Annotated in this window: 44 protein-coding genes, 1 tRNA gene, 1 other RNA gene and 3 pseudogenes (2 of these 49 only partly in view); 22 read left to right on the forward strand and 27 right to left on the reverse strand. The window is 68.7% G+C overall.

Going from position 1 to position 57,671, the window contains the following annotated elements; translation table 11 throughout:
• The 9 genes from OG948_RS17430 to OG948_RS17470 all read right to left on the reverse strand — a co-directional run.
• Window positions 1-343, reverse strand: the beginning of a protein-coding gene (locus OG948_RS17430; protein ID WP_395866604.1) for an SURF1 family protein. It extends 449 nt beyond the left edge of the window; only the first 343 of its 792 coding nucleotides appear in the window; its start codon is at window positions 341-343; its stop codon lies beyond the left edge, outside the window.
• Between the two features lie 43 nt (window positions 344-386).
• On the reverse strand, window positions 387-1,376 hold the full coding sequence (locus tag OG948_RS17435) for a DUF4232 domain-containing protein (protein ID WP_406297447.1): 990 nt from the start codon (window positions 1,374-1,376) through the stop codon (window positions 387-389).
• Window positions 1,373-1,960 carry a SigE family RNA polymerase sigma factor gene (locus tag OG948_RS17440; protein WP_395867026.1) on the reverse strand — a complete coding sequence of 196 codons (588 nt, stop codon included), beginning with the start codon at window positions 1,958-1,960 and terminating at the stop codon, window positions 1,373-1,375. Before OG948_RS17440 ends, OG948_RS17435 begins: the two co-directional genes overlap by 4 nt.
• A 244-nt stretch (window positions 1,961-2,204) precedes the next feature.
• Window positions 2,205-3,272, reverse strand: coding sequence for an aspartate-semialdehyde dehydrogenase (locus OG948_RS17445; RefSeq protein ID WP_406297448.1), 1,068 nt, complete (start codon window positions 3,270-3,272; stop codon window positions 2,205-2,207).
• Window positions 3,269-4,537 carry an aspartate kinase gene (locus OG948_RS17450; RefSeq protein WP_355530902.1) on the reverse strand — a complete coding sequence of 423 codons (1,269 nt, stop codon included), beginning with the start codon at window positions 4,535-4,537 and terminating at the stop codon, window positions 3,269-3,271. The genes OG948_RS17445 and OG948_RS17450 overlap by 4 nt, the downstream gene beginning before the upstream one ends.
• A 218-nt stretch (window positions 4,538-4,755) precedes the next feature.
• On the reverse strand, window positions 4,756-5,376 hold the full coding sequence (locus tag OG948_RS17455; RefSeq protein WP_395866598.1) for a DUF5063 domain-containing protein: 621 nt from the start codon (window positions 5,374-5,376) through the stop codon (window positions 4,756-4,758).
• Window positions 5,369-5,968: a recombination mediator RecR gene (gene recR, locus OG948_RS17460; RefSeq protein WP_391586320.1), complete on the reverse strand. Its 600-nt coding sequence runs from the start codon at window positions 5,966-5,968 to the stop codon at window positions 5,369-5,371. The genes OG948_RS17455 and recR overlap by 8 nt, the downstream gene beginning before the upstream one ends.
• A gap of 381 nt (window positions 5,969-6,349) precedes the next feature.
• Complete coding sequence (locus OG948_RS17465; RefSeq protein ID WP_395866596.1) at window positions 6,350-6,694, reverse strand: YbaB/EbfC family nucleoid-associated protein; 345 nt, start codon at window positions 6,692-6,694, stop codon at window positions 6,350-6,352.
• A gap of 153 nt (window positions 6,695-6,847) precedes the next feature.
• Window positions 6,848-9,025, reverse strand: coding sequence for a DNA polymerase III subunit gamma and tau (locus OG948_RS17470; RefSeq protein ID WP_406297449.1), 2,178 nt, complete (start codon window positions 9,023-9,025; stop codon window positions 6,848-6,850).
• An 89-nt stretch (window positions 9,026-9,114) separates the two neighbouring features.
• Between OG948_RS17470 and ffs the strand changes: the two genes are divergently transcribed.
• From ffs to OG948_RS17490, 4 genes are all read left to right on the forward strand, one after another.
• Window positions 9,115-9,213, forward strand: an RNA gene (ffs, locus tag OG948_RS17475) — signal recognition particle sRNA small type.
• A gap of 83 nt (window positions 9,214-9,296) precedes the next feature.
• Window positions 9,297-9,384: transfer RNA gene (locus tag OG948_RS17480), tRNA-Ser, on the forward strand.
• A 331-nt stretch (window positions 9,385-9,715) separates the two neighbouring features.
• A complete protein-coding gene (locus tag OG948_RS17485) occupies window positions 9,716-10,822 on the forward strand; it encodes an ImmA/IrrE family metallo-endopeptidase (protein ID WP_406297450.1) in 1,107 nt (368 codons plus the stop codon).
• A gap of 244 nt (window positions 10,823-11,066) precedes the next feature.
• Window positions 11,067-11,981: a hypothetical protein gene (locus OG948_RS17490; RefSeq protein WP_406297451.1), complete on the forward strand. Its 915-nt coding sequence runs from the start codon at window positions 11,067-11,069 to the stop codon at window positions 11,979-11,981.
• A gap of 45 nt (window positions 11,982-12,026) precedes the next feature.
• On the opposite strand, the gene OG948_RS17495 is transcribed toward OG948_RS17490, so the two are convergent.
• Window positions 12,027-12,641, reverse strand: a complete 615-nt coding sequence (locus OG948_RS17495) for a hypothetical protein (RefSeq protein ID WP_406297452.1) — start codon at window positions 12,639-12,641, stop codon at window positions 12,027-12,029.
• 624 nt (window positions 12,642-13,265) lie between these two features.
• Window positions 13,266-13,586, reverse strand: a pseudogene (locus OG948_RS17500) (transposase); the annotation flags it as partial.
• Window positions 13,587-13,660: 74 nt separating this feature from the next.
• Here OG948_RS17500 and OG948_RS17505 point away from each other — a divergent pair.
• The 3 genes from OG948_RS17505 to OG948_RS17515 all read left to right on the forward strand — a co-directional run bounded on the left by OG948_RS17505 (window position 13,661) and on the right by OG948_RS17515 (window position 16,509).
• Entirely contained in the window at window positions 13,661-14,299 is a 639-nt protein-coding gene (locus OG948_RS17505) for a plasmid mobilization protein (RefSeq protein ID WP_406297453.1), read from the forward strand.
• Window positions 14,296-16,017, forward strand: coding sequence for a relaxase/mobilization nuclease domain-containing protein (locus OG948_RS17510; protein ID WP_406297454.1), 1,722 nt, complete (start codon window positions 14,296-14,298; stop codon window positions 16,015-16,017). Before OG948_RS17505 ends, OG948_RS17510 begins: the two co-directional genes overlap by 4 nt.
• A gap of 183 nt (window positions 16,018-16,200) precedes the next feature.
• Window positions 16,201-16,509 carry a hypothetical protein gene (locus tag OG948_RS17515; protein WP_406297455.1) on the forward strand — a complete coding sequence of 103 codons (309 nt, stop codon included), beginning with the start codon at window positions 16,201-16,203 and terminating at the stop codon, window positions 16,507-16,509.
• Window positions 16,510-16,585: 76 nt separating this feature from the next.
• Here the strand turns inward: OG948_RS17515 and OG948_RS17520 are convergent, their stop codons facing one another.
• From OG948_RS17520 to OG948_RS17550, 7 genes are all read right to left on the reverse strand, one after another.
• Entirely contained in the window at window positions 16,586-17,116 is a 531-nt protein-coding gene (locus OG948_RS17520; protein ID WP_406297456.1) for a hypothetical protein, read from the reverse strand.
• A 569-nt stretch (window positions 17,117-17,685) separates the two neighbouring features.
• Window positions 17,686-18,903 (reverse strand): endonuclease/exonuclease/phosphatase family protein, encoded by a 1,218-nt coding sequence (locus tag OG948_RS17525; protein WP_406297457.1) that lies wholly within the window; start codon window positions 18,901-18,903, stop codon window positions 17,686-17,688.
• Window positions 18,900-19,295, reverse strand: coding sequence for an ATP-binding protein (locus OG948_RS17530; protein ID WP_406297458.1), 396 nt, complete (start codon window positions 19,293-19,295; stop codon window positions 18,900-18,902). Before OG948_RS17530 ends, OG948_RS17525 begins: the two co-directional genes overlap by 4 nt.
• 238 nt (window positions 19,296-19,533) lie before the next feature.
• A complete protein-coding gene (locus tag OG948_RS17535; RefSeq protein WP_406297459.1) occupies window positions 19,534-20,373 on the reverse strand; it encodes a hypothetical protein in 840 nt (279 codons plus the stop codon).
• A complete protein-coding gene (locus OG948_RS17540; RefSeq protein WP_406297460.1) occupies window positions 20,357-21,259 on the reverse strand; it encodes an aldo/keto reductase in 903 nt (300 codons plus the stop codon). Before OG948_RS17540 ends, OG948_RS17535 begins: the two co-directional genes overlap by 17 nt.
• Window positions 21,256-22,446, reverse strand: a complete 1,191-nt coding sequence (locus tag OG948_RS17545) for a JmjC domain-containing protein (RefSeq protein ID WP_406297461.1) — start codon at window positions 22,444-22,446, stop codon at window positions 21,256-21,258. Before OG948_RS17545 ends, OG948_RS17540 begins: the two co-directional genes overlap by 4 nt.
• A 9-nt stretch (window positions 22,447-22,455) precedes the next feature.
• Complete coding sequence (locus OG948_RS17550) at window positions 22,456-22,593, reverse strand: hypothetical protein (protein WP_406297462.1); 138 nt, start codon at window positions 22,591-22,593, stop codon at window positions 22,456-22,458.
• A gap of 214 nt (window positions 22,594-22,807) precedes the next feature.
• Between OG948_RS17550 and OG948_RS17555 the strand changes: the two genes are divergently transcribed.
• The 5 genes from OG948_RS17555 to OG948_RS17575 all read left to right on the forward strand — a co-directional run bounded on the left by OG948_RS17555 (window position 22,808) and on the right by OG948_RS17575 (window position 34,789).
• Window positions 22,808-23,953 (forward strand): helix-turn-helix transcriptional regulator, encoded by a 1,146-nt coding sequence (locus tag OG948_RS17555; RefSeq protein ID WP_406297463.1) that lies wholly within the window; start codon window positions 22,808-22,810, stop codon window positions 23,951-23,953.
• A gap of 17 nt (window positions 23,954-23,970) precedes the next feature.
• A complete protein-coding gene (locus tag OG948_RS17560) occupies window positions 23,971-24,690 on the forward strand; it encodes a 5-formyltetrahydrofolate cyclo-ligase (RefSeq protein ID WP_406297464.1) in 720 nt (239 codons plus the stop codon).
• Between the two features lie 1,407 nt (window positions 24,691-26,097).
• Window positions 26,098-28,425: a hypothetical protein gene (locus tag OG948_RS17565; RefSeq protein WP_406297465.1), complete on the forward strand. Its 2,328-nt coding sequence runs from the start codon at window positions 26,098-26,100 to the stop codon at window positions 28,423-28,425.
• 1,064 nt (window positions 28,426-29,489) lie between these two features.
• The gene (locus OG948_RS17570) at window positions 29,490-33,134 is read left to right on the forward strand and encodes an AAA domain-containing protein (protein WP_406297466.1); all 3,645 of its coding nucleotides are present in this window, start codon (window positions 29,490-29,492) and stop codon (window positions 33,132-33,134) included.
• Complete coding sequence (locus OG948_RS17575; protein ID WP_406297467.1) at window positions 33,131-34,789, forward strand: hypothetical protein; 1,659 nt, start codon at window positions 33,131-33,133, stop codon at window positions 34,787-34,789. Before OG948_RS17570 ends, OG948_RS17575 begins: the two co-directional genes overlap by 4 nt.
• A 628-nt stretch (window positions 34,790-35,417) precedes the next feature.
• Here the strand turns inward: OG948_RS17575 and OG948_RS17580 are convergent.
• A complete protein-coding gene (locus OG948_RS17580) occupies window positions 35,418-35,768 on the reverse strand; it encodes a hypothetical protein (protein WP_406297468.1) in 351 nt (116 codons plus the stop codon).
• A 602-nt stretch (window positions 35,769-36,370) separates the two neighbouring features.
• On the opposite strand from OG948_RS17580, the gene OG948_RS17585 reads away from it, so the two are divergent.
• Window positions 36,371-38,230 (forward strand): DUF262 domain-containing protein, encoded by a 1,860-nt coding sequence (locus OG948_RS17585; protein ID WP_406297469.1) that lies wholly within the window; start codon window positions 36,371-36,373, stop codon window positions 38,228-38,230.
• 107 nt (window positions 38,231-38,337) lie between these two features.
• Here OG948_RS17585 and OG948_RS17590 read toward each other — a convergent pair whose 3' ends face one another.
• Complete coding sequence (locus tag OG948_RS17590) at window positions 38,338-38,778, reverse strand: hypothetical protein (RefSeq protein WP_406300406.1); 441 nt, start codon at window positions 38,776-38,778, stop codon at window positions 38,338-38,340.
• A gap of 229 nt (window positions 38,779-39,007) precedes the next feature.
• Window positions 39,008-39,802, reverse strand: a pseudogene (locus OG948_RS17595) (DUF6461 domain-containing protein); the annotation flags it as partial.
• A gap of 1,349 nt (window positions 39,803-41,151) precedes the next feature.
• Between OG948_RS17595 and OG948_RS17600 the strand changes: the two are divergent.
• On the forward strand, window positions 41,152-42,201 hold the full coding sequence (locus OG948_RS17600) for a porin PorA family protein (RefSeq protein WP_406297470.1): 1,050 nt from the start codon (window positions 41,152-41,154) through the stop codon (window positions 42,199-42,201).
• A 121-nt stretch (window positions 42,202-42,322) separates the two neighbouring features.
• Here the strand turns inward: OG948_RS17600 and OG948_RS17605 are convergent, their stop codons facing one another.
• Window positions 42,323-43,135: a helix-turn-helix domain-containing protein gene (locus OG948_RS17605; protein WP_406297471.1), complete on the reverse strand. Its 813-nt coding sequence runs from the start codon at window positions 43,133-43,135 to the stop codon at window positions 42,323-42,325.
• Between the two features lie 105 nt (window positions 43,136-43,240).
• Here OG948_RS17605 and OG948_RS17610 point away from each other — a divergent pair.
• From OG948_RS17610 to OG948_RS17630, 5 genes and pseudogenes are all read left to right on the forward strand, one after another.
• Window positions 43,241-44,248: pseudogene (locus OG948_RS17610) on the forward strand (ABC transporter substrate-binding protein).
• 97 nt (window positions 44,249-44,345) lie between these two features.
• Window positions 44,346-45,161 carry a siderophore-interacting protein gene (locus OG948_RS17615; RefSeq protein ID WP_406297472.1) on the forward strand — a complete coding sequence of 272 codons (816 nt, stop codon included), beginning with the start codon at window positions 44,346-44,348 and terminating at the stop codon, window positions 45,159-45,161.
• Window positions 45,139-46,158: a FecCD family ABC transporter permease gene (locus OG948_RS17620; protein ID WP_406297473.1), complete on the forward strand. Its 1,020-nt coding sequence runs from the start codon at window positions 45,139-45,141 to the stop codon at window positions 46,156-46,158. The genes OG948_RS17615 and OG948_RS17620 overlap by 23 nt, the downstream gene beginning before the upstream one ends.
• Window positions 46,159-46,375: 217 nt before the next feature.
• Window positions 46,376-47,338 carry a FecCD family ABC transporter permease gene (locus tag OG948_RS17625; protein WP_406297474.1) on the forward strand — a complete coding sequence of 321 codons (963 nt, stop codon included), beginning with the start codon at window positions 46,376-46,378 and terminating at the stop codon, window positions 47,336-47,338.
• A complete protein-coding gene (locus tag OG948_RS17630) occupies window positions 47,335-48,087 on the forward strand; it encodes an ABC transporter ATP-binding protein (RefSeq protein ID WP_406297475.1) in 753 nt (250 codons plus the stop codon). Before OG948_RS17625 ends, OG948_RS17630 begins: the two co-directional genes overlap by 4 nt.
• A gap of 25 nt (window positions 48,088-48,112) precedes the next feature.
• Here OG948_RS17630 and OG948_RS17635 read toward each other — a convergent pair whose 3' ends face one another.
• The 4 genes from OG948_RS17635 to OG948_RS17650 all read right to left on the reverse strand — a co-directional run bounded on the left by OG948_RS17635 (window position 48,113) and on the right by OG948_RS17650 (window position 54,203).
• The gene (locus tag OG948_RS17635) at window positions 48,113-50,209 is read right to left on the reverse strand and encodes a protein kinase domain-containing protein (RefSeq protein ID WP_406297476.1); all 2,097 of its coding nucleotides are present in this window, start codon (window positions 50,207-50,209) and stop codon (window positions 48,113-48,115) included.
• Window positions 50,210-50,396: 187 nt separating this feature from the next.
• Window positions 50,397-51,047: a response regulator gene (locus OG948_RS17640; RefSeq protein ID WP_406297477.1), complete on the reverse strand. Its 651-nt coding sequence runs from the start codon at window positions 51,045-51,047 to the stop codon at window positions 50,397-50,399.
• Window positions 51,048-51,253: 206 nt separating this feature from the next.
• On the reverse strand, window positions 51,254-52,597 hold the full coding sequence (locus OG948_RS17645) for a sensor histidine kinase (protein WP_406297478.1): 1,344 nt from the start codon (window positions 52,595-52,597) through the stop codon (window positions 51,254-51,256).
• Between the two features lie 226 nt (window positions 52,598-52,823).
• Complete coding sequence (locus tag OG948_RS17650) at window positions 52,824-54,203, reverse strand: FAD-binding oxidoreductase (RefSeq protein ID WP_406297479.1); 1,380 nt, start codon at window positions 54,201-54,203, stop codon at window positions 52,824-52,826.
• Between the two features lie 258 nt (window positions 54,204-54,461).
• Between OG948_RS17650 and OG948_RS17655 the strand changes: the two genes are divergently transcribed.
• Entirely contained in the window at window positions 54,462-55,295 is an 834-nt protein-coding gene (locus tag OG948_RS17655) for an isocitrate lyase/phosphoenolpyruvate mutase family protein (protein ID WP_406297480.1), read from the forward strand.
• 146 nt (window positions 55,296-55,441) lie between these two features.
• Here the strand turns inward: OG948_RS17655 and OG948_RS17660 are convergent, their stop codons facing one another.
• A complete protein-coding gene (locus OG948_RS17660) occupies window positions 55,442-56,302 on the reverse strand; it encodes a helix-turn-helix transcriptional regulator (RefSeq protein ID WP_406297481.1) in 861 nt (286 codons plus the stop codon).
• A 190-nt stretch (window positions 56,303-56,492) separates the two neighbouring features.
• Between OG948_RS17660 and OG948_RS17665 the strand changes: the two genes are divergently transcribed.
• Window positions 56,493-57,287: an alpha/beta fold hydrolase gene (locus OG948_RS17665; RefSeq protein ID WP_406297482.1), complete on the forward strand. Its 795-nt coding sequence runs from the start codon at window positions 56,493-56,495 to the stop codon at window positions 57,285-57,287.
• Window positions 57,288-57,555: 268 nt separating this feature from the next.
• A protein-coding gene (locus tag OG948_RS17670) for a hypothetical protein (protein ID WP_406297483.1) crosses the window boundary here: on the forward strand, window positions 57,556-57,671 show its 5' portion. Its footprint extends 2,425 nt past the window's final position; the window shows 116 of its 2,541 coding nt (coding positions 1-116); its start codon is at window positions 57,556-57,558; the stop codon falls past the right edge of the window.

Below are 57,671 nucleotides of genomic sequence, written 5' to 3' on the forward strand. Positions count from 1 at the left end.
CGACCGCCGGGGCGCCGTCGACCAGCAGCGGGGTGACCACGTACGACCCCGTGCGTCCGTCGAGTCGGCGCCCGGGCACCACCAATTGCCGCGCCGCGTCATAGCTGCCGGTGACGGTGACCGAGCGGCCGCGGTCGGATCCCTCCACCCGGCCGCCGAGCGGCACGAGTTCACCGATCGGCACCGCGGGAGCCGAGGACACCTTCTCCCCGGTGCTCCCGCCTCCCTTGTGCTCGCCGTAGCGATGGAACTGCCACAACCCCAGCGCCGCGCACACCGGGACCGCGACGAGCACGATCATGTGGAAGACCAGCCAGCGCGGCTGGAGCAGGAACCGGTACACCCCCCAACGGTAACCGTCGACCGACGGCGCCCGAGCGCGGGTGTCACCCCACTCGCGGGTACGCCCCCGTCCGATAGATGTCGGTGCGGTACACCGTGCCACCGCACGTGGGCGTCAGGGTCACCTTGGCCACGTTGAAGTCGTTGGCGATCAGCGCGTACCCGAGCGCGGGCACCGACGCCTTGGGCGAGTCGGCGGCGCAGGTGCCGTCCGCGCCCGGCGCCTGCGGCTTCCAGGCGAACTGGAACTCGTACTCCTGGCCCGGCCGGAGCACGATGACCGTGCCCGAGGTCTCGGGCAGCACCGGCAGCGCGGCCGCGTCGTCGCCGGCCTTGTGCTGGAGCACGGTCACCTGCACGATCGGGTTCCCCGGCGGCGAGACCACCGAGACCACGCCGGGCCCGGTCACCTGGCAGTCCTTGGCCGCGTTGCTGCGCACCTGGAGCACGCCGTACGCCAGGCCGTCGGCGCCGATCGGTCCCAGCCGGGCGTCCTCCCCGGACAGGTCGGTGGTCGCGCACGCCGGCGTCGGCTTGGCCGGTGGCGTGCTCCCGCTCGGCGGCGCGCTGGTGGCGGGCGGCACGGTCTGGCCCACGCCCGCGCTCTGCCCGCTGGTGGGCGCGATCGAGGCGCCGGACCCACTGGTGGGCGTACCGCCTCGGGTCGCCGGGTGCGACTGGCCGGCCCCGCCCGGGATACCGGCGCTCATCCCCTCGCTCGGCCCCGGCAACGGCTCGGTGGCGTTGACCGCGGAGGACGAGGACCGGATGCCGCCGACGTTCGACTTCGAGCCGTCGCCGCCGTCCACCACGGTGCGCAGCACCGGTGTGCCGATCAGCAGCGCGGCCGCCAGCCCGGCGGCCCCGAGTGTGGCCACCCGCCGCTGCCGGCGCCGGGCCGGCACGGCGACGCGCAGCCGATCCAGCGCGTCCGACGCGGGCCGCACGTCGGCGACCGCCGCGTGCAGCCGCCGGCGCACCTCTGCCTCGAGGTCGTCGGGGTCGGGACCGAGAGTCCCCGGGGTGTTCGTCACGGCGTCTCCATCCGGGCCCGGAGGGCTTCCAGTCCGCGTGAGGCGTACGCCTTCACCGAGCCGACCGACAGTCCGAGCAGATCGGCCACCTGAGCCTCTGTCAGATCAGCGTAATAGCGCAGCACGATCACTTCTCGCTGCCGCCGTTGCAATTCGCGCAACGCCCGTACCAGCACGTCGCGTTCCGCCACGTGGCGCGAACCGTCCTCGGTACTCGTCGATTCCGGCTCGGGTTTCGACAGTAGTCGCATGCCCATGATCCGACGCCGCAGTGTCGACCGGGACAGGTTGACCACGGTCTGCCGCAGGTAGGCGAGGGTCTTGTCGGCCTCGCGCAATCGGTGCCGGGCGGTGTGCACCCGCACGAACGACTCCTGCACCACGTCCTCACACGAATCGGTGTCGTCGAGCAACAGGGAAGCCAAGCGCAACAACGAACCATAGTGCGCGCGGTAGGTCTCGGTGAGGACGTCGATGGAGACGCCCGCGTCAGAGGACACGGAAACTCCCGAAACGCCCAGATCCAGCGCGCCGACCACGGGCATTCGGACCGGGCGCAGCGCCGGTTCCGCCCTCACGACCATTTCTGCCACGACTGTTGGACACCCGACCCCCCGGGAAGGTTGTATACGCCTGCGATCCGGGGACGGTCGTCGGCTCAGACACACGTCCGCCCACCGTAGTGGGCAGGGTGACGTGCAGTCAGCCACTCGGGGCCGGGAAACGGCCGCGCACGCGCGGCAGCCGGTGTCCCCACCTGGGGAACACCGGCTGCCGCGACGGTTCGCGGCCCGGGTCCGGACCCTGTCCGGGGCGGCCGGGCGGGGCCTAGTCGCGCTCGGTCAGCTCGGCGGCGACGACCTCGGCGATCTGGGCCGTGTTCAACGCCGCGCCCTTGCGCAGGTTGTCCCCGCACATGAACATGTCGAGCGCGAACGGGTCGTCGATCGAGCGGCGCACCCGGCCGACCCAGGTCGGGTCGGTGCCGACCACGTCGGCCGGCGTCGGGAACTCGCCGTTCTCCGGGTCGTCGCACAGCACGACGCCGGGGGCACCGTCGAGGATCTCGTGCGCGCGGGCGACCGACACCTCGTTCTCGAACACGGCGTGCACCGCGAGCGAGTGCGTGGTGATCACCGGGACGCGCACGCAGGTCGTGTGCACCTTCAGGTCCGGCAGTCCGAGGATCTTGCGGGACTCGTTGCGGACCTTGAGCTCCTCGGACGACCAGCCGTCGTCCTTGAGCGAGCCGGCCCACGGCACCACGTTGAGCGCCAGCGGGGCCGGGAACGGCCCGAAGTCGCCCACCGCGCGGCGCACGTCGCCGGGCTGGGTGCCCAGCGTCTGGCTGCCCGCGACCTTGCCGATCTGCTCGCGCAGCGCGTCGACGCCGGGCTGACCGGCGCCGGAGGCGGCCTGGTACGACGCGACGACGAGCTCCTTGAGCCCGAGCTCGGCGTGCAGCGCGCCCAGCGCGACGACCATGGTCAGCGTCGTGCAGTTGGGGTTGGCGATGATGCCGCGCGGACGCACCCGCGCCGCGGCGGCGTTGACCTCGGGCACCACGAGCGGGACCTCGGGGTCCATCCGGAACGCGCCGGAGTTGTCCACCGCGACCGCGCCCTTGCTCGCGGCGATCGGCGCCCAGTGCGCGGAGACCTCGTCGGGCACGTCGAACATCGCGACGTCCACGCCCTCGAAGCACTCCTCGCTCAGCGCGATGACCTCGACCTCCTCGCCGCGTACGACGAGCTTCTTGCCCGCGGAACGCGCCGAGGCGATCAGCCGGATCTCGCCCCACACGTCCTGGCGGGTGGAGAGCAGTTCGAGCATCACCGTGCCGACCGCGCCGGTGGCGCCGACCACGGCCAGGGTGGGCTTGTCCTTGCGGGTCATCGGCCGGTACCTCCGTAGACGACGGCTTCGCCGGACTGGTCGTCCAGGCCGAACGCGGTGTGCACGGCCTGTACGGCGGCCGGAACGCCGTCGGCGCGACAGACCACCGAGATCCGGATCTCGGATGTCGAGATCAGCTCGATGTTCACCCCCGCGCCGGTGAGGGATTCGAAGAACTTGGCGGTCACGCCGGGGTGCGAGCGCATGCCGGCGCCGACCAGCGAGATCTTGCCGATCTGGTCGTCGTAGCGCAGCGACTCGAAGCCGATCTCGGCCTGGGCCTTGGTCAGCGCGGTCATCGCGCTCTGCCCGTCGGACATCGGCAGCGTGAAGGAGATGTCGGTACGGCCCGTGGAGGCCGCGGAGACGTTCTGCACGATCATGTCGATGTTGATCTCGTTGTCCGCCACCAAGCGGAAGATCTTGGCCGCCTCGCCCGGCTTGTCCGGGACCCCGACCACCGTGATCTTCGCTTCGCTGGTGTCGTGGGCGACCCCGGAGATGATCGCGTGCTCCATGTCGTCCCCTTCGGGTTCATCCGTCACCCAAGTGCCGACGAGTCCCGAGAAGGACGACCGCACGTGCACGGGCATGTCGTAGCGGCGGGCGTACTCGACGCACCGCAGGTGCAGCACCTTGGATCCGCTCGCGGCCAGCTCCAGCATCTCCTGGTAGCTGATCCGGGAGATCTTCCGGGCCTTCTTCACCACACGGGGGTCGGCGGTGAAGATGCCGTCCACGTCCGTGTAGATCTCGCAGACCTCGGCGCTGAGCGCGGCGGCCAGCGCGACGGCGGTGGTGTCCGAACCGCCGCGGCCGAGCGTGGTGATGTCCTTCGTGTCCTGGGACACACCCTGGAAACCGGCCACGATCGCGATCGCGCCCTCGTCGAGCGCGGAGCGGATCCGCCCCGGCGTCACATCGATGATGCGCGCTTTGTTGTGGACCGCGTCGGTGATCACACCGGCTTGGCTGCCGGTGAACGACCGTGCGTCGACGCCCAGGTTTTTGATCGCCATCGCCAACAGCGCCATCGACATCCGCTCACCCGCGGTGAGCAACATGTCGAGCTCGCGCCCGGAAGGGATGGGGCTCACCTGCTGCGCCAGATCGATCAGCTCGTCCGTCGTGTCGCCCATCGCGGACACCACCACGACCACTTCGTGGCCCTGCTTCTTGGTGTCGACGATTCGCTTGGCCACGCGCTTGATGCCTTCGGCATCGGCGACGGAGGAGCCGCCGTACTTCTGCACGACAAGGCCCACGTGCGCTCCTCGCTTGATATCTGTGCGGTCGGCACAGTCTAACTAGGCCGTACAGTGGTCAAAGCTTTATTCACATTGTGAGACGTACATATCACTAAGCGGGCAGTCGGAACCGAACGCCCATGTCGGCGCCGGGGCGGGCCGTACCGGGTCCGCACTCCGCTCGCCTTTCGCCCGAATTCCGGTGATATCGAATCCCGGTGGGTTCGGGCGACGACTCAGGTGTGCGGGCCGCCCAGGACCACGGCCTCGTCGAGCTGCTCGGCGAGCTCGTCGACCAACTCGTCGGCCAGTGCCTGGCCGGCCGGGTCCAGACTCTCCATGATCGGATCGTCCAGGCGGGCGTGCGACACCACCGACTGCAGCGCGCGCAGCACGGCGCTGGCGGTCGCGCCCCAGTTGGACAGGTACGAGAACTGCCACCACCACAGCGCCTCGCGGCTGCGTCCGGCCCGATGGTGGGCCAGCCCGTGCGCGAGGTCGGCGACCACGTCTGCGACGTCGTCCGACAGCCGCGCGGCGACCGGCTTGGACTTGGGCACGTACGGGTCGAAGACCTCGTAGTAGACGTCGATCGGCTCCAGCAGCCGGGACAGCGCCGAACGCAGCGCGTCGACATCCGGATCGGGACCCGAGTCGGGCTCGAAGCGGTCGTCGGGCACGATGTCGGCGATCGCGCCGAGCCGGCCGCCCGCGAGCATCAACTGCGAGACCTCCAGGAGCAGCATCGACACCGCCTGCTCCGGCTCCTCGCCCTTGGCCACCTCGGTGACGGCCAGGACGAAGCTGTCGATCTGGTCGGCGATCTCTCCGGTGAATTCGTTCAGGTCGTCAGACATCGAGCAGTCGTCTCCCCTCGAAGGCACGCCCGAGCGTGACCTCGTCGGCGTACTCCAGGTCGCCCCCAACCGGCAGCCCGCTGGCCAACCGGGTCACTCGCAGACCCATCGGCTTGCACAGGCGAGCCAGATACGTCGCGGTCGCCTCTCCTTCCAGGTTCGGGTCGGTGGCCAGGATCAACTCGGTCACCACACCGTCCGCGAGCCGGGTCATCAGTTCACGGATCCGCAGGTCGTCGGGTCCCACGCCCTCGATCGGGCTGATCGCGCCGCCGAGCACGTGGTAGCGGCCTCGGAACTCGCGGGTCTTCTCGATCGCCACGACATCCTTGGACTCCTCGACCACGCAGATCACCGCGACGTCGCGTCGCGGATCGAGGCAGATGCGGCACTGCTCCGACTCCGCCACGTTGCCGCATGTGGCGCAGAAGCGCACCTTGTCCTTGACCTCGGTGAGCGCGTGCACGAGGCGCCGGACGTCGGCCGGGTCGGCCGCCAGGAGGTGGAAGGCGATGCGTTGCGCGCTCTTCGGCCCTACACCGGGCAGTCGGCCCAGCTCGTCGATGAGGTCCTGTACGACGCCTTCGTACACCTACCGTCTCCCTGCTCGCTCTGGTTCTTCGTGGGCTTGTTGGTGGGGTTGGTGGTTGGTGGTCGGTGGTTGGTGGTCGGTGGTTGGTGGTCGGTCGTCGGTGGGCTTGTGGGGGGCTTGGGGTTTGTCGGTGGGGCTTGGGCTTGAGCCTTGGGCTTGGGGCCTTGGGCTTGGGCTTGCGCTTGGGCTTGGCCTTGCGCTTCGGCCTGAGCTTGGGCCTTGCGCTTCGGCCTGAGCTTGGGCCTTGGGCTTCGGCCTGAGCTTGGGCCTTGGGCTTCGGCCTGAGCTTGGGCCTTGGGCTTCGGCCTGAGCTTGGGCCTTGGGCTTCGGCCTTGTCGGTGGCTTCTCGGTGGGCTCGGCTTTCGGTCGTGTGGACCCGGCTCACATGCCGGGCAACCCCAGTGGGCCGCCACCGCCCATGCCCTGGGCCAGCGGGCCCATCAACCGGGACTGCATCTCCAAGGCCGCGCGGTTGGCGTCGCGCACCGCGGCGACGATGAGGTCGCCGAGGGTCTCCGTGTCCTCAGGATCCACCGCGGACGGCGAGATCTCCAGAGCCAGCAGTTCGCCGGCACCTGAGACGGTCGCGGTCACCAGGCCGCCGCCGGCGCTCCCGGTGACCTGGGTGCGGGCGAGTTCGTCCTGCGCCGCCATGAGGTCCTGCTGCATCTTCTGCGCCTGCTGCAGCAACTGCTGCATGTCGGGCTGGCCACCACCGGGAAACACCTGGACACCCTTCGTCGCTCGGACGCGGCTTCGCACCGCCTCGGGGCGGCCCTGCGCGGCGGCCGTCCTGCGGTCGAGCCTACGGCTCCGGGCGGGGCCGATGCGCGGCGGCGGCACGCATCGGCTTCGGTGCTGGGGCGGGTGGCGGGTGGGTCAGGTGGTGGGCGACTCGTCGATGATCGTGGCGCCCAGCTCGCGGGCGAGCAGTTCGTGGGTGGACAGGCCGCCGTCGTCCGCAAGGTCCTCGTCGTCGTACCGGCCGATGTCCTCGGGGATGTCGTAGTCCGGCTCGGGCGGCGGTGGGGGCGGTGCCTGCTGCGGTTGCGGTCGGGCGGGCGGCGCTGCCTGCGACGGGGCGCCGGTGGCGGGGCGGGGTTGGGCGGGGGCCGGCGGGGGCGTGGCCGCGGGGGCCGTCGGAGCGCCGGGCCACGCGCCGGGGGGCGGAGCGGCGGCGGGTGCGGGGGGCGTGACGGGTCGGCCGCCGGCCTGGGGCGTCGTGGTCGGGACCGGGGCCGGCGTGGCGGGGCGGCGGGCGGGCGCCGCGGCGCCCTCGCCGACAACGACGCAATCGATCCGCCAGTCGAAGCCGAACGCGTCCAGGACGGCCTGGCGCACGATCTCGTCCCGGCCGCTGCTGCGGAAGCCCTCGCGGGCGCCGGCCTGCTCGAACGCGAGGGTCAGCGTGGCGCCGTCGAATCCGGCCACGGTCACGGTCTGGAGCATCATCCAGGCCACCCGGTTGCGGCTGCGGACGGCGTCCAGGATCTGCGGCCACATCTCGTGCACGCGGGTGAGGTCGCCGGTGCCTTGGGCGGGGGTGGCGGCGGGCGGGGGTGTTGCCTGGGTGTGCTGCTGTTGGGCCTGCCGGCCTGGTTGGGCCTGGTGTTGTGGCGCGGCGGACGGGGGCGGGCCGGAGCCGGCGGTGCGGGCCTGGGGCCAGGCACCGGGGGCGGGCGCGGGGGGCTGCTGGGTCTGGGGCTGTGGCTGCTGGTGTTGCTGCGCCTGTTGCTGCGGCTGCGGTGCCGTGGGAGGCGGTACGGGAGCCTGGGTCGGCGCCGCGGCCGGGGCTTGGACCTGGGCCGGGGCGGCCTGATGCGGCCGGGTCGCCGCGGGGGGCGGCGCGTCGGCGCGGGCGTGGTCCGGTGCGGCGGGCCCGGCGGGGAGGCCGCCGACGGACACCCGGCGCTCCAGTCGTTCCAGCCGAGTCTGCAAACTCTGCTCACCGGAGTCGACGGCGGGCAGCAGTACCCGCGCGCAGATCAGCTCCAACTGGAGCCGGGGCGCGGTGGCGCCACGCATCTCGGTGAGGCCGGTGTTGACGATGTCCGCGGCGCGGGTGAGCCCGGCCCGGCCGAACTCGGCGGCGTGCCGGACCATGCGCTCCAACTGATCGGCCGGCACGTCGATCAGGCCCTTGTCGGCCGCGTCCGGCACGGCGGCCAGGATCACCAGGTCGCGCAGTCGCTCCAGCAGGTCGGCCACGAACCGACGCGGGTCGTAGCCTCCCTCGATCACCCGGTCGACCAACTCGAAGGCGGCCGCGCCGTCCTGCGCGACGAACGCCTCGACGACGTCGTCCAGCAGCGACCGGTCGGTGAACCCGAGCAGCGAGGTGGCCATCGCATAGGTGACACCGTCGTCGGTGGCGCCCGCGAGCAACTGGTCCATCACCGACATCGAGTCCCGCACCGACCCGGCCCCGGCCCGTACGACCAGCGGCAGCACGGCCGGCTCGACCTTGATGCCCTCGGTCTCGCACACCGACGCGAGGTGGTCGCGCAGCACGCCGGGCGGCACCAGGCGGAACGGGTAGTGGTGCGTGCGGGACCGGATGGTCCCGATCACCTTCTCCGGCTCGGTCGTCGCGAAGATGAACTTCAGGTGCTCCGGCGGCTCCTCGACCACCTTGAGCAACGCGTTGAAGCCCGCCGACGTGACCATGTGGGCCTCGTCGATGATGTAGATCTTGTAGCGCGAACTCACCGGCGAGAAGTGCGCCTTCTCCCGCAGATCGCGCGCGTCGTCCACACCACCGTGCGACGCGGCGTCGATCTCGATCACGTCGATGCTGCCGGGCCCGCCGAGACCGAGGTCCCGACACGACTGGCACTCGCCGCACGGCGTGGGCGTGGGCCCCTGCTCACAATTGAGACACCGGGCGAGAATGCGCGCGCTGGTGGTCTTGCCACACCCTCGCGGCCCACTGAACAGGTAGGCGTGATTGACGCGGTTGTTCCGCAGGGCCTGCATGAGGGGTTCCGTCACGTGCTCCTGCCCGATGACCTCTGCGTAGGTCTCGGGGCGGTAGCGACGGTAGAGGGCGAGCGACACGCCCCCGACGATAGCCGGGCCGAACGACAGACGCGGACCCTCATCACCCACCGGTGCCCGATCACCGACCCCGGTCGGGTACTGTTGGCCCCGGACCCCCCGTGCGGCGGTATCCTCCTGAACCTCCCCAGGGCCGGAAGGCAGCAAGGATAGGGAGGCTCTGCCGGGTGCACGGGGGGTTCACAGTTTCCCCACCCCCTTGGCCGCACCCCTCCGCCCCCTTCGAATAGGGGTGCGCGAGCACCCACCGACCTCCTGTAAGCTTCCGCACGGAGGATTCGCCTAGTGGCCTAGGGCGCACGCTTGGAAAGCGTGTTGGGTTCACACCCTCACGAGTTCGAATCTCGTATCCTCCGCCAGCCTGAACAGGCAAAACGTCAGCCCGGATCGTTCCGACGATCCGGGCTGACGTCGTTGTGGTTGCAGTTCTGGTTGCAGTTCAGTCCGGAAGGACAGCAGGTCAGTTCCTGGCCCTGACAGCGCACACACAGTCCCACCTGCGGCCGCCTTGTGATCTGAGACGAATCCTGAGCCGACCTCACCGAGGGCTCGGCACCGCCACACAAGGCCAACGGTCCATGACAGAGAGTACGCGCGGCTCTCAGCTCCTACGGCTCGGAATATTTTGAGGCATGATTCTGCGTATCATCAGTTAGCATCGACGGGTTGGCTAGGTGGAGGTGAGGCGGCATGGCGATCGAAAACGACCTTGTGGCCCACCCCGCCATGCTTGTGCTGGCGCGCGAGTCGCGGGGTTGGACGCAGGCTGATCTAGTCGCTGCGATGTCCAAGCTGGATGGTGGGAACCGGATCTCACAGGGGTATGTGAGCCGTTCAGAGGCTGGTCGGTTGGCTGTCCGGGGGGATCGGCTCGCACTTTTTGCAGCCGCCCTGCACTACACACCCAAGATGCTCTGTTCCGCCTCGGAACTGCGTGGTGTTGGCGTCGGGCTCATCCATCATCGCAAGCGGGCCTCGCTGGGGATGACAGATCTGCGCCGAGTGCATGCCGTACTGGCCTGTACTCGCTGGCAAGTTGATGCACTGACCGAGGCACTCCACCCCCGCTGCGATCATCGTTTTCGTCCTGTCGAGGTCACAGACATCGACAGTCCGCAAGACGCCGCAGATACGGTTCGCGAAGAGTGGGGCGTCGCTTCTGGGCCGATCAAGGATTTGGTCGGTTTGCTGGAGGACGCCGGCGCACTGGTTGTAGTCAGAGACCTACAAACCGCCGCACTTGACGCTGTCAGCCAGTGGCCCCCTCAAGGGACTCCCTTGTTCTTGCTGAACTCCGCAGCACCGGGCGACCGTTTCCGTTTCAGTCTCGCCCACGAACTCGGCCACGTTGTGATGCACACTCGTCCCGGCGATGCGAAACAGCAGGAGCGCGAGGCCGATCTTTTCGCGTCCCAGTTCTTGATGCCGGCCGATGTCATCATCGATGACTTGCAACAGGGAGTAGATCTCCCGAAGCTACTCGCCCTCAAAGACCGTTGGGGAACGTCCATGGCGGCCCTCATCCGCCGGGCATACTCCTTGAGCATCATCAAGGAGTGGCAGTACCGGAATCTGATGGTAGAGATGTCCGCGCTGGGCTACCGAACCAGAGAGCCTGGACAGGTACCCCGCGAAACCCCGCAACACGTCGCTCAAGTCGTCACCCGACTTGCCCGACAGCAAAACCTCGACACGGCCCAGGCAGCCAACCTCGCTGGTCTGGATCCCGAGGAGTTCCACGAGATCTACTTGTGCGTACCCTCGTCCGATGCCCCTTGGGACTCGGCTCACCCGTGAGGTAAAAGCAGTGACCGATCACCCGCTCCCTGGTCGGCGTCCTCCCGTGCTCCGGATCTTGGATGCCAACGTTTCACCCCTCCCCCTTCTACGCGGGCGGGTATTGCAACATGAGAACGCGAGGTTCGTCCCGCGGACACGCCCCTCGATCGACGAAGAGCTCGGCGGAGTCGTGGTCACCGGAATCAATGCCGACGCTAGGGCCTACCAACTTCGTACATTAGTTGGATACACAGGCCCGCTGTTGATCGACACCGTGGCCTACACGACGCACACTGCGACGGAAGAATCTCCGTTCCTTCTGCCGAGCGACGATATGTTCGGCGAAGTCGAGACATCTTTGAGTTTTCAGAAAGCCAGAGGGGCCAGCGCTGCTCTGACTCCGACCGGCTACATCCCGACAGCGAACTCCAAGGCGCTGAAGGCTGTATGGCACGCTGCAAAGCGCATCGAACGAGGAGACGTGATCGTTTCCCTTCCGGTCGGTGCTGGTTGGCTCAAAGACGATCACATCAAGCAGCTCATCGGAGTCTGCGCGCGGATCACGCAGCCCAAGGCTTTGATCATGACCGGACAGTTCGACCCGTCGGCAGATTCGAAAGAGTTGCCCGCCAATCTTCGGCGGTTGATGGGGGAGGTTGAGCACATGGCCTTGATGCGCACGGACCTCGCAGGTCTTGACGCGATGGCCCACGGGGCGTTGTTCGCTGGCATCGGCGGCGACAGTTCGATGCGTCACTCGGTTCCCGCGCACGAACGGGCCCTATCGTCCGGCTTCAACGGCCCATGGCATGCAAGTGTGCTTCTGCCGGACCTTATGTGTTTCACGAAGGGCAACGTCATCGCTGATCGGTACGCGAACGAGGACCCTCCCCGGTGTTCGTGCGACGTATGCGACGGCCGCGGGCTGCACCGCTTCGATCCACTTGCGCGCATGGAGGCCGAGGACCACAACAACCTCATCTGGCGCGAATGGTTCTTCACGATGGCCGCTCGATCCCCAGGGACAGCCCGGCAAGCGTGGTGGCGCGACAAGTGTGCGGCAGCCATCGACCGGTACTCCTTGGAGAACCAACGCCTCGGTCTCTCATCCAGGGGCGGATTCCAGGTGCCCAAGCCGCTCAAGGCTTGGGCCAGTCTTCCCGTCCTCGGGCACTAGCGCGCAAGGGTCTGGACGGTTCATCCACACGTGACTGGTGCGGCGCTACATCAGTTGGCGATAGACATCTTCGGCAAAGCGCCACCCGGCAGCGGTGTACCTCTTCCGAACGAACGGCCGCGGCGGAACTAGGACATCGACCCCGTCACCGCTCGCTATCCACAACCCGATTCCGTAGAAGTCGGCCTGCATCAAGGCGTCTGCTCGACGGCGCAGCGTCCCTTCCACGAGCACAGCCCGCGCGCAGAAGGGCGTGAAACGCTCGACCTTCTCCAAAGCCGAGTCCCAACCTCGCGCCGGGACAACAGCCAGAGCAACACGCACGGGCTCAATGGCCCGACGGATGACGTTCCCATCTTGACGAACTACGACGCCTGGCGGCATGGCCTTGAGCGCGCGCCGTTCGACCTCACCGAGTGATGCGATGGGAACGGGTTCGCCTTCGGGAAGGCCCATCAAAAGTTCAAGAACATCGATGCGCCTCAGGGCTCCAGTCCCGGCTTCGCGCCGCCGGCGATGTTCGCACACGTCCCTGCGGTAAGCCACGACAGCGGTGACCCCGAGAACATCAACGACGGCAGTCTCGGAACCGTGCGGCAACAGCACATCCGGCGCGCCAGGTGCAGAGACCATTTCCATGGCTGCTCGTGCTGCACTCACCGTGACGTCACCTTGCCAACTCTCGATCCGCCCCCATGGCTTGCCGCCGCCACACCGCACGTTTCGGTCTGGGTGCACGCGCTCAACTGCCAGCAGAGGGTCGCCCTCACAGGCTCTCAGTCCTAACGGCGACTACCCGCACCAGGACACGCAGCAATCACCTGTACACACTCAGCTGCCGAACCTTGCTCGAATCGAACAAATATGAGCACAAGAAGCCACATAGTGGTCAACTCGCGCATCGTTTGGGCTGCTCCCGTCGCCAGGCCGATGCTAACGGCATTCAAGGTCGCGCGGTCCAGTTGTCTCGATTACTTTCCGATTTCGGGCCGCCCGACAGTCCAACCATGCTGTGCGTAATCGGGCCGACGAGCGCATCGGATCACAGAGAAACAGCGAGCCTGTGGGGCTCAACCCCGATCAGATCAAGCCCCACACGACGTCAAGACCGGTCTTCGTGGCCTGACTTCAAAGGTTCGCCGGGTGCCCACAGAAGGCCATTGAGCTTCTGGGCAGTGTCGCGCAGCAGCGGGTGGGAGTATCAGGATTTAGGTGTACGGGGTCTCGTTTGAGTGAGTCTGGGTTTCGACTCGATTTCGTTCGTTCGGTCGTCGCCGGTTCGGCTCAGGTGCGTCCGGCGGTGACGCGGCCGTCGAAGGCCAGGTCGAAGGCGTTCAGCGCGGCCTTCCACTTGTTGGACCAGCGCACGCGTCCCTTGCCGGTGGGGTCGAGGGCGAGGGTGGCGAGGTAGAGGCGTTTGAGGGCGGCCTGTTCGTTGGGGAAGTACCCGGAGGCGTTGGCCGCGCGGCGGTAGCGGGCGTTGATCGACTCGATCGCGTTGGTGGTGCAGATGATGGTGCGGATCTCGCGGTCGAACGCGAGGAAGGGCACCATCTCGGCCCAACTGCGTTCCCACAACCGCACGATCGCCGGATACGAGGCCTCATTACCCGTCATCGACCCTCGCCCGCCCGGCTGTTCCGGGCGGGCGACCTCTTTCCCAGTCTGGAGTCAGAACCTTGAGCGACGAACTCCCCTTCGCCACAACGAAAAACCTCCTCGACGGGGCGAGCAAGCAAGGTGTGGGACCGTCCCCCGGCCGGTCCCACACGAGCACGCCGATCCCCGAGGGCGGGGACGGCGCACACGGCCCGCAGCGCCATGGGGCGCCACGGGAGGGGGAACAGCGACCCGACGTCGCCCACACGCCGCCACGTGCGCCCGTCCAGCCCGCTGCCGTCGCCGACGCTCCTCCGCGCAGCCGCAAGCGCGAGACCATCCAGCGCAAGCCCGTAAGCACTCGCCTGAGCGACACCGAGAAAGCCGAGATCGCAAGCGCCGCCCGAGCCGCGAGAATCTCGACGGCCCGGTTCATCGCCGAGGCCGCCCTCGCCCGCGCCCTCGACACCACCCACCCGCGCGCGGACGCCGCCGACGACGCGCTCCTGGAGGAGTTGGTGCGCGGCCGGACCGAGGTCGTCCGGGTGGGCACCTTGTTCAACCAGGTCACCCACCGCCTCAACGCCGGTGGCGCCAGTCGGTCGAGTGACGCGGTCCTGGCCGAGGCGGTCACCGCCGGCGTCCGGGCGTGCGCGGCGGTCATCGAACGCTACGAGGCGGCCACCGACCACCGCCTCGGCCGCGAGGCCACCGGATGATCGTCAAGATCGGCAAGGGCACCCGGACGGTCGGTGCCCTGCACTACGTGTTCGGCCCCGGGAAGAAACACAGCCCCCACACCGACCAGCACATCGTGGCCGCCTGGGAGGGCTTCCTCCCCGAGCCCGGACACTTCGACCCCGACACACCGGAACACGACGCCGCCCTGACCCGCCTGGCCCGCCTCATGGACGTGCGCGTGGACCAGGCCGGCGCCGACGCACCGCGCGAGCACGTGTGGCACTGCTCGCTCCGTAACCACCCCACCGACCCGATCCTCACCGACGAGCAGTGGGCCCAGGCCGCCCGCCGGGTGGTCGCCGCCGCGGGGATCGCCGCCGCGGGCGACCCCAACGGCTGCCGCTGGATCGCGGTACGCCACGCCGACGACCACATCCACATCCTCGCCACCCGCGTCCAAGCCGACCTGCGCGCCCCCGACACCTTCCGCGACGTCTTCCGCGACGGCGCCGAATGCGCCCGCATGGAGGAGGAATGGGGCCTGGTCCGCGTGGACCGACCCGACCGCACCGCCGCACGCCGACCCACCGCCCCCGAACGCCACAAGGCACAACGTCGCGGACACACCGCCACGGTCCGCGAGACCCTGCGTGAGCACGTGCGCACCGCCGTGGCCGCATCGGCGAACGAAAGCGAGTTCTTCGGCCACCTCGACCGGCTCGGGGTCAAGGTGAAGAAGCGGACCCTGCCCTCCGGCGACCTCGCCGGCTACAGCGTCGCGCTCCCCAACGACACCAACGCCAAGGGTGGACCCGTCTGGTTCGCCGGCGGGACACTCGCCCCTGACCTCTCCCTGCCCAAGATCCGCGCCCGCTTCCCCTCAGGCGACCACCACGACACCCCCGCCGCCGGACCTTGGTATGGGGCCGCGTCCGCAATCGATGCTGTCCCCGGGCTCCTGCGTCGAGGCTACGACGAGGCGGGGGCGGGGCAACTCTCGGCGCTGGGTGAGACGTTCTCGGCAATGGTTGTCGTCACCACCGGCCCCACTCGGTTGGAGGTCCGCCGGGCTTCGATCGCGTTCGCACGCGCCACCCGTTCCCGTGTCAGGGCCGACCAACGAGCCGGAGACGCACTGCGCTCAGCAGCCCGGGACCTCCTGTGGGCCGGCCGCAGCGAACAGGACGGCGGGGCCACCGCCATGATCCTGTGCACCCTCGTCCTGGCCGCGCTCGCCGCCGCCCACTGGCACCGACTCCGCAACCACCATCAACAAGCCGCCGCAGCCCACCAAACCCTGATCCACCTCCAGGCCGCCTACCGCCACACCACCACGCCACGCCCCACGACCACGCGCGCAACCCGGCCCGGCACCGTGCCCGGAGCGCGCGGCGAGGAGACGCCGCTGGCGACGCCCGAAGTCATGGAGGCCCTGCGGAAGGTGCTGCCGGAGCACGCCGACCGCATCCTGGCCGACCCCGCCTGGCCCGCCCTGAACACCGCGCTCACCCAGGCCACCCGCACCGGCAAGGCACCAACGACCGTCCTGCTCGACGCCGCCGGGCAACGCGAACTCGACACCGCCGCCTCACCCACCGAAGTCCTCACCTGGCGCATCCGCCGCCAACTCCACCAACCCACACCCCGAGCCCGAGCCGCCACCGCACGCAGCACCCGCACCACGCTGACACGACCCACCACCCCCGCCCCGAGCCACCGGCTCCCACCCACGGAGGAACACCACCGCAGACGCTGACCGCGACACCCACCGGTACGTCTGTGACCTGCGCGAACACGCTCCGAAGTGGGTCACGGAACACCGTGGACTTCCGTCCCCGGTCGGGGGCATGGTGTGTCGTCCCCGACCGGAAAGGACCCCGTGCACCAACCCCACCCCGACCACCAGCCCGCACTCCCGCAGGCCCCAAACCTGCACCCCATGCCCGCTCCCGGCACCTACGACCAAGACGACCTGGCGATGTGCACCGAACACCCCGACGAGCTGCGCGTCACCGGCATCCCCGTCCGCTGCCCCGCCTGCGACGCCCGCCGCGACTGGCTCCTCGTCCACCACCGGGGCCACACCTTCATCCGCTGCCGCTGCGCACACCAATGGCACGAACCCGACCTCGCCCCCGACGACTTCGACACCCTCACCACCGGACCACCGGACCGCTACTGGTCCACCTACACCGAGGCCCTCGTCAGCCTCGGCTTCGACGGCATGCTCGCCGGTACGTACATCTGATCCGCGAGCGGCGCCGGGCAGCGTTCCCGCCCGGCGCCGGCGCCGGTTTGTGGGCTGGCGAGCTCGACCTCGCAGGTCAAGGTATACGGGCGTCGATGCCGTACACGTTCCGCAGGATGTTCAGGGCGATGCTTGCCTCGGCGACCACCGCCAACGGGTCCTCGCCGTCCATCACCCGGCGCATTGCCTCTCCGCGCCACCCGTGCGGCAGCGCCGCCATGCGGCGGCCGACGTCCTCGGCACGGCGGGCGTCACGCGCACGTTCTCCGTGCGTCCAGCCGTCGCACAGGTCGGCGACGTGGCGGGCAATTTCCGCGAGTCGATGCAGACGCGCGCCGTCCTCGTCCAGGTACCGATGGCGCCTTGGCTTGGTCACGAGCACGTGACCGGTGGCCATCGCCCACTGCACGGCGGCCTGTTCGCCCGCAGGGAGAGTCTCCCAGCGTCCGCTCGCAACGAGATGGTCCCTCAAGAGCATCCCGGCGGTACGGGCTGCTTCGGCGATCTCCGCCCAGGGTTCCATCCTCCACCGCTCCAGGAGCGCGGACAGCTTCCGCAGGTCCGGCAGGTGTTCGGGTTCCGGGCTTCCTTCGTCGGCGGGCTTCACCGGCGCACCGTCGCGACCCGCAGGTCGCGGTCGCTCCCGAGCGCATGCGGTGCCGCAGCCCCGTATGCCCGGCGGTGACGCTCCGCTGCCCGAAGATACGGCCGCACCGTCGGAGCTTCGTGACCCGGGGGGAAGATCTTGAGTTCCCTGCCTTCGGGGTGGCCCATTGCCGGCCCACGCTCGCGCGTACGGGCCGGCGTCCGCCCGCCTGTCGCCGGCTTCCGAGGGTTGGCGGCAGGCGGTAAGTGGTGGGCCGCCGGCTCGTATCGGCGGGCGTGTGTGCCTCCCGGTGGTCCGAACAACAGTCGGCCCAGCCGGGCCAGAACGGCAGCGCAGAAGTACGTCACGTCGGCAGGTCCTTCTCTCGGAATGACCGACGGCCATACCCGGGACCGTCGACGGCGGTCGCCGGGGCCGTCGTGTGGGGACCCCGCCCCCGCGCCGCGGGTGTGCGCGCGAGGGCGGGGCGCTGGAGCTCGGCGCGGGTCGGCGCCGAAGGGTCGCCGCTCCGGTCGCGGACGTCTCACGCGACCGGAGCAGGTTGCATGACCCGCGGGTGGACGGACGATTCAGACCTCGACGACCGCGTAGGCGGGCAGGTGGTCCGAGAGCCGCCGCACGGCCGGGTCGTCGATGACGCCCGCTGTGCGGAACGTGAGTCCGCTGCCAAGGATGTGGTCGCTCCGGCGGGCGATGCCGTCCTCCTTCTCGTCCCAGTGACCGACCGTGTTGCGCCCTAATTGCAGATCCGCGAAGGGGTCGATGAAGCCGGCCCGATCAAGCAGGCGAATCGCCCGCCGGTCGGTGAGACCGAGGGTCCCGTCCTCACGGCACAGCCGGTGACGGGACTGGAGGTGGGCGGGGAGGGTCGACCAGTCGGGTTCGGGGTCGAACGCGCCGATCGTGTTCAGGTCACCCAGCAGCAGCGTGCGCCGACCGGGCGCCGCATATTCCGTGAGCCACCGGGCCTCGCTCTCGCGATCGTCGCCCGAGAAAGGATCCAGATGCGTGTGCAGGACCGTGAGCGGTGCGCCCGTGTCCGGGACGACGAACTCCAGACGCTGGAGCGTGTGGTGGAACTTCCCCTCCGCCGCGTCCGCGGTGTAGCCGACGCGCCGGAGCCTGGCGGGATTCCACGCGAGCACGAGGTGGCAACCGTGGCTCGCGGACGCAGCCAACATCGTCTGCATGTCCAGCTCGTTCGCGATCGCGCACTCCAGGGCGTGATCGTCCCGAGTGCCGTGCTGAACCTCCTGCAGGGCGACGAGATCCAGGTCCATGGCCCGCAGGAGCGCCATCTGTGACGGGAAGCGATCACCGCCACCGTTCAGAAGGTTGTAGGTACCCACACGCCTGACCGGGTGCCGCATCGCCTCCTCCGTCTGGGCCAACCCGCCACGGCGGAAAGCCTGAAACGCCGCGTAGTCCCTGGCCAAGCCTTCGAAGGACGCCTTCATGTCGCACCAGTCCTCATCGGACGCCTCGCTCGCCATGCGGGGCGCGTCGTCCGCGAGCCGTGGGTCAACGCGCGTTCGGAGCGCATCCGCGTAGGCGGCGAAGCCCCGGGAGTCGAGGCCCAGGCCGACCAGGTCTGCCCGCACGCCGTCGAGCCGGCGATGCAGCTCGCGGTAACGCACGTGCACGTCCCACCACTCCACGGCAGCCCAGCAACCGGCGCGGACCCGCTCGAAAGCGGAGGGACGCAGCGGGTACGGAACGTTGTCGATGTCCTGCTCGACACCGTGGAAGACCCTGGCGTCCGCCCGTTGAACGAATCGGCCGATCACGGGTGCACCGCGAATCCGGCGATGAACGCCTGGTAGCCGCTCTGTCGACGCTCGCATCGAAAGGCGGTCGTCAAGGCGTGGGTCAGGAGCAGTCCCCGTCCGGATTCGGCGTCCGGTTCCTCGACGGGTTGCGGCAGTGTCACCGCGCGTTGGCGGGCCAGCACCGTTACCCAGAACAGGCCGTCGGCCGTGTGGGTGGTCACCAGGACGGCGCTCGTCGGGTGGCCGTGGACGAAGACGTTGGTGGTCAGTTCGCTGATCACCTCGGCGACATCGTCCTCGTGGGCGCCGGCGACTCGTGCCCTGGCTGCGGCATGCTCACGCGCGGTCCGTACGGGCCGAGGGCCCCGTAACCGCAGGACGGAGGGAAGTTCGAGAGTATCGCTGGGCACAGTTGTCCTCAGACTTCGCGGAATTCGTGGTGAAAACCATTCGTGTGTGCGCGTGATCGACCCGGCTCGGAATCGCGACACAAGTGCGCGAACTGTGTTCCGCTGCGGGGTGGAGTGTCGGGCTCAGGACGGCGGAACAGGCGGGTAGCCCCATTTCAGGGGCTCTCCGGGTACGGAGCCAACGCGCCGCCACTTACACCTGAGCCGATCCCGTCGGCTTCGCTCCTGGGATGAAGGGTCAGGTGCCGAGAATTTGGCTTGCTCGGGCGCGCAGGGGTTGTTCCAGGTCGAGGTTGTCGCCGCGGGTGGTGGTCTGGAGGAGCTGGGTGATGACGGCGAGTTCGGAGAATCGGCCTGCGGGGGTGTTCAGGACGTGCGCGAGTTCGCTGCGGATTCGGGCTGCGACGTTCGGCACGAGGAGGCTGTAGGTGTGGAGCATCGCGGCGTCGTAGCCGGCCGGGGCGGTGCCCCAGCCTTCCCAGTCCAGGATGGCGAGCTGGGGTGCGGTCAGGTTTGCCCAGTGCAGGTCGCCGTGGGCGGTGGTCCAGGTGGGCACGGTCGTGTCGATCGGGCGTCCGAGGTACTCGGGCATGGCGCGGTCGACGTATGCCTGTCGCAGGGCGACGCGGTCGGTGGTCACGGGGGCGATGTGGTCGAGTGCCCGGCGCAGGTCGTGCCACCACGTGTCGTCGAGTCCGGGGTCCTCGCGGAGTACCGGTCCGGCCGTGGTGATCGGGCGGGCCGTGACGCGGTCGTGGAGTTCCGCTCGGAAGGCGTGGTCGCCGTCGGCCCAGTCCTCGATGCCGCGCAACCGGGGCCTCGGTACGGAGTCCGGGATGGTCTTCTCGGCGTCCTCCGGCCCGAGCCACAACCGGCCTCCGGCCTTGTCGACAGGTGCGCGGACGAGTCGCAGCCACCCCAGGCCGTGGTCACCGGCGACGGGCCCGCCGAGGGTCCTGCCGCGCCAGCCCCACACTTCGGGGCCGTCGTCGGGAACGACTGTGAGAGCGGTTGCGGAACGCCGGTAGGCGTCGCGCATCAAGGCGACTTCGCGCGGGTCGTCAGGTGGCGAAAACATCGCGGATCCTTCGAAGTCGGCTCGGGTCGAGCGGCGGACGCGAACAGGCTTTCATGGCGTCGCTCCAGTGTTCCGGGTCGCTGCTGGAGAGCAGGACACGACACACTCCCGGCGCGGAGGCCGGCACGATCAGGGCGGCCTGCGCGGCCGTCAGTCCGTCGCCGACGAGTTCGACGGCCTCGGGTGTGAGCATCGCGGGCAGCTCGCCCCCGTGCAGTGGGGCCGATGCGAAGACCTCGATACCCGCGGCGAGGGCGTCTCGAAGCACGCCGCCGCCCGCCATTGCGGCGACGACTGGTTCGATGTGGACCAGGGATACGGGGAGTTGCACTGCCCGTAGGTGGTGCCCCTCACCGGCGACGGTCCGCGCCATGGACAGCAGTGTCTCGACATCGAACCGGCCGGTGGAGAAGCCGGTCCAGGTCGCGATGCCGTAGCCGCCGATCGTGCCCTCGGCAGCCGCTTCTTCGAGGGCCGCGATCGCCGACAGCAGTCGCGCGGCTTGGGCCTCAGGTCTGCCCTCGGGGGCGTGTTCGGGATTGTGCAGGAAGACGATGTCGGGTCGTCGACCGAGTTCGGATCGGCTGCGGTGGACCTGCCAACGCACGAACTCGGGCGCCAGGCTGTGCCGGACACCCGCTTCGCGTCGGTGGAGAACCCCTGCGGTGAGTGCCTCGGCGGCGGCCTCCCGGGTCATGAAGCCGACCTTCGTGGACACCCGAATTCGAGGGTGTGCCGCAAGGATCGGCGCCAGAGCGCACTCGGCCGTCCCGGCGCCGTAGTTCGGCGCGGTGTCGATCCACTCGACGCCGGCGGCCACCGCGAGCTTGGCCGCGCGTGCGACATCGGGGCAGCGATAGGTACCCAACGCGAGCGTGGCCGTCACGTGGTCACCGTCCCGACGTGCGCGACCTGGCCGGACACCAGCTCGGTGACCACGGCTGCGGCCTGTTCGACCCGCACCCCCGACGCCTGGGCGAGCTCACCGAGCCGGTGGGAACGGCCGTCCAAGAGAAGGGCGAGCATCGCGTGCACCTGCGGAGCGAAGATCCACTCCTCGCCCCCTGCCGTGAGTACGACCTGGCCGTCCGGGTCACGGGTCACCGATGGCCGTGAGACGAGCAGTCTCACCGGCAGCCCGGGCGACGCGGGCACGCCGTCGACGTAGGGCAGCGAAGGGGCTGTCCGAGGCTGTTCGGTCGCGTCCCGGAACTCGGTGTATCGATCGACCACGCCTTCGGCTTCGAGCTCGGCCGTGATGAGCTTGAGCAGGGTTTCGGCGAAGTCCTGCTTCTGTCGTGCCGTTCCGAGCTGCGGCACGTCGGCACGCACCGCCTGATGCGTGCGCAGGGTGTCGGCGAGCCAGCCGATGAGGTCGGCGCCGGTCGTGCTTTGCAGGCCGAAGGTCAGGTGCAGGGACCGCCCGCCGTCCTCGGCGGCGACAGCGTGCCACCAGCCGCGCGGCACGTACAGCGTGTCGCCCGGGGTGAGTACGAGGTCCGCAATCGGTTCGTCGGGCGGCGGTTCGGGGGCTTCGACGTCGCGGTGCATCGGCGCGACACGGGTAGGACCGTAGAGGCGCCACCGCTTCGCACCGTCGACCTGGACGACAACGACGTCGTGGTCGTCCCAATGGGTCCCGAAGCCTTCGTTCGCGGTCCACGACGCGTACAGGTTGGCCTGCACCGCAGTGCGAAAGTCGCGTTCCAGTTGCGCGGCGAGGTCGCCGATACGGGCGTGGAGTTCGTCGGCGGCGTCCAGGACGAGGGTGGCACCCGCAGCCAACTGCTCGTGCAGGGCTGCGGGTTGAATGCGGTTCCACACGGTGCTGCGGCGGGTGATCACCGGCCGCGTGTACAGGTGCTGCGGCAACATCTCGCCACCCGAGCACAGGCGAAGGCGCGGCGGTTCGAGGCGATGCCGGGCCAGGATGGCGTTCACGTCCTCCCAGCCGAGCAGGCCGGCCACGGTGGTGGCGTCCCCGCGTGCCATACGGAACTCTCGGCCGAACGCCTGGGCGAGGAAGGTCTCCCCGCCCAGGCGCGCGACCACCGAGGTGTCGGCGGTCGTCATGTCGGGCCGTCAGTCGTTCGTGTCGCTGACGCCGCTGGAGCCGCCGTCGGACGGCTGCTCGGCGCGGGAGCGGGCGGCGACGATACGGCGACGGGCGACCAGCAGGCCGTCCTCCGCCTTGGCCGTGGTGGGCACGATCTGAGGCATGGTGTCTTCCTTTCGGTTGCGGGGTCGACCTGATACCGATCCCTGCGCGACGCGGTGGGCGGGACTCACGTCCCGGTCCGTTCGCGTAGGTCCACCGAACCGTGTCGCCCGGCCCGGAAACAGCGCGCCAAAGCCGCACACATGCTGCATCCATGCGGCACTGTGGGAGATGACCTGGGTATTCGGCGGACCATGGCAATCGGGAGGCCACGCCATGACGTTCAAGCGCCATCGACTCGTGCAGCGCCGCGAGTCCCGGGGATTCACCCAGGAATCACTTGCCGAGCGGCTCGGCGTCGACCGCTCCACCATCGCCCGCTGGGAAAATGGCAGAGGCCCCCAGCCGTGGATGCGTCCGAATCTGGCGAGAGCGCTGGGGTTGTCCCGGGAGGAGCTCGACACGCTGCTGCGCGACTTCAGCGATTGCGGTCGGCCACCAGTAATCGGAAGCCTCGCCCATGGTGACCCGGCCACAGGCACCGCGTTACGCGCGGACCTCATGGATGTCGCCGAGCGCTACGACAACTCACCTTCCGCAGGACTACTCGCCGATGCGGGCCAGCTCCTGACTCGCGTCACCATGGGCGCCGACCAGGCCCGCGTCGGACGAGCTCAACGCGAACTCCGCAGCTTGCAGGCCGAGGCGGCGACTCTGATGGGCCAACTCGTCTGGGACGCCTCGCAACGCTCGGACCACACCACAGCCCACACCTACTACGCACAGGGCATCGATCTCGCCCGCCACCTGCACGACCGCACCCTCGAAGGCCGAGCCCTCCTACGCACCGGATACCTCGCGCTGTACGGCACCTGCCAACCACAAGAGGGCCTCGACTACTCGCTTCGGGCAGCCGAGGCCGCCAAAACCACCAGCCCCGCACTGCTGGCCGTCGCCCTCCTCCACATCGGAGAAGCGCACGCGATGCTCGGGCACGCCAGCGATTGCGAACGAGCCCTCGCCCGGGCCGAACGCCATCTCGACCGGGTCACCACCGTCGACGCCGCCGCCGACCTCGTCTCCCCCACCCAGTTCGGACGCCTGGCCGGATCGTGTTATCTGAACCTCGGACAGAACCGTCGCGCTCAGCAGCAACTGGAGTCGACCGCTGAGCAATTGCCCGCCCGGCGGAAGTCGCGCACCATCGTCCTCGGAAACCTGACACTCGCCCTCATCAGGCAAGGCGAGCTCGACAACGCCGTGTCCGTGCTCGGCCAGGCCATCGACGAGCTAGAACAAACCCGAGGAGGCGGGGGCATAAACGTCATCTTCGCCGCCGGCCGCGAACTACGCCCATGGCATCGCAGAGTCGACGTACAAGACGTGCAAGACCGCCTCTTCACCCTGATGACCGCCACCTGAACACCAAGGAGCGCGCGGTGCCCACCGAGCACGACCAGGCCAAACAACGCGTCCGCGAACGAGTATGGAACGCACTCGACGCCGCGGACGCCGTCCACGACGCAACCAGCCACGGCAGAATCCCGGACTTCCACGGCAAGGACCAGGCCGCCGAACGCCTCGCCGCACTCGCCCGGTGGAAGACCGCAGGCGTCATCAAGTCCGTACCGGACAAGGCACAACTACCTATCCGTATCACGGCCTTGGCCGAAGGCAAGATCGTGTACATGGCGGTCCCCAAACTTGCCACGCCGAAGCCGTTCTACGTCCTCGACCCCGCGACACTCACCGCCTCGCCCGAGCAGGCGGCAACCAGTCACATCGCGGCAACCATCGCCCCGACCGCCGACGTCGACACCCTCCAACCGGTCGACATCGTCGTCCTCGGCAGCGTCGCCGTGAACCGCGCCGGCGTCCGCATCGGCAAAGGCGCCGGCTACTCCGACATCGAGTTCGCCCTGCTCACCGAGGCCGGCCTCATCAGCCCCGACACCCTCATCGTCACCACGGTCCACGCACTTCAAGTGATCGACGAGCCGATCCCGTCCACCGAACACGACGTCACCGTGGACCTGATCATCACCCCCGACGAAGTCATCAGAACGACCGAAACGCATCGCCCGTCAGGCATCCTCTGGGATCACCTCACACCGGAAAAAATCGCCCAGATCCCCGCACTCGTCCTGCGGGCCAACTGATTCAGTGCGGGCTGAAGAATCCATCCGGGCCAGAGAGAGTCCGGTATCGACGGCTGTGGAACGAGAAGATCCCCGCACCGAAGGTCGAGTCCATATGCGATCCAAGACATTTTGCCTGAGGAGCACTCGAACGAGTGATGAGCACTTCGTCGGCCCACGAGCAATGCGTTTGCGGCGGCGAAATCACCCCAAGGCTGCGCTACCCAATCGCGGCCATGAGGCAGCGGTTCTGGTTGTGCCCGCTGGGTCATGGTCAAGCCCACCCTGATCACCTGGCGCCGAGAGCGAACCGAGCACGCCCTTCGCATCCAGTCGGCCACTCGAGCGCGAGCTACAGCGGTTGTTGGAGGCGATGAATCCCATTCGGCGGCTCTACCGAAATTCGTCATTGACATGGGCCTCATCGGTAGGCAGTCACTGCAGCCAGATAGAGCCCGCAGGCCGTGCTGCAGGAGCCACCGCCGATCAGAACTGCCATCGCGGGCCGTATTCCGCCCCGCCAAGCAACAAAAGTAGCGACGCAGCCAACATGGACGGAGACGGACAGGGCAAGGAGCAGGGAGAACAGACTGAGCGTGGTCATGAAGATTCGTGCCTCTCGGGGTTCGCGGGTGGCCGAACGCACACCGTTCGCCTGCCGACACGCTCCCTGTCCGACGAGGTGTCCGACTGCCTTCCAGGGTGAACAGGACAGAGCGAGCTGATTCGTCCCCGCTCACACCCAAGACGCCCCTACGATTGGGGACATGACTGGTGGTCGATCGGACACCTCTACCACCAACGGGGAAGCTTGACCGGGCCGTTGACCGAGAGACGGAGCACGTGGGGGACATTTTTAGCGACCTAAAGCGGGTGGGTGTCCTCAAACGCGAACTGTTGTCCGGGCAGCCGTCGGACCGCCGACTGGCGCAGCTTGCGAGCGTTTCTCACGGCACTGCTGGCCGATGGTTGGAGGGCGCGCAGCTTCCACAGGATCGCGACAAACTAATCAGGGTCATCGACGCAATCAGGGTCGAGGCTGCTACCAGAGGAGCCTTGAACCGGCGCGTTGGCGAGGCGTCCGATGAGACTGTCGCGCAGTTGCTTGACCCCGAACGATGGCGCGAGGCGTTCGCGTCGGAGCGGGAGCGCCGAGCACAAGAGTGCCGGACCGGGACCGAGCGGCATCAGGCCAAGGCAGCCCTGGAGAAGGAAGCGGAGTTTGCCCGCTTGGCCGGGCTCGCTGACCGCCCCCGTCCAGTGCGTGCATGGAGCGCGCAACGACTCGGCGTACACCCCGCTATCTCAGGGCACCGTGTTGCCCCAGGCGTGGGATTCGTGCTACCCCGCTACGTATCCCGCCCGCACGATACAGAGCTTCGTTCCCGTCTTACTGAGGCCGCCGCCGACGGGGCAGCCCCCTGTCTCGTGGTGGTGGAAGGAGGTTCCTGCACGGGAAAGTCCCGGTCGGCGTTCGAAGCGGTACAGGCAGCGGTGCCTGACGATTTCGACCTGTTCTTTCCTGCAGATCCGACAGGGCTACTCGAAATACTGGCTGCGGACGCCCTGCGGCCGGGCAGCGTACTGTGGCTCAACGAGGCTCAGGATTACCTCGCTGGTCCTGCGGGGGAAGCGGTGGCCGCTGCTCTGTTGCGGCGACTCGATCGGGACGGGCCGCTTCTGGCCATCGCGACGATGTGGCCCGACCACCGCGAGAGCCTCATGGCGACTTCTCCTGGCGACACCGTGGACCCGCACCGGCACGCCAAAGCCTTGCTATCCCAGGCCCACCGGGTCCTGATTCCCCGAAGCTTCGCTGCCTGTCTGGAAGCAGCACGAGATGCCGCTCGATACGACCCTGCGCTCGCGCATGCCCTCTGCACCGGCACCCACGATCTGACCCAAGTGCTCGCCGCAGGACCCGATCTCGTCGATCATTATGAGCACCCTTCCGGCCCAGCCGGTGTACATGGCCAGGCCCTCATAAGCGCTGCCATGGATGCCCACAGGCTGGGGGCCAATGGCCCGCTGCCCCACCCCTTCCTGGAAGCGGCAGTTCCCGGCTACCTCGCTGCGGCCGATCGCGCCGTCGGGCCAGATTGGTTCACCCACGCCCTTGCCTACGCGCGCACCCACATCAAGCACACCACTCGGGCGTTCCAGGATGTGGCCCTGTCATCAGGGATGGGCGTGGAGCCAGGAGTCACCCGGTTGGCCGACTACTTGGCGCAGCACGGCCGTCGTTCCCGCCGGGCCGAGTGCCCGCCGGTCTCCTTCTGGGAAGCCGCGTATCGGCACCTGACGCATCCAGATCACCTGGCCGCTCTGGCCGAGGCGGCCAGACGTCGCATGCGCAACCGTTGGGCACATCATCTGTGGCTCAGAGCTTCCGAGGCGGGCAGTGGCGAGGCCATGTCGGCCCTCGCACGTTCCCTGTGGGTTGAAGGCGACAGGGAAGGTGCCGAGCGTCTGGCACAGCAGGCCGCTGGTCAGGGTGATTTCGCCGGTCTCAACACCCTTGCCTTCATCCCCGAGCACACTGGCGATTTCGACGAGGCTGAACGGATCTCCTTGCTGGCCTCCGCAGCGGGCAGTGCGTGGGCCCTTCGCCGGCTGAGCGGTCGCCGCCTACGCACCGGAGACATCACAGGAGCGGAGCGTAACCTACGGCAGGCGGGGGACGCCGGTGACGGGGAAGCCCTGATCCTGCTGGCGGCACTTCGTGTGCAGGCCGGTGACCAGGACGAGGCCAAACGCCTTATCACACGGGCGGCCGAAGCTGGCGACATCGAGGGGCTGGCTCAGCTGGCTGCGCTGCGGATGTTCGAAGGAGACCGTGACCAAGCCGAGCAGTTGGCCAACCGTGTCACGCAGCGGGGCAGCATCCGGGCATGGAACTTACTCGGCGATGTTATAGAACACCACGGCGAGCTCGATAAGGCGAGGTCCGTGCTCCGCAAGGCCGCAGATGCGGGAGACGAGACCGCCCTTCCACGGCTGGCCTGGATGGCCGAGAATGCAGGCGAACAGAGTGAGTGCGAACAATTGTTGGAGGACGCGCTCCAGGCGGGCCATGCCGATGCCGTGGCCAGCGTGGCCCTGCTCCGCGACAGGATCGGTGAAGCTCAAGGTGCCGAACATCTTGCCCGGCGGATCGCTGAGCGGGGTACTCACATTGGGTATCTGAGACTTGCCGAAGCACGGGAGGAGACCGGCGATCTGGCCGGAGCTGCGACTGTCCTGCGGGCGGCCGCCGAAGGCGGCTCTGTGGAGGCCCTCGTGCGTCTTGCATATATACATGAGAGAGCCGGAGACGACGAGGCGGCCTTGCCTCTGCTGCGGCAGGCAGTGGTGGCGGACCACGGCGAAGCTTTGCTGAGCCTCGCACTGCTCTGTACACGCACGGATCGCGACGAGGCCGAGGGGCTCGCCGTTCAGGCGGCCGATGCCGGATTTCCGGAGGTGCTAGCGTCGCTCGCTGATCGCCGAGAGGAGGTCGGCGATCATGATGCGGCGGAACGCATCCGCCAGCAGCTGATTGCGGGGGGATACGCTGACGCCCTGGTCTCGCTGGCCAGACGACGGGCACGGGATGGCATCCAGGAGGAGGCGGTCCGGCTCCTGGTTCACGCCGCCGATTTCGGGGACGAGGTAACAGCTCTCTCGTTGGCGCAGGTCTGGGAACATGGCCTGGAACCGGACGGTTCGCCGTCGGCTCCGTGGACCTGGGCCGAGGAACAGCACAGAGATCCCTGAGCGACGAGCCCACTAGCTGAGAACGGGCTGAGACAGCAAGGGCCGCCACCCGGCATCAGCGTGTCACTAGACTGCGGCTGCTCGATCCACGATCTGGCCGCCTTCGCCGACCAGATGCGGAAGGAACGTTGCACTCGCTCCGCGTCCGGCACAAGAGCCTCCCTCCTGAACGCGACGGCCTCCGGCTGGTCTCAGTTCTGGTCTCATTCACCGGTGTTCATCACCGTCCACGGACCAGGTACACAAACGCTCCGCACCAGGTCAGGACGCTGACGGGGCGCCCCGAACGCCCAAGCGGCGACTTGGAAAGCGTGTTGGGTTCACACCCTCACGAGTTCGAATCTCGTATCCTCCGCCGGCCCTAACCGGCAAGGCTGTCAGCCCCGACGTCTCGCCAGATCGGGGCTGATTTCATGTGGTTGCAGTCGGTCTGCGGAACGCGCAGGTCAGCCCCAGGGGCAGTGCCCAGCCGGTACGGCATCCAGCCCCGTTCGCACGAGTGCGTAGGCCATCGGCCCTCACGCCCCGCGGGCGCGTCAACAGCAAGGACCCACGGACTACTCCGAGCGCTTGCGCTACACAAAGAACTCGGCTGTACCGTCGACGAGTTCGGTGTAAACGGTCTCGGAGCCCGGATCAGGCTTGCGTGTCGGCGGAGCCGCCCTCCGGCTGAAAGGCTGGCAACTCCATCGCAGATCGGCTCGAACGCTTCGCGGGCGTCGCCGAGTTGGGCAGGGGTGCCGTAACTGCGGCTGCAGCTGATTAGCCCACGACTGCGTCCAGATCGCGAATGAGGGTTCGGTTCCACGGGTGACGTCGAGGTGGGAGATCGCGGACCGTGCTCGCGTCAGCCACCGTACATGCGCACTTTGCCATCGATGCGTTCATGCTCCGTACGTGTCCAGGCGAGCTCCTGCACCGTCTCAGCCAGAGTGATGACGCGAGCGCATCTCCGAAATCGGCCACGGCGGTACATCAAACGTAAGTAGGCTCACGTTCCATCCGTGCGGCCGGGCCGCACGCAGTGTCTGCTCACCCGCTCCCCGGCTCGTGAAGGTGGATGGATGACGGCTCCCACTATCGGAACTTTGCTTCTGCAGAACAGGTACGAAATCACCGGGGGTCCACACACAGGTGATGGCGAATCCCAGGTCTGGGAGGCTTTCAGCGATGGCTACACGTACCTGCTCAAGACGTGGACGTACGAGGGCGAGCAACCGGACCGGGTGCAGCGCGCTCTATGGGACCAGGAACTGCGCACCATGTACAAGGTCGCGAGCAGCCCGAGGTCTGACGACGCGCTGGTCGTACTTAAGGATGCAGGTCTCGACCGGGAACACAACTGTTTCGTCATGGCCCTGGAGGCACCTGGCTACGAGCGTGTCGCCGACGCGCTGCTGCGCCGGGCGCGCTACTCGTGGCTCTCGAACCGGGGAACGGTCGCGCGTGAACAGCTGTGGAACGGTTTAGGGCGCGTCGCTACGGGACTGAATCTGCTGCACGAACGGCAAGTCCTGCACCGCGGCGTGGACGTCGACTCCCTCTTCTTTGACGAGGACCTCGGCGCCGAATCGCTCCGTCTCGGCGGCTTCGAATGGTCCGTCAAACTGGGTCGCCCGGTGGGGGCTCAGCCTCCCGCCAGCTGGCCGGTCCCTCCAGAGCGCACCTCGGGAGGCGTGACCGCCTGGCGTCAGGACGACGACTGGTTCGCCTTCGGCATCCTCTGCTCACGGCTGCTCCTCGACCTCGAGCGCTTCACCAACAATTCCCCGCCCGAGCGTCACGCACGAGTACTCAAGGCCATCGGCACCGCCGTACACGACCTGACCGAGGCAGAGCGCAAGCTGTTGCTGGACCTCGTCGCCGCAGACCCGCTGGAGCGTCTGACCGCGCCGCACGACATCCTCAGTCGGATTCAGGACATCACGCGGGCCCTGGCGAACCCCCTGCGCACCCAGCAGGAGGACGTGCAGTACGTCCTAGCGCTCGATCTGCGACGGCTGGACTTCATCGATCACCTGATGGACAGCGGGCTGCGTGAACACTTGCTGCTCGATCCCATGGGCACCTTCATCCCCGGGGACCCGGTTCACCGCAAGGAGGCATGCGAGTTCGTCCGCCAGGACCTGCAGAAGCCCCTTCTATACGCCGTCCCAGGCAGGCCATACTTCATCCTCATCGGCGGCAGGCTCAGCCTGAAGATCACGGCGCACCGGGGGAAGGACGGCACGTCCAGCTGGCAGGTCGCCGACTGCCGGTCCGCCCAGCCACTGATTTTCAGCGAGGGTGACGACAGTTTCCGCGAACTCCCGCCCGGCCGCGTGTTCGCTTATGCCAGAGACGAGGTGGCTCGCGATCGTACGATCGCGCAGAACGCCACGTCGTGGGAACCCATACTGCCGAAGATCGACCGCAGTGCGCAGGTCTCACGCGAGCTCAGCCGCTTCCACGAATTCATCCGCGTGAGCAACCAGATCGAACTGCTCCTGCTCGACTCACAGATCTTCCCGTACGAGGTCGTCCGCGGCCCGTGGCTGGAGGACGGCGTGGAGCGGGCCGTGGTCAAGGAGCGCGCGCGCCCTGAGGGACACGAAGTCTTCGAAGCGTTCCGCATGGACTTGATCGACTTCCTACAAAAGGAGGTGCGGGGCAGCGACCGGTCCAAGGTCATCCTGTCGGGAGCCCGCAACGGCGCCCGTCTGAAACTCCCGCCTCGGGACCCCCAGTCCGACGACGACGGCAACGTGTGGCAGGTCGATGCCATGGAGCAGGCCACTGAGTTCGTCACACTCAGCCGCGCTGGCCTGAGCAAGGGTCGCGTAAAGCTGGAGAAGGAGGGGTTCCTCCGCAGCGCTGGCATGCCCGGCCAGATCAGCCTGTTCCGGCGTCGCAAGAAGGCCATCGACGCCCTCGATCAGCACGGATACCTCCTGCGATCGCTGGCTACCCCGAGCCACGTCCGCATGGATACGGGCGCTTCAGAGCTTCCCGTCGAACTCGACCACGAACGGGTGGACGAGGCCAAACGAGCCAGCATCGAGGACATCCTCCGAGTACGGCCCATCTACACGTTGCAAGGGCCGCCCGGTACGGGTAAGACCACCCTCGTCGCCTGGCTGCTGCGCGAAATCCTCGCGGAGGATCCCGTCGTCCAGGTGTTGGTCACGGCCCAAGCCCACGGAGCCGTCGACGTGCTCAGGTCGAAGGTGGGTGAGGCATTCCAGGACGTACCCGAAGCCGACAGGCCGTTGCAGATCCGGCTACGGGGCCCCCACAAGGCCGGAACCGCACTGCCGGAGGACGGCGTCGAGGGCGTGGCCAGGCAAGTACTCCAGCGCAGCATCTCTCAGCTCAGTGCCATGAGTTCCCCCAGCGAGGTACAGCTCGCCTGGCTGGAGGATGCGAAGGTCATGGTCGATGAGATCAACATGATGCAGGAGCAGGGGGATCTCGGCCGACGCTCGTCGGACTTCGTCGAACTGGTCAAACGCGGCGCGAATCTCACGTACTGCACCACCAGCGCCGGCGACCTGGTCGCCCTCGCCGCAGGCCAGGCCTACGACTGGTCGATCGTCGAGGAAGCGGGCAAGGCGCACGCGTTCGACCTCGCGCTACCGCTACAGGCAGGTCACCGCTGGTTGCTGATTGGCGACCACAAGCAACTGGATCCCTACCGGTACGAGGACTACCAGCAGGGACTCGAGAAGCTGGACCCGGTGGCGCAGAACCTCAGCCGCCTCAAAGTGAGGGCGTCAGGCCTGCTTGACCAGGAATGGCTCGACTCGTGGGAGCGGCGCAGCCAGACGGACCGGGATGAGTTCCGCGAGTACGCCAAGAAATGGCTGAAGACCTTCCACCGCCTGTACGAGTACTGCGCCGTGGCTGCGGGTGCCGGCCGTCTCGTCACGGACACCGATGCGAAGGGCGCGTCCGCAGGGCAGTTGATCGGCCAGCACCGAATGCACCCGGACATCGGCCAGCTCATCTCCGATGCGTACTACCAGGGGCGACTTGTGAACCGCACCCTGGACAAGAAGAACGAACCGGTGGAGCGCGTGCGTCACAGCTTCCACTCCCCGCACGGCGTCCGTAATCGGGCCGTTGTCTGGCTCGACGTACCGTGGTGCCGCAACGACGCAGCCACCCGCGAGCTCGGTCCGAACAGCGGCCAGTCGCCGTACACCAATCCGGCAGAGGCGCGAGCGCTCGCCAACTTCCTTCGGACCTTGGGACCGGATGGCGGGTGTCAGGGCAAACTCGCGGTGCTGGCCCCGTACTCTCGGCAAGTGAGCCTGCTTAGCCAGCAGTTGCGGGGTGTGCCCCTGCCTGCCGGACTGCAGGTCCAGCTCGGTCTCAATGCCGAAGCAATCGACGGCAACCGGTTCCCCACCCACACCGTCGACTCCTTCCAGGGCAACCAGGCAGACATCGTCGCCATCAGCCTGGTCCGCAACAATGAGGAGGAGATCGGCCGTGGTCTGGGGTTCCTCGACGACCCGGGCCGGATGAACGTGCTCCTCTCGCGTGCCGAGCGCCTGCTGATCCTCGTCGGATCCTGGGACTTTTTCCTCCACCAAGTGCAGGCCGTACCTCTCGCGGACGAGTCCCAGCCCCTGTGGTCCTTCAAGAAGATCGTCACCCTGCTCGGTGAATGGTTCCTGGATGGCAGGGCTGTGCGTATCCCGGCTGATCTCAGGGAGAACTCGTGATCGTCCTCGTACCGGTGAGCATGTTCAGCGTCAACTTCACCGTGGCCCGGGGCCGCCCATACAGCCGTCTAGAGAAGCGGGCCCTGGAGGAGATCGCAGCGCGGGTCGGTGTCGCACCCCACCACGGCGCGACGCTAACTTCACTGTGCAATACCTTCCGGGTTCCCGAACGCCTGATGGTCGAAGCCGTTGTGACCCTGGTCGGTGCCGGCTGGGTCGCCGTCACCAGCGGCCGGGAGGCCACATTCGTCCTCACCGCCGAAGGCCAGCAAGCGTGCTCGTCCGGGAAGGACCCGGCATCGGTCGTCGTGGTTCCGTCCCCGCCCTGCACGGTGATCTTCGATCGCACGGCAGGACAGCTGGCCCGACGCGGTGAAGTGCTGACCGTCTCGAAGCAGGAGGCGCAGCCGGGCCTCAACCCGTCCACTCCCTTGCGCATTGTCCGCAACGCGCTGGACGAGTCCCAGATCCAGAAACTGCTGCCGCGCGCCAGCGGCGAGTGGGTGCGAAGCATTGGACGGCCCAGGCTCGTGACATTCAGCCGCTACCTCCCTGTGCGCGTCGACCTCACCGACAGGGCCATCACAGGGCTCCCCCGGGGGTGGCACCAGGCTCTGTCGGCCGAGATCCTTTCAGTGGCACAGACCAGGAAGGAAGAATCGGAGGGCGCCCTGGACCTCCAACCGGAACTGCCGCCAACCGCGTGGAAAGAAACACCCCTGACACCGACTCGGATGCCCTCCATCGGTCCCAGGGACCAACCGACCCCGTTGAGCGTCCCGGGGCGGAAGCCTCCAGCCGCCGCACTCGAAGTCGCGGCAGCGGCCCAGACGGGCACCTCTTTCCCTTGGCTGGAAGAAGCCGATCCTCTCGGAAACACCAGTGACGGTCTCGCGGACCAGTCGACTGAGGCGACCCTGTTCTCGGAGCTGTCCGGCGAAAAGCCCCACCAGCTCCTGATCACCGAGGCACTGGCCACGGCGGCGAACCACGTACTGATTGCCTCACCCACGCTGAATATGGAGAGCCTGTCGAAGCTCGGCGACGCCATCCACGCCGCAGTGGCGCGCGGGGTGCGCGTGGACATCCTCTACGGCGACACGGACAAGGGAACCACCCCGCAGGCCGTCGTCGATCTACTGCATCGAATCGGTTACCACGCTGCGAATCGTCTGGGCAGGGACCTCCTGAAGCCAGCCAAGGGACCGACGGGCAGCGGCGCCAGCCTCCTGATCTTCGGTAGGAGCGACGGAGCGCTAGAGGCGGTTATCGGCGACTACGCGTGGGTCGGGTCACCCGGCTCGGAGCGGGCACGCTCCGTCCATATGGGCGGAACCGAGTTCATGGCCCAAGTGGCACGGGCAGCCGCAGGTTTGTGGACGTGGAGCGGCGACTCGTATTCCGCCGACCGCTGGCGGAGGGTGGCGGACCGCTGCCAGGACGACACTGCCGTCTTCGCGGCTCGAGGAGACCGTTGCAAGGACTACGTCCTCGCCGAGCTGATCGTGGACGACGAGCACGCCCAAGTCGCGCAGGGCCCCGACGACAACGCCGTGTGGATTGGCGGTGCTTGCCAGCACGAGAACGGTTCTGCAACGGGCATCCGCGGCATCTCGGCGGTGATCCGCCGCCCGGACACCGTGGCCGCGCCGTGAGGGTGGTCTTGTGCCAGGTCATCACGGCGGTGGCGCGGGAGGCTACGCGGCTGCCCTGAAGGTCCACCGGCGCCTCGTGGAGCGCTGGTACTGCAACAGCCAGTTCGTATCCTGCGTCCCGGCGACAACGCGTTCGCAGCGGCGAGATCACCTCAAAGCTGGGCTACTCAATCGCAACCATGAGGCAGCCGTCCTGGTTGCAGTTCTGGTTGCATTCACCGGCGTTCGGGGGCATCCAGATGCCACCGACGCGTGGGTTCCGCCGCAGCTCAGGACGTTGGGGAACCCATCCGGACTGGCGGATGACCTCTTGGAAAGCGTGTTGGGTTCACACCCTCACGAGTTCGAATCTCGTATCCTCCGCCAGCCTGAACAGGCAAAACGTTGCCCTCGGCCGCAAGGCGGCCGGGGGGCAACGTCGTTGTTGGTCTCGGTTGACGCGATCGACGCAGGTCACAACCTTGCGTCTCGCTGTAATGCCGCGCTTGGAACTGGACACCACCTCATGTCGGTGAGCACCGGAGCGGTCGTGTCCGACCACGCACCGTTGAAGGTTCGCGGGACACGCCCCGGGGTCACCCGGGACGTGTCCAACCGCGCGATAGGCGTGAATCAGCTGTGCGGATGGTCAGGATGGGGTCGCGGTAGCCGTTCCAGGCGACACGACGCGGCCGCCAGTCGCGTGATTGCTTGGCGGCGGTTGGTTCTGCTCATGCGAGGTGACGACCGGCGTGCGCGCCGTGACTGCGTAAAACAACTCAGTCGGTACACGGCACTGCTCGATCAGCCGGTCCTCGTTGATGCCTTCCTGGGTGAGCAGTTCGACGGCCCGCGGCAACAAGGACGGCTGCTCAATAGCACTGACCAATCCGGGTTCACTCCGACGCCAACCGCGAGTCGTAACGGTCGTCATGGCGTTGCGGTACGACACGTCACTGAGCCGTCCGAGCCATCGCGCCCGATAAAGCAGCGCCTGCATGCTGACGCCCCTTTGCTCCTTGAGACGAGCGAACGTACGCCAAGCGCTGCCCCCATGCTGGTCGGCAACAAATCGAAGATCTGGTCCGTGGGCATGAGCAGTTCGGCAGCGAAGCGGTGAGCTTGGTCCTCCACGATTCGACCACCCGGTTCGAGGAGTGCGACCACCCGAACCCTACGGGGATCCGAAGCGTCGGCGGTACACACAGCCCCGGCACTTGGCAGACCCAAGACGTTGAGCCGTGATTTCATTCGCAGGCAGAGCCCGCAGGCAGCCTGGTGACCGGCCCGTCCGCACCCGACACGGCGCCACACACCGCGAGGTGGATGTCCGCGCGTGTACAGCAGTCGTCGAACTCCCTGGGAAACAGGGAGAAAACGTCCAACTGCCCGACGACACGGGGCCCAAGCGGGAGACTCGTTGCGGCGGCCGTCTCCTCGACCTTCATGACCCAGTATCTCGAACCGTGCGGGGCCGTCCGACGTCACTCGAACGGAAGGGACCGGCAGGACCCCGCGGTGATCTCGCGCGCAAGCCGGAGACCTTGAACTGATCTGTTCTGTCGGTTGCCCGCTCGATGAGAGCAGCAGAGAAGGATCGCGATGACTGAACCCGACCGCACGATCGACGGCGTTGCCAAGACGATTGCCGAAGTTCTGGAAAAGAAGAAGTACTCGATCGACTACTACCAGCGCGAGTACAAATGGGAGTCCAAACAGATCGCTGAACTGGTTGCCGACCTCACCGCGAAGTTCCTCACCCTCTACGATCCCGATCATTCGCGCAAGGACGTCGCGAAGTACCCCGGCTACTACCTCGGGTCGATCGTCATATCGCAGAAGGGGAGTCAGCCCTTCGTCGTCGACGGGCAGCAACGACTCACCAGCCTCACGCTGTTGCTGACCTTCCTGCGGCGACTTCAGGAGGGACGAGAGGAAGTCGTCAACATCGACGAACTCATCTACTCCGAGAAGTTCGGCGAGAAGTCGTTCAATCTTGACGTTCCCGATCGCAACGACTGCATGCATGCGTTGTTCGAGCACGGCGAGTTCGAGCCGCCCTCGGAGGCAGCGGAGTCGGTGCGCACGCTGGTTGACCGGTATGCCGAACTTGATGGGCTGTTCCCGGAAGAGTTGAAGGAGCGTGCACTCCCGTTCTTCATTGACTGGCTGAAGGATCGCGTCCAGCTCGTCCAGATCACCGCCTACAACGACGACGACGCCTACGCCATCTTCGAGACGATGAATGACCGCGGCCTGAAGCTCACCCCGGCCGACATGCTCAAGGGATACCTTCTCGCCAACATGACGGCCGGCGAGCCTAGAACGCAGGCAAACGACCGGTGGAGGAAGAGCCTTCGCAACCTTGACGAGCGGGCGGAGGAGGCCGGCTCGGACTTTCTCAAGACCTGGCTGAGGAGCCAGTACTCCACCAAGATCCGTGAACGTCGGAAGGGCGCTCGGCCCGAAGACTGGGATCGGATCGGCACCGAGTTCCACCGATGGCTACGCGGCGCGAGTGACAGCGTCGGCCTCAAGACGCACGAGGACTATCGCCGGTTCGTGGTCCGGGACCTCGAATTCTACAGTCGCCAATATATGCGCATCCTCGACGCGTCAACCGGCCTATTCCAACCGGACAGCCCGTTGCGCTTCATCCGCTTCAATGCCGACCTCGGCTTCACACTCCAGAACCAGCTGCTGCTGGCGCCTCTGCGTGTGGACGACAACGCAGCCGCCATCGACAAGAAGCTGGAGCTGGTCGGCCGGTTCACAGATATCTTGCTGGCACGGCGAATCTGGAACTTCCGCGCGACTGCCTACTCGACGATGCAGTACGCGATGTTCACGGTGATGCGAGACATCAGGGGCCTCAGCGAGGGTGATCTCGCTGGATTCCTCCGTGACTACCTGGGCAAGATCGACGAGTCGTTCGACTTCGATGGCCTCCACGTCCACCAGCAGAACCGCAGCCAACTCCACAAGATCCTCGCTCGGCTCACCGACCACATCACCGTGCGATCCGGACGGGCCTCCAACTACATGGAACTGACCAATGGCGCGAAGGTGAAGTACGAGGTCGAGCACATCTGGGCTGATCACCCCGACCGGCACGAGGAAGAGTTCGCACACGAGACTGCCTTCGCTCGGCACCGCAATCGCATTGGTGACCTGCTGCTCCTACCGAAGCAATTCAACGCGAGCTACCAAGACGAGACGTACGCCCAGAAGCGCCCGCGGTACTTCAGTCAGAACCTGCTTGCAGCCAGCCTGGATCCCCAGTCCTATGAAAAGAATCCCGGATTCCTGACCTTCATCAAGGATTCGGGGCTCAAGTTCCACGCCCATGAGGAGTTCAAGACTGCCGACATCGACGAGCGCGGAGCCCTCTACCAGGCGATCGCCATGCAGGTCTGGAACCCTGATGACCTGGGCTTGGTCGTAGAGGGGGACTCATTGTGAGAGAAGGTCGCTGCCACGGCTGGGAGGGGTCCGCGATCAGCGCCGCCACACCCCCTGCTCTCGGCAGTCACGCCAGCTGTTGCGGCCGGTCTCGGCAAGGCCACGGCTCAGCAGCCGGGCTCGCCTAGCGGACCGCCCGGTGGCTCGGCCAGATCGGCCATGAGTTCCTGTCTCCAGTGGGGGTCAAGGCGCTGGTGAAGGACGGTCTCCGCAGCTTGCAGGGGCGGAAGGTGCAGTGTGGCGAGCAGCGCCTGGGCCGCGCCCGCTCGCCGACGCCACGCGTCACGTTCGTCTTGGTCGATCACGTCGCGGCCATTCGCGTCTATGGACGAGCGCCAACTGGCTTGGGCGTCGGCAGCGATGGTGCGCAGGCGTGTGCCCAGCGCTGACTCGTCGTCCACACGCCACCGTTCGCCGCCGGCCATGCGTGCCATGACATCGGAGACTTGGGGGTATGCGTCGATGCCCGTTTCCACGGCGAGTCGGATGACCTGGTTCGCGACTGCAACCGGCACACGGGTCGGGTGGAAATCGGCTGGCTTCTCCACCTCTGGACTCTGCGGTCCTCCGCGCCACACCGGGTCGTGCAGCAACGGCAGGAGGTGGCCACTGATCAGTTCGCCGTGCAGGGCATGAGCTGCCGGGTTCAGGCCGAACTTGCGAGTCAGGACGTCGCATACGGCGCGCAATATGGCGCGAGGGTTCCTGTCGTCGGGCTCGGAAAGGCCGGGGAGACTTCACCGGGGTCGGCTTCGCCGGGAAGGCGGTAGGTCCGGCGGGTTCGAACACAGTGACCAACTCGCCGTCCTCGTAGAAGGACAGCTGCGTGAATCCCGAGTGGAAGACCGTGACCGCGCGCGTGCCGTGAGACAACCGGCGCAAGACCTCGGCTCTGCTGCCCTCCCAGTGGCCCTCTTCGATTCCGAAGGCCCAGGCTCCTGTCGCACCGGCTCGCACGACGGGCAGGTAGCCGGACGTCCACCGGGCGCTGTCCTCCCTCGCGTCGACACGGGTCCGCGGCGCCACCGTGCTCTGGACGGCGCCGAACCGGCGGAGGAACTCGGCCGCGTCCACGCCATAGACGAAGGTGAGGCAGAACGAGGCGTATTCACCCGCCCAACCGTCCTCAGCGGTAGGCGTCGACCGGCCGTAGTCGTACTCGGGAGGCGCTTGTCCAGGGAATTCAGCCTTGAAGGACGTCGCGGCCAGGCGCTCCGATGACGACGAACGAAGGTGGCATCCGGACCCGGCCGAGCAGTGAAGCCCACCGCATAGGCGCTCCGCCCCTGCGGCGCTGGCCTCAATCCCGGTCTCAGTTCTGGTCTCATTCACTGGCGTACGCGGACGTCCGTGTCGGTGAGGTGTAAACGCTCCATTGCAGGTCAGGATGCTGACAGATGGGCACCGGACGGCGAGATAATCAATCGGAAAGCGTGTTGGGTTCACACCCTCACGAGTTCGAATCTCGTATCCTCCGCCAGCCTGAACAGGCAAAACGTCGGCCCCGACCATGCACATGGTCGGGGCCGACGTCGTTGTAGTTGCAGTTCTGGTTGCATTTATTTCCATCATTTAAGACATATCGTGCGCCGCGTCGTAATGTCTTGCCTTGGCGTCGCACGGCGCCCTCGATGGCCGTGCCGATAGCATGGTTGCCGCAACCCTCGTCGCTTACTGGCCTGCGGCCTCGCGCTCAGGCTCCGACGCTCGGTCGTCGTGAACCCCCAAGTGCGCGTTCCGGTGTATCACCTGAAGGCGAACCACGGTTCCTGGGGCGGGAGGGGCCGAACTATCACTATCGTGTCGGGAGGGTCGCGAGTGAGCGGCCTGTGCCGGCTCTCAGTAGCTGACCATGGGGGACAAATCATGCCGAGATTTGCCGAATTTGATGCCTCGTCCCTTCGCCACACCAGCAAGGTGGATGGTGGATTTCCTTGGCGTGGCTCAACTGTCACCCTGATTCGGATCGATGCGAAGGGAGTCGTTACCCAGGCGACCAGAATCACGGAGAAGAGGGCGATGCTTGTCCAAGCGGCTCCCAAGGACCTGGTTCTCGCTGCTTGGCCGGGGCAGTGGTCTCAAGATGTGTTCCTGGTGGATGACCTCAAAGCGGCTCGAGCGGAGATGGGTTGATCCCGGGCCTTGATAGGCGCATCAACCTTTAAGCCGGCCGGCAGCGCGCGGCCTCAAATCGCAGTGACGCCCGCACGCTCGATCGCCGTCCGGATCAAGCCGACCAGCGAACTCATCGCGCTCTCTTTTGAGCTGGTGGCGCGCCTTCCGCCGGCGCGCTTCTGACCTGCAGAACTGCAACTACCCAGTGAAAATCCTGGTTGCATTTCTGGTTGCATTCACGGGCGTACGGGTGCGTTCACCAAGCAGCTGGGCTGGCGCTCCGGCGCAGGTCAGAACGTCGGCAAAGCGGGCCGAAAGCACAAGCGATCCCTTGGAAAGCGTGTTGGGTTCACACCCTCACGAGTTCGAATCTCGGATCCTCCGCACTCGCCCATAAGCGCACATGTGAGGCCCCGATCGCGCTGCGGTCGGGGCCTTCGTCGTTCCACCCGGCGCCGCGACACGTTCGACATGCGTCTGCCGGCCGGCCTTCCGGAGTTGGGCAACCCGTCACGGCCCCGGATTGCGCGGAGGCCCTGGTCGGTCCGGGGGCGGTCCGGGGCGGTCCGGGGGCCCGACCCATGTCCGGGTGTCGGCCGAGAGGCGATGGTGGCCTGCGGGTGCCGACCGTGGATCCGGAGTGCGGCGGCGTGTGACGTGCCGGCAGGGCCCGATTGCTCGAACCCTGTCTGGGATGGGATGTCGTCACACGGATGGTCGTCGGCGGGCGCGGCGGCGGGGTGTCTCGGGAACACTTGGCTCAGACGGAGCGTGATCTCGGGTCTAGTTCAGTGGGAGAGCGGATCGTGCGGACGAACATGGTGCTCCGCAGCGTCGGCGTCGTGGTGGGTCTGGTCCTGATCGCCTGCGCGTTCGTGCTCGCGTACGTCATCACGCCGAACTATGTGGTCCGGCTGCCCGACGACACCGATGCCAAGCGCTCCTATGCCGGTGCCTTCAGGACCCTGCTCGACGCCCGGGAGGTGGCGAAGGGCAACCTTGCGGCGGCCGTCAAGCGGGACGTCCCCCTGGCCGTCGAACGGACCGTGAAGGTCGAGGAGACCTCGGGCGACACGGCCCTGGTCAGCGACAGCCGGACGACGAACGCCGCGGGCAACCCGGTCGAGAAGACGGACTGGAAGTACGCCGTCAACCGCAAGACGCTCGAGCCGTCCGGCAGCCATCCGGCGGGCTGGACGGTGGTCGACGCCCAGGGCCTGACGGTCAGTTGGCCGCTCGGCGCGAAGAAGAAGACGTACACCGGCTGGCGACCGGAGACCGGGAGCACGACGCCGCTGACGTACACGCGTACGGAGAGCAAGTCGGACCTCGACACGTACGTGTACGAAGCGAACCTGCCGCCCACCAGGATCACCGACTCCCAGGTGCTCGCCGGTCTGCCGCCGGCCGTCCCGCGGACGACCCTGGCGCTGGTCGCCCAACTCGGCACCCTCTCGGCCGCGGCCAAGGAGCAACTGGCCGGACTGCTGCCGACATTGAGCGACCCGGTGCCGCTCGCCTACACGCTGGCGAGTGCCGACACGTTCTGGATCGAACCCGAGACCGGCATCGTGATCGATACGCGGCGGTCCCAGCAGCGCGTGGCCGGGGTCATCGCCCCGAGCAACGGCGCCTTCCTCCCACTGCTGCCGGTCTCCGACGTCTTCTACCAGCAAACCCCCGAGTCCGTGAAGGACGCCGCGGACGACGCCGATGACGGCCACGACGCCATCATGCTCGTCGGTACCATCCTGCCCATCGTGGTGGGCGTGGTCGGAGCACTACTGGTTGCCGCGGCCGTGCTCATCCGACGTCGTCGCCCCCGCGGCACCCCCACGCCCGATCCGGACGCCTGACACACGGCGGTGTGACGGACTCGACAGCGGCCTCCACTTCGGCGAGGTGCCCCGCCACAACCGCGCCGCCGCGGGCGGCTCGCATCACGGTACGGCCGCGCCCGGGACGTGAGGGGGTCGGTCAGGTGGTGGGGGCCAACCGGGTGCGGGCGTATTGGCCGGGTGGGCAGCCGTATTCCTTGGCGAAGGCGAGGACGAAGGCGGAGACGCTGGAGTAGCCGACCCGGCGGGCCACCACGGAGACCGGTTCGGCGACGAGCAGGGCGCGGGCGACGCCGAGGCGGAGCAGCGTGCGGCGTCGGGTGAAGGACATGCCGAATTCGCGTACGAAGTCCCGCTGGAGGGTCTTGGGGCTGATGTGCAGGCGTGCCGCCCACTCGTCGAGGCGCGTCGGGTCCGCGGGGTTGTGGGACATCGCGCGGGCGACGGCCCGGGCGAAGCCCTTGCCGTGCGCGCACTCGCCGGCGATGTCCGCGGTGAGCGGGGCCAGGTCGCGCAGGATGCGGGTGCGGGCCTCCAAGGCTCGGCGTTCGTCGTAGCCGGGGGTGGCGATCTCCTGGACGAGGCGCTCCGCCTCCGGACCGATCGCCACGTGGCCGGAGCGCAACCCGGCCAGGGACTCGGGCACTTCGCGCAGGCAGATCCGGTAGACGGTCTGCCGGTCGGCGGCGCGTACCTCGTGGCTCACCGCCTGTTCGGCCCAGAAGCCCTCGCCGGGCGCCGTGAACCAGGATCGGCCGCCGTGTACGGCCGAGAGCATGCCGTCCGGTGACCAGTAGAGCTGGTGCACGAGGTCGTTGCGGACGGCACCGAACCCCAGGGGACCGGCCGTGCGGTAGTGCAGGACGAGGATGCCCGCGGGTTGCCCGAGCCCATACCCGAACGCGTCGCAGGCGATCGGGTCGCCGCCCACATCCTGTCCTCTGATCGACATCGGGTGACCTTTCCGGACAACCATCAAGACTCAGGTGAGGCTAGCCTAAGTTCGCCGCGCCGACCGATTGGGGCGCCAAGACCTGTTCGACCCGAAGGAATGCTTATGTCCGTTCGCCCGCTACTCCGCCTCGTCTCGGCCGGCCTGGCAGCCGTGACCGCGACCGCCCTCCTGGCGGGCTGCGGCTCCGATTCCGACAGCGGCACGGGTGGAAAGAGCGGCGCCACGCGGGTGATCGCCGCCGACAACGGACAGATCACCGTCCCCGTCAGCCCCAAGCGCGTCGTCGCGACCGGTTACGCGGTCCCGGTGCTGATCGAGGCGAACGCTCCCCTGGTCGGCATATCCACCTGGCCGCGCGGTCTGGGCCTGATGACCGGGCCCGAGCGCGCGACGTACGACAAGCTGCACAAGATCGGCGGCGCGACCGCCAAGGAGACCAACTACGAGGCCATCGCCGCCGCGAAGCCCGACATCATCATCATCGGCGTACCAGGGCCGGTGCTCGGCGAGTTGGACCTCAAGCGGCTGGGATCGATCGCGCCCGTGGTCGCCATCGGCCCCAGCCTGCCGTCCGCGTGGCGCGAGTTGTCGGCACGCCAGGCCGACGCCGCGGGCCGTGCGGGCCACACCGAGGAGACCCGGAACACGTACCGGAAGCGGGCCGACGAGCTGAAGGTCAAGTAGGCGGGTGCCGTCGGCGGCCTCGGGTTCGGCCACCTCGGCGCGTACAACGAGAACTCCCAGGGCACCTTCCAGCGCGAATTCGCCGGCTCGTGGGGCACGAACATCGCGCAGGACATCGGCCTCGACTACTACGGCACGGTCAAGAAGAAGAGCGGCGGCTCCTCCGACGTCTCGGAGACGCCGTCCATCGAGGAACTGCCGGCGAGCCTGGGCGAGGCCGACGTGATCACCTACACCGTCCAGGACGACGGCACCCCGAGCGCGGGCGTGCAGTACGTCCTCGACTCGCCCCTGTGGAAGAACCTGCCCGCGGTCAAGGCCGGGAAGGCCTTTCCGATCCGCTACACGGCGGCGGTGACGTACGCACAGGCCCAGCGCACACTCGACGCCGTCGATCAGGCGCTCGCCCCGCTCCTGGCCCGGTGACGGACACCTCGCCCCTCGTGGACCGGTGATCGAAGTCCCCCCGAGGCCCGGTGATCGGAACCCCCGCCGCCCTCCCGGCCCAGTGATCGGAACCCCCGTGCGCATCGAACGAGACAACCCCGCCCCGCGCGTCGCCGCCCACCACGCGAACGGCGAAGGGATCGCCAAGATCGGCTACCCGATCGCCATCCGCACCGTCACGCTGCTGCGCAAGCACTACGTGACCACGTCGGTGCTGCGCCTGACGGTCGGCGGCCCGGGCCTGGACGGCTTCCACACCTATCAGGCCGACGACCACTTCAAGATCGTCTTCCCGGACGCCGACGGCACGATGCGGCTTCCCGTCCCCGACGAGGAACAGTCGCTGACCTGGCCGCGCCCGTCGCCGACCAGCCGCCGCTACACCGCGCGACGCTACGACGCCCGAGCGCGCGAACTCGACATCGACCTGGTCATCCACCCGGGTGGCGTGGCCTCGGACTGGGCGGTCGCCGCCGCACCGGGCGCGGATGTCGTGATCGCCGGGCCACCCGGGGCGAAGACGTTCCCGCACGACTACGACCACTACGTCTTCGCGGTCGACACCACCGCGCTGCCGGCGGCGGCGCGCTGGCTGGAGGAGTCGCCGCAGGACGTCTCGGCGCACCTGGTCGTCGAAACGGCGCACGCCGACGAGCACCGCTATCCGCTCGCCGCGCGCGACGGCGTGCGGGTGACGTGGCTGGCGCTGGGGGAGGGCGCGTCCCGGCTCGCCGAGACCGTACGCGCCTTGCCGCTGCCCGCCGGACGGACCTTCCTGTTCGCCGCCGGCGAGGCCGACGACATCAAGCCGCTCCGCGCGTGGGCCAAAGGCCGCCTCGACGCCCTGTTCACCGGTTACTGGAGGCGCGGTGTCGCCGGTCTCGAAAACTGAGTCGCCGGTCTCGAAGACTGCCGCGCCCAAGGTCCTGCTGCTCGTCGGGGCGGTCGCCCTGCTCGTCCTGGTCTGCGGCCTGAGCCTGGTCCTCGGGGCCAGGGCGATCCCGCTCGGCGAGGTCTGGCGGGCCCTCACCGACCCCTCCGGCGCCGATACCGACCTGACGATCCGGGAGATCCGGGTCCCCCGCACGATCCTGGCGATCTGCGTGGGGGCGGCGCTCGCGACGGCCGGCGCGCTGACCCAGACGCTGACCCGCAACCCGCTGGCCGAACCGGGCCTCCTGGGGATCACGTCGGGCTCCGGGTTCGCGGTCACCGTGGGCACCACGACCGGGCTGACCGGAAACCAGGGCGTACAGGTGTCCCTCGCCCTCGTCGGCGCGCTGATCGCCGGCGTCCTGGTGTACGCGGTCGGCCGTACGTCGCCCCTGCGCCTGGTGTTGGCCGGTGTCGCGCTCGCCTCCGTGCTCACGGGTGTGTCCATGTCGCTGCGCATCCTGGATCCGGACGCGTTCGACCACTACCGGTTCTGGAGCGTCGGCTCCCTCGCGGGCCGCGAACAGGCCCCGCTCCTGCTGCCGGTGCTGCTGATCCTGCTTGCCCTGGTCGGCGCGTCGGCACTGACCGGAGCGCTGAACACGCTGTCCCTGGGGGAGGACGTCGCGCACGGCCTCGGCGCCCGGGTGAACCGAACCCGCGTCGCGGTGCTGGCCGTCGTCACCCTGCTGGCCGGCACCGCGACCGCAGTCGCGGGGCCGATCGCCTTTCTGGGCCTGATGGTTCCGCACATCGTGCGCCGCGCGGCGGGCGGTTCGGTGCCTTGGCTTCTGGCGTACAGCGCGCTGCTGGGGCCGATCCTGCTGCTGGCCTCCGACATCACGGGTCGACTGCTGCTGCCCACCGGCGAGGTCCCGGTGGCGGTGGTCACCGCCTTCTTCGGCGCGCCGGTGCTGATCTGGGCCGTGCGCCGCTATGAAGGGACCACGTTGTGACGAGGGAGCACGTTGTGACGGGGGTCGGCCGGCGACGGGGGGCAGCCCGGTGACAGGCGACCACCTCGTGTCCGAGCCGACGAAGACCCTCCCGCCGACTACCGGCACCGTCCCGTCGGCGCCGAGAACGGAGCCGTCGTCCCGGCGAACCGCCTTCGGCCGCGCCTGTCACGCCCTCAGCCGGGCCCGTCGTGCCCTCGGCCTGGAGCCGCGGGCGGTGGCCGGAAACGCCGTGCTGCTGGTGCTGCTTCTGCTGTTCGCGGGGGCGGGCCTGTGTCGGGGCGACACCTGGAGCAGCCCACAGGCGGTGGCCGACGGCCTCGCCGGGCACGGCGATCTCTCCGTCGTCGTACGCGAGTGGCGCCTGCCGCGCGTCGTCGCGGCAGGCCTGTTCGGTGCGCTGCTGGGCTGCGCCGGCGCGGTGTTCCAGAACCTGACCCGCAACGAACTGGGCAGCCCGGACGTGATCGGCCTCGATGTCGGTTCGTACACCGGCGCGCTCGTCGTGATGGTCGTGATCGGCGGAACGACCACCCCCACCGCCCTCGGATCCGTCGTCGGCGGCCTGCTGACCGCCGTGGTGGTACTCACCCTCTCCACCCGATCCGGTTTCGGCGGCCACCGGCTCATCGTCATCGGCATCGCCGTGTACGCGATGCTCACCGCGGTCAATTCGTGGATCATCCTGCGTGCCGACCTGGACGTGGCGATCGCCGCCGAGATGTGGAACGTCGGTTCGCTCAACGGCGTGGACTGGGCCGACCTGAACGTGGCGTTCGTCGCCGCCGCGATACTCGCGGTGTTGCTCTTCCTGAATTCGCGGGCGACACAGCAGGCCGCGCTCGGCGACCCGATCGCCGTGACGTCCGGCGTACGCCTGCGCCGACACCGCCTGGCGGCGGTCGTGGCCGGAGCCGGCTGCACGGCCACGGTCACCGCGATCACGGGACCGATCGCGTTCGTCGCGCTCGCCGCTCCGCACCTGGGCCGTGCGGCCACCCGGTCCCCGGGCATCCACTTCGTCCCCGCCGCGCTCACCGGCTCCGTACTGCTCCTGAGTGCCGACCTGATCGCCCAGAGCCTGCTCGCGCCGGTGACGCTGCCGGTCGGCGTGGTGACCACGGCCATCGGCGGCGCGTATCTCCTGCTGTTGCTCCTCAAGGAAGTCAAACGACCGTGACCGCACGCCTCACCGCGCAGGACATCACCCTCACGTACGGCGACCGCACGGTGTCGGCGAACCTCAGCCTCGACATACCCGACGGTGCCTTCACCGCGATCATCGGCGCCAACGCCTCGGGAAAGTCGACGCTACTGCGGGCATTCGTGCGCCTGTTGCGGCCGTCCGCCGGGGTGGTCCTGCTCGACGGACGCGACGTCCACGGCTACCGCCCCAAGGACATCGCGCAGGAAATCGCTTTTCTGCCACAGGATTTGGCCGCCCCGGAGAACATCATGGTCCGTCAACTCGTGGACCGCGGACGCTTCCCGCACCGCTCGCTGCTCTCGGTGCGCACCGCGGCCGACACGCGGGCGGTCGAGGAGGCGATGGCCGCCGCCGGCGTGGGCGACCTCGCGGACCGGCAGGTCGCCCGGCTCTCCGGCGGCCAGCGCCAACGGGTCTGGGTCGCCATGGTGCTCGCGCAACAGACGCCCTATGTACTCCTGGACGAGCCGACGACCTTCCTCGACACGGCCCACCAGTACCAGTTGCTCCGCCTGCCGGCCGCGCTCCGCGACGACGGCCGAACCATCGTCGCGGTGCTCCACGACATCAACCAGGCCTGCCGGTTCGCGGATCACGTCGTGGCGATGAAGGACGGCCGGGACATCGTGGACGCCGCCCTGATGGCGGACGTGTTCGGCCTGCCCAGCCTTGTCGTGCCGGACCCCGTGACGGGGACGCCTCTGGTGGTGCCGACGGTTTGACGTATTTCCCGGTGGACCGGGGTCGCTACGGGATCCGCCACTGTTGGTACTTGTTGCCGGGGGTGCAGGCGACGACCGAGAGGGCCTTGCCCGCACCGTTGTTGGTCAGACAGTTCTGGCCCATGTAGTCCTTGATGTAGACCGCGCCCGCGGTGGGGGCCCCGGCGAGCCGCCAGTTGGTGGAGTGGCCGAAGCCGACGGCGAGTTCGGGACGTTCGGCGTTGCCGTACGGCTGGCCGAGGGCGGGGCCGCTGAGGCTGCAGGTGCTGAAGGTGTCCCAGGTGGAGACCGTGTGCACCCAGCCGTATTGCGTGTGGCCGCCCATGACCACCTCCTTGCCGCCGCCCGGACCGTCGGCGACGAGGCCGATCCGTTGACCGTCGGCGACGTTGGTGATGGCGCCCCAGCGGTCGCCGCCGCAGCCCTGGGGGATGTTCTGGGCCGGGGGCGGAGTGGACGCGGGCGGCTTCTGTTGGTTGCCGCCGCTGTTGCCTCCGCCGCCGGGCGACCCGGCGCCACCGGACGCGGAGCCGTTGGCGCCGCCGTTGCCGGGCCCGGGGGGCGGTACGGCGCCGCTCGTGCTGCCGTTGCCCTGGGATGCGCCGGTCCCGCCCTGTGCGGTGCCCGGCGCCTGAGTGCCGGAGGCGTTCGTACTCGGGGTGCCGGCGGCTCCCGTGGGCGGCACCGACGTTGCGCCCGGATCGCCCTGCGCACCGGCCGGGACCTGGTTTCCGGATGCGACCGGTTTCGCGTTCGGGGTGTTGTGGCTCGGGTCGGACCCGCCGCCGAAGGGCTTGACGTACAGAACGGTGGCGACGACGCCGGCCATGACACCCAGGACCAGGAGCGCGGCGCCGATGCCGTGCCGCTTCCAGGACCCGGCGTTCGCGGGGGGCGCTGTCGCGTCGGGGGTGTCGGCGGCCGATGGCGCGGGTGTCGAAGGCTTCGCGTCGATGGGAACGACATCGGGAACCACTCCGGAAACGGCGTCGGGAGCAGTCTCCCGAACAGCGTCCGGAGCAGTCTCCGGAACGGCGTCGGGAACGGCGTCGGATGTCGAGGGCTCGGCCGTGGGCGGGACCTGTTGCACCGGCGTGACCTGCTCCGCCGAATTGCCCTCCGCGTCCCCCTCGTCGGTCGCCTCGTCACTCCAAGTCGGGTCGACCTCGAGACCCTTGCTCGCGGCACCGGCACCGGCACTTCCACCGCCGACCGCCCCACTCTCGAACTCCCCGCTCCCAGCCACCCCGCTCACCGCCGCGGCACCGACGGCCGGCACCGCGGCCGCCGACCCACCCGTCATCGCCGCGCGAGCCGCCACCGCCATCGCCGCCGCCTCGGCGTATCGATCCTGCGGCTCCTTGGCCAACGCCTTCGCGACGAAGGCGCGAACCGCCTCGGGGAACTCCTCCGACAACTCCGGCGCCGGGTCCCTGATGTGCTTGAGCACCACCTCGAACACCGCGTCACCGGTGAACAGCGCTTTCCCGGCGATGAGTTCGTAACAGACGACGCCGATCGCGTACTGGTCGGACGCCGGCACCGCACCGCTCCCCCGGGCCTGCTCGGGAGCTATGTACCGAGCCGTGCCGAGCACCGAGTGCGACGCGGTGAGCCTGGTGTCGGCCGTGGACTGCGCGATCCCGAAGTCGGTGACGGTCACCCGATCGTCGGCGCCGATCATCAGGTTGGACGGTTTGACGTCCCGGTGCACGATGTCGCGCAGATGTGCCGCGTGCAGTGCGTCCAATGCCTGGGCGGCAATGCCGAGCACCCGATCGACGGGCATCTCCTCGGCATCGCTGTCGGCCAGGACCACGTCCAGCGGGCGACCACCGACGAGCTCCATGACGATGTACGCGACGCGCGGATCCGACCCGCTCTCCCCGTAGTCGTGCACATCGACGATGCCGGGATGGTCGAGCGCGGCCAAGACCTTCGCCTCACGCCGAAACCGCTCGGCGAACTTGGCATCGGCCAACAGCGCGGGCAGCAGGATCTTCACCGCGACCGACCGTTCGAGCACGCGGTCCTCGGCCCGCCACACCTCGCCCATGGCCCCGCCGCCCAGCAACTCGGCGAGTGCGTACCGGCCGTCCAGCACCGTGCCCGAACCCCACATGCCTCGTTCCCCCACTAGGCTCCAGCGTTCCCGCCCGTCGGCGACGCGCAGTCTGCCAGGGCATCCAAGGCATCCAAGGCATCCAAGAAGACCGAACCACCCCCGGCAGGCGATCATTTCATCGCACCGCACCCCCATGGTCCGCCGGGATCCCCTCACTCGGTCCGTCGCACCCCGCTTGCGTGGCTCAGGTGTTCGTCGTACGGAGCCAGGTCAGGACTGCCAGGACTCGGCGGTGGTTGGTGGGGGACGGGGGGAGGGAGAGTTTGTCGAAGATGGCGGTGATGTGTTTCTCGACGGTGCCGGGGGTGAGGGACAGGGTTCGGCCGATGGCGCTGTTGCGGTGGCCTTCGGCCATGAGGGCGAGGACTTCGCGTTCGCGGGGGGTGAGGGCGGCCAGCGGGTCGCGGCGGTGGCGGCGGGTGAAGAGGGCGGAGACGACCTCGGAGTCGAGGACGGTGCCGCCGGCCGCGACGCGAGTCAGGGCGTCGGAGAGGTCGTCGAGGCGGGAGACGCGGTCCTTGAGCAGATAGCCGACGCCGCCGCCGTCGGCGAGCAGGTCCTCGGCGTAGGACTCCTCGACGTACTGGGACAGGACCAGGATCGCGGTGCCGGGTACTTCGCGGCGGATCTGCAGGGCCGCGCGCAGGCCCTCGTCGGTGAAGGTCGGCGGCATCCGCACGTCGACCACGGCGACATCCGGGCGATGCGCGGTGACCGCCTCGACCAGCGCGGGACCGTCGCCGACCGCCGCGACCACCTCGGCGCCGATCTCCTCGAGCAGCCGGACCAGGCCCTCCCGCAGCAACATCGAGTCCTCGGCCAACACCACCCGCATCAATGCTCCCCCGCTCCACTCGACAAGATCCCGGCCGTGCCGGGGGCGACCCGCCCGATCACCCGATCATCGGTCGCGACCACTCGTGTCGATGCTCCCCGATCAACGTTCCCGGACTCCACCCGACAAGACCCCGGCCGTGCCGGGGATCGACCGGCCCGACCGCCCGATCCCCGGTCGCGACCACTCGTGTCGATGCTCCCCGGTCAGTGTTCCCCGACTCCGCTCAGGGGGATCTCGGCGGAGAGCGTGGTCGGTCCGCCCGGCGGGCTGTGCACGTCCAGTCGGCCCTCGACCGCGGCCAGTCGGTCGATCAGGCCGGCCAGGCCGTGCCCCTTGCCGGGGTGTGCCCCGCCGCACCCGTCGTCGCGGACGCTTACGAACAGGGCTCGTTCGTCCACCGTCACCGTCACCTCGCAGTGGCCGGCGCGGGCGTGCTTGGCGACGTTGGTCAGGGCCTCGGTGACCACGAAGTACGCGGTGTTCTCCACCGCCGCGGCGAACCGTCGCCCCCGGGGCAGGTCGGTGGTCAGCTCGACCGGGATCGGACAACGCGCCGCCGCCGCGGTCAGCGCCGGGGCCAGGCCCCGGTCGGCCAGGATCGGCGGCGCGATCCCGCGGGAGAGGGCGCGCAGTTCGGACAACGCCTCGTGGCTCTGCGAGATCATCTCGGCCACCAACGGCCTGGCCCGATCCGGATCGTCGTCCAGCCGACGCGCCACCGTCTCCAGGTCCATGGTGAGCCGCACCAGGCGCTGCTGCGGGCCGTCGTGCAGGTCCCGTTCCAGTCGGCGCAGCGTCTGCGCCTCCGCCGCGACCGCGCTGCGGCGTCCGAGCGCGAGTTGTTCGGTCCGAGCCTGCAAGGCGGCCGTCTCGTCGGTCAACAGCCCACGTGCGAGCCCGGCCCGGACCGCCACGAGCGCGCGCACCAGCGGCACCGCCGTGGCGAGCAACAACACGCCGATCCCGGTGTTGAAGGCGATGTCGGCCACTCGCGAGGAGATGCCGAACATCAGGTCCAGCAGTCCCGTGTTGTCCGGGTCGCGCGGAATCGACCACGACCACACGACGTAGAGCAGTTCGCCGAGGCCACCCACCGTCCAGGTCACCGCGAGACAGAAACTCACCACGCGCAGCGGGAACGACACCAGTGCGTGTGCCAGGTCCCGCCAGGACTGCGGGTCGCGCAGCGCGCGCAGCCCGGCCTTGAACCCCTCGCCCGCCGGCTCCCGGTAGGCGTGTGGCGGCAACACCCGGCCGGTGACCGCCGCCACCCGCCGGCGCTCCATCTCGGCGAAATGCCGTGCCGCCGCGAGCGTCGCGACCAGGATCGGTACGCCGAGCAGGACCGCGAAGGTCACCACTCCCACCGCGAATCCGGCCAGTACGACGACGAACGCCGCCAGTCCGATCGGCAACCCGGAGAGCAGAAAGCCCAGTTGCCGGCCGAACCGCCCGGCACCGCGGCCGGCCGCGGCCGGGGCGGGTGGCACCGGGCCGGCCACCGCCGGAGTGGCCGCCGGCTCGAAGGATGCGGTCGACTCGGTCATGAGCCCATCCTGCCCACCCCGAACGACCACGCCCACCCGGCATTCCCGACGCCGAGGGTAGGGCACACCCCCACACGCGACCGGCCCCGCCGACGCACGAGGCACGAAGCCGACCACCGGCGGTCCGCCTGGATCAGCCGGCTCGATACCTCAGCGGGTCGGCTCGATACGTCAGCCGATTCGATACCTCGGCCGGTCGGCCCGTTGCCTCAGCCGGCTCGATACCTCAGCCCGCCGGCTTGATGTTCTGGTTGGCGTGGAACAGGTTGTGCGGGTCGTACCTGTGCTTGATCCCGCCCAGCCGCTCGTAGTGGTCGCCATACGTCGCCTCCACCCGGTCACGGCTCTCGTCCGCGCCGATGAAGTTGACGTACGCACCGCCCATCGAGTGCGGGTGCAGGTCCTGCCAGTAGTCGACGCACCACCGCCGGACGGTCTCGGCGTTGGCCGGGTCCGGATCGATGCCGGCGATCACGCCGGACCACTGGGCGTCCCGGTAACCCCACGCGGTGTCCTCGGCGTCGACCCGATGGGCGGCCCCGTCGACCGGGTAGAGGTGCATCGTGGACAGCGCGGTGGGCAGGTTCTCCGCGTGCTTGGCGTGTACGTCGATCGCGTCGTCCGAGATCGCGTCGAAGAAGTCGCCGCGCCAGTACCACTGCAGACCGGCGGGCATCAGTTCGTCGAACATGCTCTGCAACGCGGGGTAGGGCATCGGCGCGGTGAAGTGGAAGGCGGGCGGGCCCGGTTCGCGGACCGGTGCGAGGGTCTCCTCGGCGGCCTCCGGGTCCCCGGTCCAGCACCACACGACGCCGCACATCTTGCGGCCGTGGATCTCCTCCGGGAACGGCGGACCCGGCGGGACCGTGAGCGCCGCGAAGAACCCGTTCAGGTCATCGGCCGCCTGCGGCAGGAACTCGCGGTACCAGCGCAGCACTTCGCGGGCGCGCTCGACCGGCCACAGGGTGACCCCGACGACCACGGTGTCCACCGGGTGCAGGCGGAAGCGGAACGAGGTGACGATGCCGAAGTTGCCGCCGCCGCCGCGCAGGGCCCAGAACAGGTCCGGGTGCTCGGACTCGCTCGCGGTCAGGAAACTGCCGTCCGCCAGCACCACGTCCGCGGCCACCAGACTGTCCATCGTCAGGCCGTACTTGCGGGTGAGGTGGCCGTGCCCGCCGCCGAGGGTCAGGCCCCCGACGCCGGTCGTGGACATGATCCCGGCGGGTATGCCCAACCCGAAGGCGTGCGTGGCGTGGTCGAGGTCGGCGAGCAGACTGCCGCCGCCGACCCGGGCCGTCCGGGCCACGGGGTCCACGCGTACCCAGCGCATCGGCGTCAGATCCAGCGTCACCGCGTCGTCGACCACGCACAGGCCACCACCGCTGTGCCCGCCGCCGCGGACCGCGAGTTCGAGGTCGTGCTCGCGGACGAAGTCGACCGCTGCCATCACGTCCCCCGCGTCCGCGCACCGCACGATCGCGGCCGGGTGCCGATCGATCATCGCGTTGTAGATCCGGCGTGCCGGGTCGTAGTCGGGGTCCTGTGGATCGATGACCGGGCCGCGCAGCGCGCCGCGCATGTCTTCGAGGGTGTTGCCGTCCATGAGCATCTCCCTGACGGGACGCGGACCGCAAACCCGCCCGGCCTTGCCCCGGCCGACCCTCGGTAAGCAATCATGCGCCACTACCCCGGCGTCGCCGTGGCCTGCAGGCCGGCCGAACGCCGCAGGGCTTACCCATCCAGCCTCTCGCCGAGCGCACGGCGGCGCAATTCCGCACCGCGCCGGGGCCGGCACCGATCGGCCGGTGATGCCGGCGCAAAACCGCCGGCCCGATCGGTGGGCGGGTGATGGAGTGGGGCCATGACGAGTCTGCGTGACACCGCCTTGACCTTCCGTGCACTGCACACCAGTGCCGCACCCCTCGCCCTCGCCAACGTCTGGGACGCGGCCGGCGCCCGGCTCGTGGCCGACGCCGGAGCGAGCGCGGTCGCCACCACCAGCGCCGGGGTCGCCTGGGGCCTGGGCGCGGCCGACGGCGATCGGCTCGGCCGCGAACGGGCCCTCGAACTGATCGCGCGTGTGGTGGCCGCGGTCGACGTCCCGGTCACCGCCGACATCGAGAGCGGCTTCGGCGAGGACCCGGAAGGCGTCGCCGAGACCATTCGCGGGGTGCTGGCCGCGGGCGCCGTCGGGGTCAACCTGGAGGACGCGCTGCACACCGGTTCCGTACCGCTGCGGACGCCGGTCGACCAGGCCGAGCGGATCGCCGCCGCGCGGGCCGCCGCGGACGCGGCGGGCGTACCGCTGTTCATCAACGCCCGGCTGGACACCTACCTCCGCGGTGTCGGCGACGGCCCGGACGAGCGACTGCGCGAGACGCTCGACCGGGCGACCGCCTATCTCGCGGCCGGCGCCGACGGCATCTTCGTCCCCGGCGTCACCGACCCGACCACCGTGGCCACCCTCGCCGAGACCCTGCCCGCCCCGCTGAACGTGCTGGTCGGCCCCGGCGCACCCGCCGTCGCCGAACTCGGCAAGCTCGGCGTGGCCCGGGTCAGCCTCGGCTCGGCCATCGCCGAGGCCGCCTACGCCGTGGTCCGCCGCTCGGCCCGCGAACTGTTCGAGACCGGCACGTACAGCTCGCTCACCGACACGATCCCCTACGGCGACCTGAACGCCCTCCTGGCCCGCTGATCACACCCCGACCGCCGGCGTACCGCCTCATCGGGGCCGTTACGCCGGCGGTCCGCCTCCCGCATCCTCCGGCCGCCCGAGCCCGCCGCGGGCACCGGAGCCCGCCAGGCACCCGCATCGTCTAGGCCCTGTCCGCCGGACAGGGCCTAGGTGAAGGCCAACGTGTCGCTACCCGCCGGCCGGCGCAGCAGGGCCAGCCGGTCGGCCAGATCGCTGCCCGGCGGCGGGACGTACAGCACCACCCGCCGGTTGTCCTCCGGGGTGATCAGCACCTGGCAATCCACCTCCACCGGCCCCAGCACGCCGTGCAGGACCCGCATCCGACTGTGCCGACGCACCGCGACCTCGTGCCGGTCCCACAGTTCGGCGAAGTCCGCACTGGCCGCGCGCAGCCGCGCCACCAGGTGGTTCACGGTGGGGTCGTCCGGCCGATGCGCCGCGGCGGCGCGCAGGTCGGCGACGTGCAGGCGGCTGTAGTAGTCGTGTTCCTCGGCCGGGTACGCGGCGCGCTGGGCGGTGTCGCCGAACCAGCGCCAGACCACGTTGCGACCGTGCTCGGAGACCGTACACACCCCGCCCAGCAGCGCCTGCGCCATCGCGTTCTGTGCCAGCACGTCACCGATGTCGTTGAGCACCTGGGCCGGTGTGGCCTGCAACTGGTCGAGCAGGTGCAGCAACGCCGGCGCGACCTCGTCGCCGACCGGACGCGCCGCCGGCGGGCGATGGCCGGCCAGCAGGTACAGGTGATCCCGCTCGTCGTCGCTCAGCCGCAACGCCCGGGCCAGCGCACCGAGCATCTGGGTCGACGGCTGCGGGCCGCGGGCCTGCTCCAGGCGGATGTAGTAGTCCGCCGACATGCCCGCGAGCCCGGCCACCTCCTCCCGGCGCAGCCCCGGAGTACGGCGCCGAGGGCCGGCGGGCAGGCCCACGTCCTCGGGAGAGACCCGCTCCCGGGAGCGGCGCAGGAAGTCGGCGAGTTCACCGCGAGCGATCGTCATACGAATCATGGTCGCGCACCCGCCCGCGTCCCAACCTGGGACTGTCGATCCCAGGGTCGGCGGGGCTCTCCCGGGCCGGTGCGGGCGGCGGCAGAGTTCCGGGTGTCGGGGGAAACGCCCCGGCACCACGTCACTCGAAGTGCCCGGACCTGCGGATTCGCGGGTCGGGTGGTTCGGGTCGGTCCACAGGGAGCACGCCATGCCCGTCGTCCAGGTCGCCGACGCCAAGGTCCACTACACCACCTCCGGCAGCGGTTCCGGCCCCGCGCTGCTGCTCGTCCACGGCACCGGATCCGTGGGCGCCCCGGTGAACTGGGGTTCGACCGTTCCGCTGCTCGACGACGAGCGGGTGGTGATCGCGCCCGACCTGTCCGGCACCGACGCCACCACCGACGACGGCGGCGCGCTCACCGTCGAGATCCTGGCCGGCCAGGTGATCGCGGTGATCGAGGACGCCGGCCTCGGTCCGGTGGACCTGCTCGGCTTCTCGATGGGTTCGACCGTGGCCGCGGCCGTCGCCGCACTGCGCCCGGACCTGGTCCGCCGACTGATCCTGGTGGCCGGGTGGGCGCACGTCGACAGCGACGAATACCTGCGCAACCTGTTCACCGTGTGGAAGCGGCTGGGTCGCAGCGACGCCGAGGCGTTCTCCCGGACCGTGACGATGACCGGCTTCAGCCGAGGCTTCCTGAACACGATCGGTCGCGACGCCGTGGAGGCGATGTTGCCGAACATGCCGCCCACGCCGGGCACCCTGCGGCACGTGGACTACGACCTCACCGCCGACATCCGTCCGCTGCTGCCCCGGATCCAGGCCCGCACGCTGGTCGTCGGCTGCCTCCAGGACGCCACCGTGCCGGTGGAGCACAGCCGCACGCTGCACGCCGCGATCGCGCACAGCGCCTACGTCGAGATCGACTCGGGGCACGTGGTGATGTTCGAGAAGCAGGAGGAGTTCGTCGCGCGCGTACGCGACTTCGTCTCCGCCGCGTGACACGACCGAGCCCGCCCCACGACGCGTCCGAGCCCGCCCGGTGAGGTATCCGAGCCCGCTCCGCGAGGTATCCGAGTCCGCTCCCGCCGAGCCGGGTGGTCCACTTCGGTCGACCACCCGGTCGGGGCCGCCCGCGCGGCCGGACGCCGGCCCGATCCGCCCTCGGACATCTCGCCGCCGGGCCGATCGCGGGAAAACCCGCTGACCCCACAGCCCGCCGCGACCCACAATGTGAAACCCGGACCGACCGGGCGACGGGGGTGACGACATGGGCGACGCGGTGCACGATCTGCTGTGGCATACCGGCCCCGAGGTCGGCGCCGAGCTGATCGACCGGCTCGGGGCCCCGGCGCCAGAATCACCCGACACCGGGCCTCGGGCCCG

Source organism: Embleya sp. NBC_00888 (assembly GCF_045207655.1).
In the GTDB taxonomy this organism is placed as follows: Bacteria; Actinomycetota; Actinomycetes; order Streptomycetales; family Streptomycetaceae; genus Embleya.

Excerpts from the sequence above, each read along its gene's own strand:
- OG948_RS17440 (WP_395867026.1), bottom strand. The coding sequence starts at position 1,960 with ATGGTCGTGAGGGCGGAACCGGCGCTGCGCCCGGTCCGAATGCCCGTG.
- OG948_RS17445 (WP_406297448.1), bottom strand. The coding sequence starts at position 3,272 with ATGACCCGCAAGGACAAGCCCACCCTGGCCGTGGTCGGCGCCACCGGC.
- OG948_RS17455 (WP_395866598.1), bottom strand. The coding sequence starts at position 5,376 with ATGTCTGACGACCTGAACGAATTCACCGGAGAGATCGCCGACCAGATC.
- OG948_RS17485 (WP_406297450.1), top strand. The coding sequence starts at position 9,716 with ATGGCGATCGAAAACGACCTTGTGGCCCACCCCGCCATGCTTGTGCTG.
- OG948_RS17510 (WP_406297454.1), top strand. The coding sequence starts at position 14,296 with ATGATCGTCAAGATCGGCAAGGGCACCCGGACGGTCGGTGCCCTGCAC.
- OG948_RS17515 (WP_406297455.1), top strand. The coding sequence starts at position 16,201 with ATGCCCGCTCCCGGCACCTACGACCAAGACGACCTGGCGATGTGCACC.
- OG948_RS17535 (WP_406297459.1), bottom strand. The coding sequence starts at position 20,373 with ATGTTTTCGCCACCTGACGACCCGCGCGAAGTCGCCTTGATGCGCGAC.
- OG948_RS17545 (WP_406297461.1), bottom strand. The coding sequence starts at position 22,446 with ATGACGACCGCCGACACCTCGGTGGTCGCGCGCCTGGGCGGGGAGACC.
- OG948_RS17550 (WP_406297462.1), bottom strand. The coding sequence starts at position 22,593 with ATGCCTCAGATCGTGCCCACCACGGCCAAGGCGGAGGACGGCCTGCTG.
- OG948_RS17555 (WP_406297463.1), top strand. The coding sequence starts at position 22,808 with ATGACGTTCAAGCGCCATCGACTCGTGCAGCGCCGCGAGTCCCGGGGA.
- OG948_RS17570 (WP_406297466.1), top strand. The coding sequence starts at position 29,490 with ATGACGGCTCCCACTATCGGAACTTTGCTTCTGCAGAACAGGTACGAA.
- OG948_RS17580 (WP_406297468.1), bottom strand. The coding sequence starts at position 35,768 with ATGCAGGCGCTGCTTTATCGGGCGCGATGGCTCGGACGGCTCAGTGAC.
- OG948_RS17585 (WP_406297469.1), top strand. The coding sequence starts at position 36,371 with ATGACTGAACCCGACCGCACGATCGACGGCGTTGCCAAGACGATTGCC.
- OG948_RS17605 (WP_406297471.1), bottom strand. The coding sequence starts at position 43,135 with ATGTCGATCAGAGGACAGGATGTGGGCGGCGACCCGATCGCCTGCGAC.
- OG948_RS17635 (WP_406297476.1), bottom strand. The coding sequence starts at position 50,209 with ATGTGGGGTTCGGGCACGGTGCTGGACGGCCGGTACGCACTCGCCGAG.
- OG948_RS17640 (WP_406297477.1), bottom strand. The coding sequence starts at position 51,047 with ATGCGGGTGGTGTTGGCCGAGGACTCGATGTTGCTGCGGGAGGGCCTG.
- OG948_RS17645 (WP_406297478.1), bottom strand. The coding sequence starts at position 52,597 with ATGACCGAGTCGACCGCATCCTTCGAGCCGGCGGCCACTCCGGCGGTG.
- OG948_RS17650 (WP_406297479.1), bottom strand. The coding sequence starts at position 54,203 with ATGGACGGCAACACCCTCGAAGACATGCGCGGCGCGCTGCGCGGCCCG.
- OG948_RS17655 (WP_406297480.1), top strand. The coding sequence starts at position 54,462 with ATGACGAGTCTGCGTGACACCGCCTTGACCTTCCGTGCACTGCACACC.
- OG948_RS17660 (WP_406297481.1), bottom strand. The coding sequence starts at position 56,302 with ATGATTCGTATGACGATCGCTCGCGGTGAACTCGCCGACTTCCTGCGC.
- OG948_RS17665 (WP_406297482.1), top strand. The coding sequence starts at position 56,493 with ATGCCCGTCGTCCAGGTCGCCGACGCCAAGGTCCACTACACCACCTCC.